Origin of the sequence: Bacillus sp. FSL R7-0685 (assembly GCF_038002425.1) — a bacterium.
In the GTDB taxonomy this organism is placed as follows: domain Bacteria; phylum Bacillota; class Bacilli; order Bacillales; family Bacillaceae; genus Bacillus; species Bacillus subtilis.
In genome coordinates this window covers 1721705-1779375 of sequence record NZ_JBBOCN010000001.1, presented here as the reverse complement: position 1 = coordinate 1779375, position 57671 = coordinate 1721705, and the positions used below count along the sequence as shown (strand labels likewise).

At 43.1% G+C, this 57671-nt stretch carries 55 protein-coding genes (2 of these 55 running past the window's edge); 2 read left to right on the top strand and 53 right to left on the bottom strand.

Annotation, left to right across the window (positions count from 1 at the left end; translation table 11 throughout):
• The 12 genes from pksJ to MKY50_RS09290 all read right to left on the bottom strand — a co-directional run.
• A protein-coding gene (pksJ, locus tag MKY50_RS09345; RefSeq protein ID WP_341116536.1) for a polyketide synthase PksJ crosses the window boundary here: on the bottom strand, positions 1-574 show its beginning. Its footprint begins 14558 nt before the window's first position; only the first 574 of its 15132 coding nucleotides appear in the window; its start codon is at positions 572-574; its stop codon lies off the left edge, out of view.
• Between the two features lie 44 nt (positions 575-618).
• Positions 619-1368, bottom strand: a complete 750-nt coding sequence (locus tag MKY50_RS09340; protein WP_029317815.1) for a polyketide synthase — start codon at positions 1366-1368, stop codon at positions 619-621.
• 39 nt (positions 1369-1407) lie between these two features.
• Positions 1408-2187 carry an enoyl-CoA hydratase/isomerase gene (locus MKY50_RS09335; protein ID WP_010886512.1) on the bottom strand — a complete coding sequence of 260 codons (780 nt, stop codon included), beginning with the start codon at positions 2185-2187 and terminating at the stop codon, positions 1408-1410.
• Positions 2175-3437 (bottom strand): polyketide biosynthesis 3-hydroxy-3-methylglutaryl-ACP synthase PksG, encoded by a 1263-nt coding sequence (gene pksG / locus MKY50_RS09330; protein ID WP_015383707.1) that lies wholly within the window; start codon positions 3435-3437, stop codon positions 2175-2177. The genes MKY50_RS09335 and pksG overlap by 13 nt, the downstream gene beginning before the upstream one ends.
• Positions 3438-4685, bottom strand: coding sequence for a polyketide biosynthesis malonyl-ACP decarboxylase PksF (gene pksF / locus MKY50_RS09325; protein ID WP_341116530.1), 1248 nt, complete (start codon positions 4683-4685; stop codon positions 3438-3440). It lies immediately after the preceding gene.
• Positions 4663-4911: an acyl carrier protein gene (locus tag MKY50_RS09320; protein ID WP_064813981.1), complete on the bottom strand. Its 249-nt coding sequence runs from the start codon at positions 4909-4911 to the stop codon at positions 4663-4665. The genes pksF and MKY50_RS09320 overlap by 23 nt, the downstream gene beginning before the upstream one ends.
• Positions 4912-4963: 52 nt before the next feature.
• Complete coding sequence (gene fabD / locus MKY50_RS09315) at positions 4964-7267, bottom strand: ACP S-malonyltransferase (protein ID WP_341116524.1); 2304 nt, start codon at positions 7265-7267, stop codon at positions 4964-4966.
• Entirely contained in the window at positions 7264-8238 is a 975-nt protein-coding gene (locus tag MKY50_RS09310; protein ID WP_341116522.1) for an acyltransferase domain-containing protein, read from the bottom strand. Before MKY50_RS09310 ends, fabD (MKY50_RS09315) begins: the two co-directional genes overlap by 4 nt.
• A 502-nt stretch (positions 8239-8740) precedes the next feature.
• Positions 8741-9607, bottom strand: a complete 867-nt coding sequence (fabD, locus tag MKY50_RS09305; protein ID WP_080529333.1) for an ACP S-malonyltransferase — start codon at positions 9605-9607, stop codon at positions 8741-8743.
• Positions 9604-9870: a hypothetical protein gene (locus MKY50_RS09300; RefSeq protein WP_015252067.1), complete on the bottom strand. Its 267-nt coding sequence runs from the start codon at positions 9868-9870 to the stop codon at positions 9604-9606. Before MKY50_RS09300 ends, fabD (MKY50_RS09305) begins: the two co-directional genes overlap by 4 nt.
• Before the next feature lie 109 nt (positions 9871-9979).
• Complete coding sequence (locus tag MKY50_RS09295; RefSeq protein WP_003231824.1) at positions 9980-10657, bottom strand: MBL fold metallo-hydrolase; 678 nt, start codon at positions 10655-10657, stop codon at positions 9980-9982.
• A 189-nt stretch (positions 10658-10846) separates the two neighbouring features.
• Complete coding sequence (locus MKY50_RS09290; RefSeq protein WP_341116518.1) at positions 10847-11464, bottom strand: TetR/AcrR family transcriptional regulator; 618 nt, start codon at positions 11462-11464, stop codon at positions 10847-10849.
• Positions 11465-11584: 120 nt separating this feature from the next.
• Between MKY50_RS09290 and MKY50_RS09285 the strand changes: the two genes are divergently transcribed.
• Both MKY50_RS09285 and MKY50_RS09280 read left to right on the top strand, forming a co-directional pair.
• The gene (locus MKY50_RS09285; RefSeq protein WP_032725722.1) at positions 11585-12142 is read left to right on the top strand and encodes a hypothetical protein; all 558 of its coding nucleotides are present in this window, start codon (positions 11585-11587) and stop codon (positions 12140-12142) included.
• 154 nt (positions 12143-12296) lie between these two features.
• On the top strand, positions 12297-12752 hold the full coding sequence (locus MKY50_RS09280; protein WP_003231830.1) for a regulatory YrvL family protein: 456 nt from the start codon (positions 12297-12299) through the stop codon (positions 12750-12752).
• 397 nt (positions 12753-13149) lie between these two features.
• Here the strand turns inward: MKY50_RS09280 and mutL are convergent, their stop codons facing one another.
• The 41 genes from mutL to infB form a co-directional block, all read right to left on the bottom strand.
• Positions 13150-15033 carry a DNA mismatch repair endonuclease MutL gene (gene mutL / locus MKY50_RS09275; RefSeq protein WP_003245099.1) on the bottom strand — a complete coding sequence of 628 codons (1884 nt, stop codon included), beginning with the start codon at positions 15031-15033 and terminating at the stop codon, positions 13150-13152.
• Between the two features lie 15 nt (positions 15034-15048).
• On the bottom strand, positions 15049-17625 hold the full coding sequence (mutS, locus tag MKY50_RS09270) for a DNA mismatch repair protein MutS (RefSeq protein ID WP_167559711.1): 2577 nt from the start codon (positions 17623-17625) through the stop codon (positions 15049-15051).
• Between the two features lie 132 nt (positions 17626-17757).
• A complete protein-coding gene (cotE, locus tag MKY50_RS09265) occupies positions 17758-18303 on the bottom strand; it encodes an outer spore coat protein CotE (RefSeq protein WP_003231833.1) in 546 nt (181 codons plus the stop codon).
• A 261-nt stretch (positions 18304-18564) separates the two neighbouring features.
• Complete coding sequence (gene ricA, locus MKY50_RS09260; protein WP_003231834.1) at positions 18565-18996, bottom strand: regulatory iron-sulfur-containing complex subunit RicA; 432 nt, start codon at positions 18994-18996, stop codon at positions 18565-18567.
• Between the two features lies 1 nt (position 18997).
• Positions 18998-20527, bottom strand: a complete 1530-nt coding sequence (gene miaB, locus MKY50_RS09255; RefSeq protein WP_014664026.1) for a tRNA (N6-isopentenyl adenosine(37)-C2)-methylthiotransferase MiaB — start codon at positions 20525-20527, stop codon at positions 18998-19000.
• Positions 20528-20674: 147 nt separating this feature from the next.
• Entirely contained in the window at positions 20675-21853 is a 1179-nt protein-coding gene (locus MKY50_RS09250; protein WP_041336018.1) for a glycine C-acetyltransferase, read from the bottom strand.
• 12 nt (positions 21854-21865) lie between these two features.
• On the bottom strand, positions 21866-22909 hold the full coding sequence (tdh, locus tag MKY50_RS09245) for an L-threonine 3-dehydrogenase (protein ID WP_014664024.1): 1044 nt from the start codon (positions 22907-22909) through the stop codon (positions 21866-21868).
• Between the two features lie 265 nt (positions 22910-23174).
• On the bottom strand, positions 23175-23435 hold the full coding sequence (gene spoVS / locus MKY50_RS09240; protein ID WP_003154135.1) for a stage V sporulation protein SpoVS: 261 nt from the start codon (positions 23433-23435) through the stop codon (positions 23175-23177).
• A gap of 199 nt (positions 23436-23634) precedes the next feature.
• Positions 23635-24429 (bottom strand): 2',3'-cyclic-nucleotide 2'-phosphodiesterase, encoded by a 795-nt coding sequence (ymdB, locus tag MKY50_RS09235; RefSeq protein WP_003245138.1) that lies wholly within the window; start codon positions 24427-24429, stop codon positions 23635-23637.
• Positions 24430-24497: 68 nt separating this feature from the next.
• Entirely contained in the window at positions 24498-26060 is a 1563-nt protein-coding gene (rny, locus tag MKY50_RS09230) for a ribonuclease Y (RefSeq protein WP_003221010.1), read from the bottom strand.
• A 275-nt stretch (positions 26061-26335) separates the two neighbouring features.
• Positions 26336-27511, bottom strand: a complete 1176-nt coding sequence (locus MKY50_RS09225) for a serine hydrolase domain-containing protein (protein ID WP_341116515.1) — start codon at positions 27509-27511, stop codon at positions 26336-26338.
• Between the two features lie 167 nt (positions 27512-27678).
• Positions 27679-28725, bottom strand: a complete 1047-nt coding sequence (recA, locus tag MKY50_RS09220) for a recombinase RecA (protein WP_003245789.1) — start codon at positions 28723-28725, stop codon at positions 27679-27681.
• Between the two features lie 172 nt (positions 28726-28897).
• Complete coding sequence (locus MKY50_RS09215) at positions 28898-30148, bottom strand: competence/damage-inducible protein A (RefSeq protein WP_003231847.1); 1251 nt, start codon at positions 30146-30148, stop codon at positions 28898-28900.
• A gap of 17 nt (positions 30149-30165) precedes the next feature.
• Positions 30166-30747 (bottom strand): CDP-diacylglycerol--glycerol-3-phosphate 3-phosphatidyltransferase, encoded by a 582-nt coding sequence (gene pgsA / locus MKY50_RS09210; protein WP_341116514.1) that lies wholly within the window; start codon positions 30745-30747, stop codon positions 30166-30168.
• A gap of 49 nt (positions 30748-30796) precedes the next feature.
• Positions 30797-31711 carry a cell shape determination protein RodZ gene (rodZ, locus tag MKY50_RS09205; RefSeq protein ID WP_088325885.1) on the bottom strand — a complete coding sequence of 305 codons (915 nt, stop codon included), beginning with the start codon at positions 31709-31711 and terminating at the stop codon, positions 30797-30799.
• An 18-nt stretch (positions 31712-31729) separates the two neighbouring features.
• Complete coding sequence (locus tag MKY50_RS09200) at positions 31730-32521, bottom strand: DUF3388 domain-containing protein (protein ID WP_003220998.1); 792 nt, start codon at positions 32519-32521, stop codon at positions 31730-31732.
• Positions 32522-32650: 129 nt separating this feature from the next.
• Positions 32651-32908, bottom strand: coding sequence for a DUF3243 domain-containing protein (locus tag MKY50_RS09195; RefSeq protein ID WP_003245199.1), 258 nt, complete (start codon positions 32906-32908; stop codon positions 32651-32653).
• Positions 32909-32988: 80 nt separating this feature from the next.
• Positions 32989-33717, bottom strand: a complete 729-nt coding sequence (gene ymfI, locus MKY50_RS09190; protein ID WP_341116512.1) for an elongation factor P 5-aminopentanone reductase — start codon at positions 33715-33717, stop codon at positions 32989-32991.
• 54 nt (positions 33718-33771) lie between these two features.
• The gene (gene yfmH / locus MKY50_RS09185) at positions 33772-35058 is read right to left on the bottom strand and encodes an EF-P 5-aminopentanol modification-associated protein YfmH (protein WP_043940117.1); all 1287 of its coding nucleotides are present in this window, start codon (positions 35056-35058) and stop codon (positions 33772-33774) included.
• Complete coding sequence (gene yfmF, locus MKY50_RS09180) at positions 35055-36335, bottom strand: EF-P 5-aminopentanol modification-associated protein YfmF (protein ID WP_341116511.1); 1281 nt, start codon at positions 36333-36335, stop codon at positions 35055-35057. The genes yfmH and yfmF overlap by 4 nt, the downstream gene beginning before the upstream one ends.
• Positions 36336-36514: 179 nt before the next feature.
• Positions 36515-37726, bottom strand: a complete 1212-nt coding sequence (gene bcbE, locus MKY50_RS09175; RefSeq protein ID WP_031600514.1) for a bacillibactin exporter BcbE — start codon at positions 37724-37726, stop codon at positions 36515-36517.
• Between the two features lie 138 nt (positions 37727-37864).
• On the bottom strand, positions 37865-38590 hold the full coding sequence (locus tag MKY50_RS09170) for a GntR family transcriptional regulator (RefSeq protein WP_003245732.1): 726 nt from the start codon (positions 38588-38590) through the stop codon (positions 37865-37867).
• 143 nt (positions 38591-38733) lie between these two features.
• The gene (gene spoIIIE / locus MKY50_RS09165; RefSeq protein WP_341116509.1) at positions 38734-41097 is read right to left on the bottom strand and encodes a DNA translocase SpoIIIE; all 2364 of its coding nucleotides are present in this window, start codon (positions 41095-41097) and stop codon (positions 38734-38736) included.
• 130 nt (positions 41098-41227) lie between these two features.
• Entirely contained in the window at positions 41228-41440 is a 213-nt protein-coding gene (gene tepJ / locus MKY50_RS09160; protein WP_003231871.1) for a TepA modulator TepJ, read from the bottom strand.
• Positions 41437-42174, bottom strand: coding sequence for a translocation-enhancing protein TepA (gene tepA / locus MKY50_RS09155; RefSeq protein ID WP_003245712.1), 738 nt, complete (start codon positions 42172-42174; stop codon positions 41437-41439). The genes tepJ and tepA overlap by 4 nt, the downstream gene beginning before the upstream one ends.
• 115 nt (positions 42175-42289) lie before the next feature.
• Positions 42290-43957, bottom strand: coding sequence for a ribonuclease J2 (rnjB, locus tag MKY50_RS09150; RefSeq protein WP_003231875.1), 1668 nt, complete (start codon positions 43955-43957; stop codon positions 42290-42292).
• Between the two features lie 177 nt (positions 43958-44134).
• Entirely contained in the window at positions 44135-45007 is an 873-nt protein-coding gene (dapA, locus tag MKY50_RS09145) for a 4-hydroxy-tetrahydrodipicolinate synthase (RefSeq protein WP_003245816.1), read from the bottom strand.
• A gap of 30 nt (positions 45008-45037) precedes the next feature.
• The gene (gene dapG, locus MKY50_RS09140) at positions 45038-46252 is read right to left on the bottom strand and encodes an aspartate kinase (protein WP_015483233.1); all 1215 of its coding nucleotides are present in this window, start codon (positions 46250-46252) and stop codon (positions 45038-45040) included.
• A gap of 91 nt (positions 46253-46343) precedes the next feature.
• The gene (asd, locus tag MKY50_RS09135) at positions 46344-47384 is read right to left on the bottom strand and encodes an aspartate-semialdehyde dehydrogenase (protein ID WP_231834274.1); all 1041 of its coding nucleotides are present in this window, start codon (positions 47382-47384) and stop codon (positions 46344-46346) included.
• A 125-nt stretch (positions 47385-47509) separates the two neighbouring features.
• Entirely contained in the window at positions 47510-48112 is a 603-nt protein-coding gene (dpaB, locus tag MKY50_RS09130) for a dipicolinate synthase subunit B (RefSeq protein ID WP_003231884.1), read from the bottom strand.
• A gap of 2 nt (positions 48113-48114) precedes the next feature.
• On the bottom strand, positions 48115-49008 hold the full coding sequence (gene dpaA / locus MKY50_RS09125) for a dipicolinic acid synthetase subunit A (protein ID WP_326147559.1): 894 nt from the start codon (positions 49006-49008) through the stop codon (positions 48115-48117).
• A 185-nt stretch (positions 49009-49193) separates the two neighbouring features.
• On the bottom strand, positions 49194-49451 hold the full coding sequence (locus MKY50_RS09120) for a YlmC/YmxH family sporulation protein (RefSeq protein ID WP_003231890.1): 258 nt from the start codon (positions 49449-49451) through the stop codon (positions 49194-49196).
• Between the two features lie 77 nt (positions 49452-49528).
• Positions 49529-50758, bottom strand: coding sequence for a M16 family metallopeptidase (locus MKY50_RS09115; protein ID WP_003245717.1), 1230 nt, complete (start codon positions 50756-50758; stop codon positions 49529-49531).
• A gap of 39 nt (positions 50759-50797) precedes the next feature.
• The gene (locus tag MKY50_RS09110) at positions 50798-51757 is read right to left on the bottom strand and encodes a polysaccharide deacetylase family protein (RefSeq protein WP_341116505.1); all 960 of its coding nucleotides are present in this window, start codon (positions 51755-51757) and stop codon (positions 50798-50800) included.
• Between the two features lie 116 nt (positions 51758-51873).
• Positions 51874-53991 (bottom strand): polyribonucleotide nucleotidyltransferase, encoded by a 2118-nt coding sequence (pnp, locus tag MKY50_RS09105; RefSeq protein WP_003231897.1) that lies wholly within the window; start codon positions 53989-53991, stop codon positions 51874-51876.
• Positions 53992-54163: 172 nt separating this feature from the next.
• Positions 54164-54433 carry a 30S ribosomal protein S15 gene (gene rpsO, locus MKY50_RS09100; RefSeq protein WP_003220957.1) on the bottom strand — a complete coding sequence of 90 codons (270 nt, stop codon included), beginning with the start codon at positions 54431-54433 and terminating at the stop codon, positions 54164-54166.
• A gap of 156 nt (positions 54434-54589) precedes the next feature.
• Positions 54590-55540 (bottom strand): bifunctional riboflavin kinase/FAD synthetase, encoded by a 951-nt coding sequence (gene ribF, locus MKY50_RS09095; RefSeq protein WP_014476827.1) that lies wholly within the window; start codon positions 55538-55540, stop codon positions 54590-54592.
• 18 nt (positions 55541-55558) lie between these two features.
• Entirely contained in the window at positions 55559-56488 is a 930-nt protein-coding gene (truB, locus tag MKY50_RS09090) for a tRNA pseudouridine(55) synthase TruB (protein WP_015252083.1), read from the bottom strand.
• Positions 56489-56570: 82 nt separating this feature from the next.
• The gene (gene rbfA, locus MKY50_RS09085; protein WP_009967251.1) at positions 56571-56924 is read right to left on the bottom strand and encodes a 30S ribosome-binding factor RbfA; all 354 of its coding nucleotides are present in this window, start codon (positions 56922-56924) and stop codon (positions 56571-56573) included.
• 16 nt (positions 56925-56940) lie between these two features.
• On the bottom strand, positions 56941-57219 hold the full coding sequence (locus tag MKY50_RS09080) for a DUF503 domain-containing protein (RefSeq protein WP_003220950.1): 279 nt from the start codon (positions 57217-57219) through the stop codon (positions 56941-56943).
• Positions 57216-57671, bottom strand: partial view of a translation initiation factor IF-2 gene (gene infB, locus MKY50_RS09075; protein WP_341116504.1) — the final stretch only. The gene runs 1695 nt beyond the window's last position; only the last 456 of its 2151 coding nucleotides appear in the window; its start codon lies off the right edge, out of view; its stop codon occupies positions 57216-57218. The genes MKY50_RS09080 and infB overlap by 4 nt, the downstream gene beginning before the upstream one ends.

Here is a 57671-nt window from a genome sequence, read left to right as displayed (position 1 = left end):
AAAGCGCTAAGTCTTCAGGACTGGATTGATGCCAATCTGTGTCCGCTTCAGCGCTGAGCAGATCCTCTACAATAATTGCCCTGAACCCTTCAAGCCCTTGTTCTTTTGCCCAATCGAGCATTTCCTGATGCATCCCCCGGTCCGTAATCACCGCTGGCTTATCAAGAAGCGTCCATGCGTCTTTCAGCTTTTGAGTGCCGCTGCTCGATTCAGCATACGTTGGCGGAACGGCTAATGGAGCCGGAACAACCCCTGTTAACACACACCCCCAGAACGCAGGGAGAAGCTGTGAATTGTCACCAAGCTGCAAAATCACGCTTTGTTTTGCTTTCAGGCCTGATTGGCGAAGCCCCTTCACAATGCGCAGTCCATCATCCCATAGTCGTCTGTATGATTGGTAAACTTCAGTTCCATCCGACTGCAAATAAATGATTCCCTTTGTATCCCCAAGCTCCGCCGCCGTTCTGTATAAAACTTCAGGTATTGTTGCCGGCTGCTTTTCAGATATATGTAAAGGCTCACCATGACTGACAGAAGGATTAGCTAATATGCGGATATTATCATTATTTCTCATCACGCTGCCTCCATTTCACCTGCAAAATTTTTATATGTTTTCAGTTAATTACCATATAAACCTTTGATTCTACTTTTGACTTCTTCATGATGAAATGTTTTCTCATGCATCACCAATTCCTGTTCAATGACGCGCGGCAGCTGATCGCGAAGCGAAGCAACCAAATGATCTTTCAGTGTAACCAGTGAGTTTCTAGGCTTTTCCGCCAGTTCTTGCGCCAGCTCCACTGCATAATCTAACACTTCTGCACGGGGCAGCACCTTAAAGGGAACCCCTCTTTTTTCAAGATCAGCTCCGCGGTAGCTGCCTGCATTCAATAATATTTCCTGGGACAGGCTGAAACCCAGTTTTTTAGGAACGATAAAGGTAGCGCCCATTCCAGGCGTAAATCCGTATTTCATAAAATTAGCCGTATACACGCTTTCCCTGCTCAGAATGACTATGTCAGCAAAGAGCCCCATGACAAAGCCGCCTCCAATTCCATGGCCCTGCATTGCCGCAATAACTGGAATCTCGCAATCCAGCGCCAGAGAATAAAGATTGTCATCAGTGAACTTGGTCAATCCCTGTTGAATTCGTAGCAGTCCTTCTTGCGTTCCTCCTGAAGCAAAATAATTATCATATCCTGTCAAAATGACCGCTTTGTATTTGGGGTTCTGCCGTATGTATTCAAACGCTTGAATTAAACCATCTGTAAGTTCTTGTGAAAACGCGTTTTTATGAGTGCGATCTTGCATCTTTACCTGAATAATGGCGGATTCAATTTCGATAAGCTCTACAACAGAATGCGTCATGATGTCCTCCTAACGGTTCTGATTGTCATTTTTAAACGGTTACTGATCCTCCCATGGGAATTGTCCTGTTTCAACATACCTGATGATTCCCATTTGGTTTTGAGGATCAGAAAACATGTCTTGATTTGCAGTTAAAGCGGTGGCTTTCGCACGACTGACTTGATGATCAAGTGAGCTCATAAACTGTTTATAATGTGCGATTCCTTTTTTATTCAGCCTCCGCAAACGCAATAAATGCTTTCTCAGCAGCACGTCACTTTCAGCATCAAAAGCATCTATTAACCCCCATTCACTGGCTTCCTGAACGGAAATCGGCTTTGTCATAAGCGTCATATAATGCGCTTTCTGCCGGCCGATACGGCGGATCAGAAACGGTAAAACACAAGCAGGGTACAGGCCGAATAGCAGCTCAGAGAGACTGAATGACGCCGTCTGATCAGCAATGGCAATATCTGTGGCAGATACAAATCCAAGACCGCCGGCATTCACTTTTCCCCTGACATGCGAAATCGTGACATAAGGGCCGGTCTGCAATTTCATCCACAAATCATAGAGAGGCTCTTGGGAGCTTGCCTGTTTTCTGCCCCTTTTCATTTCCTGATAGATTTCTTGAAAATCCGCTCCGAAACAAAACACCTCGGGAAGCCCCTCTAAAACGACAACCGTCACCGTTGATGTTTCACATTGGTTTAACACTTGCAAGCATTCTTCTATCAGCGTGTCATTAATCGTATTATTCGCTTCAGGACGGTGAAAGGTAATATAGCAAACCGATGCTTGAAAGCGGACCTTTATCGTTTGATAGGTCACGAGATCCACCTGTACTTCCGATGAAACTCAGAAATTTCTTCTAAAAACAAGCGCGGCTTCTCTTGAGTGGACTGCATGATGCCCGGTATCATCTCAAAGTCCAGCTTTACATTGCGCGTCCCAAACCGCACCATCCCGCTCCCCTTAAACAATAGCTCATACTCTTCCATGGAGAGCTGATACCGGCGATCCAAATGCTTCTCAATACCAAATGTTCGCTGACGCTCCTGGCCTTGCGGAGTTGTAATTCCGCTGTAAAATTCAGAACAGCAGCCGGATCCGTAGGAAAAACAGCCAATTCGTTTAGGCGTATCAAATCTCCCTTGGTCTATCGTGCTGGCCAATGCCAGAAACAAGGCTGCCCCCATAATATTTCCAACCCGTTGACAGTAGTTTAAACCTGGTTTTACCCGAGTTAAAAAATCCGGCTCAATCCCGGATGTTTTCACCTTCGCCACCTTACGCATCATTGTCCGGTGCGCACCTTTCACCATCCCGCCAAAGGGCGTATGGTAAGCAAGATATTGAAACGTGTCCTGATAATTGGCACCCGGTACACGCTTTTGATATTCCAGAAAGGTCTGTTCGCAGCAATCCAAATATGACATTAAAGACAGATCAGAATCTCCCGCTTCACTGTCGGGAATGGGGCGGCACGTGTCCATCACTTCATAGCCGTAATAACCATTTGCTCCGGGATCTATTTGAAACACCTCGGGATTTTCGCCAACTAAAACGGCCACCGCTCCCGCTCCGGCGCTCGGTTCCGCATAAGACCAATCTTCGCTTAAAGCGTCTCCGCCCTCAGCGATTAAAAAACGTGAAATATCACTGGCGATAACCAGTGCTTTGGCACCCGGAGAAGTCTGGGATAATATAAAATTCACCGCCATCTGAAATCCCGCTGTCCCTGAATAACACGCCTGTTTAACCTCAAACAAACGGCAGTTGCGGTTGAGACCTAAATATTCATGGATATATGTACTTAACGATTTCCCAAAGTCGATCCCGGATTCAGAGCAAGTGATCAGCAATTCAATCCGGTCCTTCTCTGCTTCAGATAAAGCATCAATAATCGGCTTAGCTGCATTGACTCCGAAGGTCACGGGATCTTCATAAGGCAGTGCTACCGCTTTTTCTTTCATTAATAAATTTTCAAATCTCGCAGTATCTAAGTGTCTGTATTTGGCCAGCTCCATGACATCAAGGTATGCCGTTCCGCCAAAGACATTCATCGCTTCTATTCCGGCTGAAACCATTTATGATTCGCCTCCACATTTCTCAATGTTTTGTATACAAACCGCGGTGTTCATTCCGCCAAACCCCATGCTTAAGCTCAGCGCATTTTTGATGCGGTATGAAATCGATTTCTCATTTACCCAATGAAAGGAATCATCGATTGGATGATCCAAATTCCTGCTCGGATGCAGGGCAGATTTTTTCATTTGCAGCAAAACAGAAATAATCTCTACGATGCCCGCCGCACTAAGCCCGTGTCCGGTTATCGATTTTGTTGCATTGATATAAGCATGGGAAAGCCGGCATGCACGGAGCGCCTTTAATTCTATTTCATCTCCAATAAAAGAGCCTGTTCCATGAGGATTAATATAATCAATATCTTCTGGTAAAAGCCTGGCACGCTCCAGTGCCTTCTGGATGACATGAATCTCTCCTTCTAATGAAGGATCAGGATTCCGGTTTCCGTCCAGTTTGATTGACCAGCCAGACAATGCTGCATAAGGTTTTAGACCTCTTCGTAAAGTCGTCTCCTTTCGTTCTATTACCAATGCACCGCACGATTCTCCATAGATAAACCCGTCTCTGTTTTGATCGAAGGGACGGCACGCATTTTCAGGTTCATCAGCATATTTGTCCGTCCCCATAGCGCCTAAAGCCCTTAGCGCCTCGCATTCCATATAAGAAAGATCCATTAAAGCACCAAGTGCTATGCAAGTATCAACTTCGCCTGACAGGACTTGCTGAATCGCATGAATGACTGCTAACTGGCCGCTGGCCGAAGCTCCTCCCACCGTATATGCTAATCCCGTGATGCCAAACTGATCTGTACATATCCCGCAAAGATCGCTGTCCATGAAAGACAGACCATACGCCGGAGAAATAAAACCGGAGCGGTCTTGATACCTTTCATAAACTTCAAAGTTTTCTCTCTGTTGAAAATTTGATCCGCCAACAACCAGTCCGATACGTGAGGAATCTGCATCGTCCAATTCAGCCTCCTCCCAAGCCTCTGTGAGAGTTACCAATGCAGCGCGGCTGGAGAATGATGCTTTTCGCAACATTTTTTTAGAGAGTCGGTCAGGATAAGACAATGACGCAATTTCGGCTCCGATAAACCGGCTGTCTTTTTGTCTGCCTGAACGCTTCATGACATCAAAGGCATGTCTGCCGGACAGCAGCGAGGAAGCAAAGTCCTCTTTCCCTTGACCGATAGAGGCCGTGACGCCTACACCGGTCACCACCACCTCAGACAGATTGCACTTTGTCATAAAGCACCTCAGCTAATTCACCGATGTTTTTCACCCCGGATAGCTCAATGCGAGGGATTTTTAACGATAAATCCTCTAGCACCATCGTGATAATTTCAGCTCTGTCTACAGAGTCAGCTCCTAACTCAACTAACTGATCTTCAGGCTCAAATCTGTGTCCGTCTAATTCAGGAAGCACCTCGCAAATATTGGTGATTAGTACTTCAAAGATTCTCTGTTTATCCATAATGCGCTCTCTCCTTCGAGGGATGATTTTTATAGGTATATTTTCATAATATTCAAACTTTTATTTTTATGTTGTCTGTTTCATGCGACGGCTGATACATCGATTGCATCCGTTCATGAAGCAATACTGCCGTTTCTGTCATTAATTTTTTCCCGATTTCATCCACGTGGCGGTTTCGCCAATTTTCTAATTGCGACCCTTTAACCCATTGATTAAAGGCTCCCAGCGCGGGACCGCAGTGAATTTGATAATCGACCTTCGAATGTTCGCTTCCGCTGATTGCCAATTTTGAACTGTATCTGAAGTACCATCGGAAAATCAAAGCCATTTTATGCTTCGGGTTTTGTTCAGCCTTCTCAATGTCTGCCGCGGGATAATGCAATGCAATATCTTTATATATGTCTTCTATACTGCGTTTAAAGTATTTCTCCTCAAGCTGGGCCAGCATCTTTGCATCCAGCTCACGTATAGACCCATACCGCTGATACAGTTCATATAACTTGTTTGCCCGTGCGGGAAAGAACACGCCTTTCTTTAGCACCTGCACTTTACTGCCCGATTCAAACATATCACCTGCAGGCGCATAGGCTGTATCTTGTACATTCATCTGCTGAAGCAAATCCTTTACTTTATCACTTGTTGCCGCCTCAACCGTACATTGATTGATTGAGCCTGTTAGAATAAAATCAGCCCCTAGCATAAAAGCCGCCATCGCTGCCTCAGGTGTTCCAATTCCTCCAGCTGCACCAACTCTTATTTTTTTCCGGTATTGATATTTTTTCATCATTTCATCTCTTAAAGATGTCATCGCCGGCATCAGGCTGTATGCCACACCGCCATCTGTATGACCGCCTGAATCAGCTTCTACACAAATATCGTCAGCCATCGGAATGCACCGCAACAACTCAGCTTCGTTCATAGTGATTTTATTTTCTCCTAAAAGCTTTTGCAGCATATTCTCAGGCGCAGGACTCAGAAATGATTCTGCAACTTCCGGCCGTGATATTTTTGCTATGAGACGATTTGAGCATATAACGTCACCATTTTGATTTCGTTTCACTCCTTTTGCGCGGTACCTTACTAATGCAGGAGTGACACTTAAAAATGCTGAAGCCTCCACAATGCTCACTTGATTCCTCAATAAAAGATCGATCATTTTTTCTTCTGATTCAGTATGTTTCATATTGTGGACCAGATTGATGCCATAGGCTTGTCCTTTCCCTAATTCACCTTGTATAGCATGGATCGCATCTTCAACCTCTTTCAGGCTCAGACCTCCTGTGCCAAAGAACCCCATCATTCCCGCTCTTGACAGCTTTACTACCATTTCTTTCGAAGCAATGCCGCGGTACATTCCTCCTGCAAGATAAGCATATGTAAGATGATAATCTTGTTTAAATTCAGCACTTCCTAAAGATTCTGCCGTAATCCCGGCTTGAACATTGCGTTGCTCCTTTAGATGCGCACTGATCGCGGGGTTCTTTTTCGGTATATATGTCAATGGTTCAGCTTCATTTTTAATCCGATGAATGAGACCGGTTAAAACAGTTCCAGGCCCAATCTCTGCAAACTCCATTTCTCCTCTTCCCATCAGAAAACGAATGCTGTCCGTCCATTTCACTGTGTTGTCCATTTGTTCAGATAATGTATCTTTTAATCTGTCTTGATGGTATGGCTCTGCGTAGACATTGGAGATAACCGGGATCGCCAAAGGTGCAAACTGGAATGAGTCAATATATTGCTTAAATACCTGTTTGGCTTCATTCATATATCTGGAATGAAAAGCTCCGCTCACATTTAATGGATGAAACAGCTTTACATCCTTGGTGTTTTCAAAAACAGCCCGAGCTTTTTCAATCTCGTTTTTCGGGCCAGAAATCACAATTTGCCGAGGCGTATTTTCATTTGCCACATCAATGTCATAAAGACGGTGCTCTTCTAAAACGGCTGTAACTTGTTCCTTACTCAGGCCGATCACAGCAGCCATTCCGCCCCCTGTAATTCGTCCCATCAATTCTCCTCTTTTTTTGACGAGCCTTAATCCGGTTTCAAAATCAAATGCACCGGCTGCCATCAGCGCATTGTATTCTCCTAAGCTGTGTCCTGCCGCAAAATCAGGTTTTCTGCCGGTCTCCTCCACTCTCTTCAAGTAACTGAGTGCATTAACAACATACAAAGCCGGCTGCGTGTATTCAGTATGATTTACATCCAGATATGATTTTTCGGTACATAGCTTCTCTATTGAATAGCCCAATATTTGATCTGCTTGATCAGTCAAATGCTGATATTGTTCAAATAGGCCTTGTCCCATCCCCTTTTGCTGGGAGCCTTGCCCTGGAAAGACATATGTAATCATCTTGTAAACTTCCTTTCTGGTGTACGGAAATACTCAACCGTATTCAGATTTTTCAGCTCCTGATGAAATGGTGTTATGATTGAGCAGCAACGGTCAGCTGAATCACCCGGAATCAGCTGTTTCACAAAAGCAGCTAAGGTGCCGGATGGCCCTAAATCGATAAACTTGCATGTATGCTGGCTTTCCAAATATCGAATCGCTTCACGAAACATCATTGGCTTTCTGACCGCATTCCAAAAGAAATTCTCGTCCATTACGTGAAGGCAGCTTCCCGTTAAGCTCGATACAATCGGTATTGACGGTTTTTGAAAAGATTTTGATCTTAAAAATTCTGCATAGGCACTCTCTGCCGGATCAATAAGCGAAGAATGAAAGGCATAGGACACAGGAAGCAGCTGGCAAAGAATCTGCTTCTCCTTTAAATCATCCATAATCTTCCTTATATGATCTTCTTCACCAGAAATGACGAAGTGCGAATCATAATTGATAGAAATGAGTTCACTATTTCCAAACAGTTGCGGATGATCATTCAACAATTGCGGTTTGTCAAGAATGGCCAGCATTTTTCCTTTATCGCAGGAATTCTGGATGATAATAGCCTGTTCAAGTATGCAATCCAGTATATCCTCTGCGTCTGACACACCAGAAACTGCCGCTGCTGCGAATTCTCCCAGACTTGATCCCAATACGTAATCAGGATAAATTCCCCTGTCTTCCAAAACCTTATATAAGGAATACTCAATCATAAAAATGGCGGGGTGGGAAAAAAGAATACTGTCAAACGGATCTGACACACGTTTACCTGGATGGTAGATTTCTTCAACAATGGATGTGCCGATTCGCCGTGCTGCAATGGCATCCATTTCAAGCATTGATTGGCGAAACACGGTATTTTCCTTAAATAGTTCTTTCCCCATGTGATAGTATTGGGAACCTTGCCCGGAAAACATAAAAACAAACGGTTCATTCATGTGTATAACCTTCTTTTTTTATATTTATGACGGCTATTGGATTTCTCATTTCCATGTATGTTGTAAAGCACATAGCAGCGATTGAAATGAAATTAATAAATGGAAAAGACATATGTGAAAAAGTAAAGGAGATTCAACTTGGAAGGATTGCTATTGGTGCTCTGGATGCGGTTCATTTATTACGTGATCGTAGATGTATGTTGATATCTCAAAATTGATGTAACATGATAACAGGATCAGCAAAGAACATCGACTCTATGATTGGTGGGTGCGGTTAAAAAATGGACCATCTAGATGTGGGAGCGATGGTTTGACAGACCGGCTGACATAGTTCAAATGTCTAACTTAATTTATCAGCCTCTTTATGTAACAGTATATAAAGTTATTCAATTAGAAACAGTGTCAATCGAACGATTGAATCTTTAAAACTTTATACCTTAAATGAAAGGAAATTTGTGTTTAGACCTGATTGATGAGATACATGGCCATAGGGGCAAATGCTTTAGCGGGGCATTGCTTCCGCATCTTTCTTTATGCGATGAATTAACCCAGTTAAAACATTTCCAGGCCCTACCTCCTCAAACTCCATATGGCCTTTTTTCATTAAGTAGCTTATGCTGTCAGTCCATTTCACTGAATGATTAATTTGATCAGCCAGCGTCTGTTTCATGAATTCGTATGTATACGGTTTGGCATACACATTAGAAATAACCGGGATAGACGGAGGCGAAAAATAAAAGGCATGAAGGAACTCCTCAAATTCTTCTTTTGCCTTATTCATGTATCTGGAATGAAACGCGCCGCTTACGTTTAAGGGGAGTACCATTGTAACTTCAGTCATCGTTTCAAAAAGAGATGCGGCTTTTTCAATCTCATCTTTTTTTCCTGAAATTACAATTTGATATGGGGCATTCACATTAGCGATATCAACATCATGTAAATGATATTTTTTCAGAGCCTTTGCAACCTGCTCTTCATTTAGTCCCATAACAGCTGCCATACCGCCGTTGCTTATCAGACTCATCAGCTCGCCTCTTTTTCTGACAAGCTGTAACCCTGTCTCAAAATCAAAGGCTTCAGCTGCAAATAACGCATTGTATTCACCCAAGCTGTGCCCGGCGACAAAGTCAGGTTTAACTTCTTCATCCTTGATTTTTTTCAGATAGCTTAGTGCGTTTACCACATATAACGCCGGCTGAGTAAATTGCGTTTTGTTTAAATTGGAATAAGGATTTTCCAGGCAAAGACGTTTGATAGAATATCCTAAGATCTCATCTGCCTGATCCGTCAGTTCTTTAAATTCATCGAATAGGCCGCTGCCCATTCCCTGTTTTTGTGAACCCTGACCTGGAAAAACATATGTGATCATTCTCTCAAAGCCACCCTTCCGATTAGTAAATGTGTTTCACTTCTGTATGATTTTATAATAGTGATGACCGGATAAATAGTAGCATGTTCATGTTGATGGTAACCTCTGTAAATATTATCCGTCAAGTTAATTTTTCCTACAGTTTGCTCCATTGTTTTTCTGCTTTTTTCCATTGAGGAATAAAGGATCAGGAGATATAACAGAACATAAGAAAAAAGACCCGGATTACGTATAGGGCGCCATATCATGATAATACGCTTCATTTTCTTTCAAATGAGTTTTCAAAATAAATAACACCTTCTATATAATCATTTTCGAAAATAAAAATCATTTAGATATTCGAAGAAAAATAGGATAATAGATTCAGAAGGATTATTTAAAATCAAAAATACCTTTTTGGTTTTTACGAGTGCGAAATTTCACAAAATATTCTTTCTTATCAATTTGAAAGTAAATATTATGCTGATAAAGATCCTTTATCGAATGGCCGGGCGATTTGCCAAATGAGTGACCAGGATACACCCGTACATGGGGTGAAACCTCCGACTTTATTCTTTGAATACTATCAAACATCTCTTCCGCAGAGCTGCCATCATCCTCACATATGCCGCACCCTTCTGTAAACACCGTATCTCCGGTAAAAATACTCTCAGAAAACAAATAACACATTCCGCCGGCTGTATGCCCCGGTGTGAGAAGGCATTGTGCTCTTGTGTTTCCTATGCTGATTGTCTGATGATCATCTAGGCTAATTAAATTTCTGCATCGGAATTGATAATAATCAATTTCTTTTTTTGACATATAAACTTGAGCGTTAAACATCTTCGTCAGCGGGTCTACCAGATTTACATGATCATAATGAGAGTGTGTCAATGCGACTGCCTTTAATTCCGCTTCGAGTTCAGAAAGTGTAGTGGTTATCTTACTCAATTCCCATGAGGGATCAACAACAATTGCAGATCTGCTTACAATATCTTCAATGATATAGCAATAATTCGTCCAGCCCTGATACCTTGTTTTAATTGGATGCACCTTGTAAGTAAGATTCATTTATACCATCCCTATCATGTAAAGTTCTTAAACGATGGACCAGTGTTCACCCCTCAGTCCGTCTTTCATTCCACTTTACCAAACAGCATGATTGTTTTCCATTTTTTTCAGAGATCCTTGTTCTTTGAAAATAAAAAAGCGACTCTTTTGGACGCATGCCCAACAAGAATCGCTTTTCGCACTAGTGCCTTAAGAATGTCGTTTTTGTGTCTCACGTGTATCTTCCACGCAAATTGACTCTACATGCTGCATAATGACCCGCTTGATTCGGTCTTTATTCACTCGCACAGGGTCAAGCATGGCATGTAAAGCCAAGCCGTCAACAAGCGCGTAAAGTCTCTCAGCTTCAATGTCTTTATCAGCATTCTGCTTCAGTAAATCGGATTCATCTAAATAGGCAATCAGATTCCGCATGCCGCTGAAAATCCCGTCATGACTCGCATCAAACATATCCTTTTTATGTCTGGCGTAAGCAGTAAAAGCAAACCAAACCTCCATCTCTCTAATCGTTTCTTCATTCGTTGGGACCATTTCAAGCAAAATTTGCAACACTTTTTCCTTAGGGAGCAAATCCCTCACTGCAATGTCCTTAATTCGGTCCGTCACCTTTTCTTGGACAAGTTTCATTGCAAAAGCAAGCAATTCATCCTGTGTAGAGAAATAATGGCGCAGCGCACCTAATGACAATCCTGCTTCCTTTGCAATATTTCTGGCTGATGCTCCCTCCATCCCTCGTTCTAAAATGACGCGCCACGTTGCTTCTGCAATTTGTTTTCTTCTTTTCTCATGGTCAATTTGTTTTGGCATAGCTTTATTGTAACAAGAAAAAAATGAGAGGGCAATTTTTATAATACAGTTGTGTTACAAAAACAAAGATGGTAACATATTATTTAAATAATACAACTGTATTGAAAAGAGGGGAATGGATTGAACGGTATCGCATGGATGATTGTTTTCTGTGAAATTGCGTTTTGGGTTGTCATTGTTTTGGGGCTTGCTGTACGCTACGTATTCAAACGACATACATTAGGACTGCTATTCCTTGCCTTAACTCCAGTTATCGATTTGATTTTGTTAGCGGCAACTGGTGTGGACCTTTACCGCGGAGCCTCAGCGACTGCAGCCCATGGGATTGCAGCTGTTTACATCGGTATATCGATCGCTTATGGGAAACAAATGATTCAATGGGCAGATGAAAAATTTCAATATTATGTGACAAAAAAAGGCGCAAAACCGCTGAAACGTTTTGGAATGGACCATGCCAAGCACGGTGCGAAAGGCTGGCTAAGACATGTGCTGGCCTACTTAATTGGTGCGGGACTATTGGCAGGGATGATCTATTTTATCAATGACTCTTCCCGAACCGAGGCGTTGAGCGGCATTCTTAAACTGTGGACTGTCATTATAGGCATTGACTTTCTCATTACAGCCAGCTATTTTATTTGGCCAAAAAAAGAGAAAGCTTCGGCGAATCTCAGGAGTTAACATGATGAAAAAGGCCCTTCCCCAGTGGAAAGGGCTTTTTTTGGTTTTGTTAAAATATGCTATACTATTTTCGTCAGAAAACAGACTTATAGATATTTTGGGCTGATTCAAGGGTGCTGTTTGTATGAGTAAGCAGGTGAAGGGAGTGTCATACATGAACCAAAAAGAACAGAACGAGCACTCTAAAGATTTTAACCTGAGATCAAAATTAATCGGAATTGTATCTATTACTTTTATCGCGGCCATCGCGCTTGCAGTCATCTTCGGCGGCTTTTTCTTCGGGATGAAAGGCTTATTCTCCATACTTGGCATCACATACGCTTCCAATCAAACATTAGCTTTATTTATTTTAGCCTGCTTTGCTGTAGGTTTAATCATAGACCCACTCACAAAGATTATCTCTATCATTTTGGCAAAATCACTTTCATTGAAAAAGACTGCACTTTTTGCTTTTATACTGTATTTTATCAGCAATCTTATAACGATCTGTTTTGCAGATTACTTTATGCAGTCTATTTATATTCCAGATGTCTTGCTTGTTGTGATATCAGCTTTCATGGCTATCATTGAACTTGCTTTTGATAACCAGCCTAATAGAGAAGCAGCTTAAAGCCGATGGCAGATATGGAAAATTCATAACACCCTATATTTGGACATCACCAGTTATATAAACGAAAAAATCTCCCTGTTCACACGAACAGGGAGCAAAACACAATGTTGTAATTTAAATTCTGCATTCTAAAATGATTCTCACATTTGGATCATCAAGTTCATCCAAAAAGATAATGATCTTCGGACCACATGCCATGTGTTTCCACCCCCTCACCCAAAATATACATTAATCCCAATTGCCTGTAAATGGAAATTTTGTTATACGGAGGAACCATGAAGTATAATGCGTTAACACTGCTCACACGTTTACAACCGTTTCTTATAATCTGACACTCGAAGGAGTACAAAAAAAGCATTGATCCATTCAGAGAATGGATCAATGCCTACCACCCCCGCTACATCACGCGTTTGAACATCTTTTCCATCTCATATGTCGAGTGGTGAATGATGATCGGGCGGCCGTGCGGGCATGTAAATGGGTCTGATGTGCTTCGGAGGTCGTCCAGAAGCGCTTTGATTTCGTCGTTTCTGAGGTGGCGATTTGCTTTGATGGAGCCTTTGCAGCTCATCATAATCGCCGCTTCCTCGCGGAGTTTTTTAATATCTATATTTTTGGAGTCGAGCACCTGCTGAATGATTTCTTCTATAAGCTCTGCTTCTTCTCCCTTTGGAAACCAGGCTGGGTGGCAGCGGACGATGTAACTGTTAGAGCCGAATGACTCTAAAAAGACACCGACGCTTTCGAGCTCTTGTTTGTGCTGTTCAATAATCAAAGCCTCATTTGTGGAGTAGTGGAACGTCAGCGGTACAATCATCTCCTGCACCTCAGGCTCAACCTCCCCCACCTTTTCACGGAAGTACTCATATTTAATACGTTCTTGGGCGGCGTGCTGGTCGATAATATATAGGCCGTTTTCGTTTTGTGCCAATATATAAGTCCCGTGCATCTGGCCAATCGGGTACATAATTGGAACCCGATCAGACGCTGGCTGCGGCTGTTCCTCATGGCATTCCTGCTCAAATGTTTCAGGCTGTTCTGCTGAAACATCGGACACCTCAAGGGTTTGTTCCTGATCAACGATAGGAGGAGCATCAAATTGGAGAGGGGGCAATTTTTCCTCCGCATCAACCGGCTCTTTTACGACTGAGCTGAGCTTCATCGGTGAATAAGATGGCGCAGTCGATTTTTCCGGAACTTTTTTTTCCGGAGGCTTTTCATCAAAGGTTATAAACTGCTGCTCATTTTTGATGGCAGGTGCTGATTTTTTCGGGACCTGGGCACTAGGAATCAGCTGCTGCTGTTTAAACACATCTTTAATTCCGTCACGTATTAAGTCATGAAGCTCTGTTTCCTTGCTGAGCCGGACCTCAAGCTTCGATGGATGCACGTTGACATCGACTAAAATCGGGTCCATCGTAATTTCTATAAAAGTAATCGGATGGCGTCCGATCGGCAGAAGCGTATGATAGCCTTCATGAACCGCTTTGACGAGCGGGAAATTTTTAATGTAACGGCCATTGACCACAGACGACATATAGTTTCTCGACGCCCGTGTAATCTCTGGGAGGGCGATATATCCCTTTACTTCAAAATCCAAGGAGCTCACATGCAGCGGAAGCATTTTTTTGGCGACAGCCGTGCCGTAAATCGCTGCCAGTACATGGCGCACATCTCCGTTTCCGTTCGTTTGAAGCAGGTTTTTCCCATGATGGCGCAGGCGGATCGATACCTCTGGATGCGCCAGAGCAATACGGTTAACCACATCTGTAATGTTTCCAAGCTCTGTATGAACGGTTTTCATATATTTCAAACGGGCCGGTGTGTTAAAAAACAGGTTGGAAACGACAATTTCAGTTCCCTTCCTGCTTGAGGAACGCGATTCGGAAATGATGTTTCCTCCTTGGAGGACGAGCTTCGTCCCAGCTCCTTCACCAGTGCTTGTTGTAATCTCCAGATGAGAGACTGACGCGATACTCGGCAGAGCTTCTCCCCTGAAACCGAGCGTTCTCACCCTGAATAAATCATTTTCATCTTTTATTTTACTCGTTGCGTGGCGGCGGAAAGCTCGCTTGCAATCTTCATTCTCCATTCCTTCGCCGTTATCCAAGACCCGAATGGATGCAAGGCCTGCTTCCTCAATATCGATTTCAATGACTGTGCTGTCAGCGTCGATCGCATTTTCCACCAATTCTTTGACGACTGAGGCGGGCCGTTCCACAACCTCGCCCGCCGCTATTTTATTTGAAAGCTCATCTGACAGCTGGATGACTTTTGCCACATTCATCACCCCGTTTTAATGTAATTTCTTTTGCAGCTTGTACATTTCATTCATCGCTTCAAGCGGTGTCATATCCAGTATATTAAGTGATTTGAAAGCATCGATCACTTGCTTTTCTTTTTTTGAAAGCTTTGGTGTTTCAGCCGGCTTTTCCGCTTCGTCAAAAAAGGACAGCTGTGCCGGCTCTTCTTTCACCTGAGGTTTCTGCACCGGCACTTCCGGTTTGTTTCCTGAATGTTCAAGCTCTTTTAAAATATCTTGAGCGCGCGCAATCAGATCTCCCGGCAGTTCGGCAAGCTGAGCTACATGGATACCATAGCTTTTATCAGCGGCACCTTCTTTAATTTGATGAAGAAAGACAACCGTTCCGTTATATTCTTCAGCGCGAACATGAACGTTTTTCAGCTGGGGCAGCTTGTCCTCAAGAACGGTCAGCTCGTGATAGTGTGTGCTGAACAGCGTCTTGGCGCCGATATGATCGTGAACATATTCAATAATCGCCTGTGCCAGCGCCATGCCGTCATAAGTGGACGTTCCCCGCCCGATTTCATCAAACAGAATGAGGCTGTTTTTCGTCGCGTTGACAATCGCATTTTTCGCTTCAAGCATTTCTACCATAAATGTACTTTGTCCGGAAATCAAATCATCTGCAGCCCCGATTCGTGTAAAAATTTGATCAAAAATCGGAAGCACCGCTTTTTTCGCGGGTACAAAGCAGCCGATTTGCGCCATAATGGAAATGAGCGCGATTTGTCTCATATACGTGCTTTTCCCTGACATGTTTGGACCTGTAATGAGAAGCATTTGTCTGTTATCGCCCATCATACAGTTGTTCGGGACATATTCCTGGCTGTCCATGACTTTTTCAACAACCGGGTGTCTCCCTTCAATCACTTCGACTTCATCTTTAGAGAACTCCGGTTTCGTGTAGTGACGATTTTCACTGATTGTCGCAAAGCATTGCAGTGCGTCCAGCTCGCTCATCTGTTTTGCAAGCAACTGCAGCCGCGGAATATACTGCTTCACTTTCTCGCGCAGCTCGGTAAACAGCTCGTACTCCAGCTCACAGATGTTATTTTCCGCCTCTAAAATGAGCGCTTCTTTTTCTTTTAATTCAGGTGTAATGTAGCGCTCTGCATTGGTTAACGTCTGTTTCCGCTCATAACGCCCTTCCTCAAGCAAGTGCAAATTTGCTTTTGTCACTTCAATGTAATAACCGAAAACTTTATTAAAGCCAACCTTTAAAGAACGAATGCCTGTGTATTCCCGCTCCTGCTGTTCCAGGCGGGCAATCCAGTCTTTTCCGTTTCTGCTTGCATCACGATATTCATCAAGCTTTTGATTATAACCATCTTTAATCAGGTTCCCTTCTTTTACCGATAAAGGAGGGTTTTCGTACAGCGCTTCTTCCAGCAGTTCAAGTACATCCCCGCAAGGGTCAATGCGCTTTGCACGTTCCTTGGCCTTGTCATGAGCCAGTGAAGCAACCAGCTGTTTGATGCCAGGAACTTGCTTTAACGATTCCTTCAGCTGAATCAAATCCCGGGCATTGACATTTCCGAATGCAACGCGGCCGGCAAGGCGTTCTAAGTCATATACTTCTTTTAAACGTTCACGCAGATCTTCCCGTTCAAAGAAATGGGACATCAATGTTTCCACCATTTCTTGGCGCTCTTCGATTTGATTGACTCTGATAAGCGGCCGGTCAATCCACTGTTTAAGCAGCCGGCCTCCCATTGCCGTTTTTGTTTCATCCAGCAGCCACAAAAGGGAGCCTTTTTTATTTTTCGAACGGATCGTTTCGGTCAGCTCCAGATTACGCTTTGAGTACAAGTCAATTTTCATCGCTTCCTCAAGCTCATACACCTGTACGGGCTGAAGATGATCAAGGCTGCGCTTTTGGGTTCTTTTCAGATACGTATATAAGCGCATAAATGTTTTTGTTATATCTTCATTATTTAAGTGCTCAATGATCGTTACGTGTTCGTCTGTTTCTCCGTCTTCAATTGAGATCGTTGCACCGCACCGCTCTCTCAGCTGTGCCACAGTATCTGCATCCAAGCTTCCTGAAACCACGATTTCCCGTGCGCCGACTGAATAAATTTCTGATATGACGTCTTCAAGCCGTTCAATCAAAACAGCCAAATTTTCTCCCGTTGTTAAATCAGACAGCGCAAGTCCGTATCCGTTCGAGCAGGCTGAAACAGATGCGATAAAATTATTTTCCGATTCATGGATGCCTTTGCCGTCCATTACAGTTCCGGGCGTAATCAGCTGAACCACTTCTCTTTTCACAACGCCCTTTGCGGCTTTCGGATCTTCCGTCTGTTCACAGATCGCCACTTTGTATCCTTTTTTAATAAGCTGTTCGATATACGCGGAAGCAGAATGATACGGCACACCGCACATCGGTATTTTTTCAGCCGCACCGCCGTCTCTGCTCGTTAACGTAATTTCCAGCTCCTGTGACGCTTTTTTGGCGTCCTCAAAAAACATTTCGTAAAAATCACCCAGGCGAAAAAATAAAAAGGCATCCTGGTGCTCTGCCTTTATTTTTAAATATTGCTGTATCATAGGCGTATAACCGGCCATTGTTTAATCCCTCACTATGTATCAACGTTTCTATTTTCCAACCTTCATTATAACATAAACAAAAAGTGATAAAAGAATGATATATCAATATAAAAAAGAGACTTGGGGGTACTGTCTCCCCTAGTCCCTTTTTTATTCTTCAGGATCTCCCACTAAAAACTCCGGGTTGATGTCTTCAAGCTCTTCATCAAGCTCATCTTCCCAATCTTCCTCGTCATCCTCTTCCCAGTCAGGATTGACCTCAACAACTACCTTTGTTTCCCCTACCACTTCCGCCAAAAATTCTCTTTCTGCCTGCACAACGATTTTATTTCCATTCGGCGAAATGGTCACTTCAAGGCAGTTTGGCTGCTGAAGCACTTTGGCAATCACTTCATGCTCATCATCTAAGTAATTATTGTCTCTGTATCTGAGTTTAATGACATCTACATATTTTACCCGTTCTGTGACAACCTCTGTCTTTGTGTTGTCCGCGTAAGAGTACCATACGTTTATATCATAATACCCTTCAATTTCTACCGTTTTTCCAATTTTTTCAGCGTCATACTTGTGGTTAATAATCCAACCACCCAAAATGCTGCTCGGTTTTTTCTCAGGCGAGATGGTGTTGGTGCATTGGGTGAATTTTCGGCCTTTCGCTACTACTGCCTTCGTAATAATTTCCCTGTATTCAGACATTCCGGCATGCCTCCTTGTTCTTCTTCGTGTTATCTTATGCTGGGCATTTGTCTAGTGTGCATTTTTATAAATAAAATATAAAAATACAAAGTTTCTGTTCCATTGTATGCAGGGGTGCCTAGAAACTTTACTTATAAGTGCGATAAAGTTTATACGCGGCTGAGCACAGAAAAACCAATTGAACATTTGGTACATAGATTATTTAGTTCATTTTTAACCGCACAAATGATAAAAAAACACGGGCCTGTAAAGGCACCGTGTTTAGAGAGAACAGCTGTTATTTGAATGCTTCACCTTTGAACCGGTTTCCCCTTTCAGCAGGTCGCCTCCGGTTGATGTGATGATTTCATTTGTGACTTGGTTGGAAATGGTGTGTGCAACGAGCTGCAGTAGGTCATTTACCTCCATCTGCGAGTCTCTGAATTCCTGGATAACAGGAATCTCTTCAAGCTCTTCTTGCAGCGCGTCAATTTTTGCTTCTACTTGTTTGAGCGCTTCATGCTTTTCATAATGCTTCAGATTGACAGCCTGCTTTTGCAGGGCTTTAATCTGATTAACGATTGTGGACACTTTGTCATTCTCATTGATTTGCGCTTCAGCCCGTTTGAAAAAATCAACCTCTTCTGTTTCAGAAATCATTTTTGCAAGGTTTCGAGCCTGCTGCACAATGTCTTTTTTTGAGTAGAGCGTCATCTCATTTCACCTCGATTGCTTCTCCTACCATTTCTCCGTCAAGCGACCATGTTTTCGCTTGCTGGATTTTCACGCGGACGATTTTGCCGATGGCTTCCTTCGGCCCTTTGAAATTGACAAGCTTGCTTTTTTCAGTATAGCCAGCAAGAATATCAGGGTTATTTTTGCTTTCACCCTCAACTAATACTTCGACAACCTTGCCTTCGTATTCCTTCATTTTTTTAGCAGAAATTTCATTCACCAGTGCGTTTAGACGCTGCAGGCGTTCTTTTTTCACACGCATCGGTACATTATCTTTCATCTTAGCAGCCGGAGTGCCTTCACGCGGAGAGTAAATGAACGTATAGGCGCTGTCAAACTCCACTTCACGGTATAGAGAAAGCGTTTCTTCAAACTGTTCGTCCGTTTCATTTGGAAATCCGACGATAATGTCCGTTGTCAAAGAAGCGTTTGGCATTGCTTCTTTAATTTTTCGCACCAGCTCCATGTAACGCTCTCTGTCATATTTGCGGGCCATCAGCTTCAGAACTTCTGAGCTTCCTGATTGAACCGGAAGATGAATGTGATCAAGCAGATTTCCGCCTTTTGCCAGCACTTCAATGAGGCGGTCGTCAAAGTCGCGCGGATGACTCGTTGTAAAACGGATTCTCGGGATATCGATTTTTCTCAGTTCATCCATCAAATCACCAAGTCCGTACGTCATATCTTCAAAGTCTTTTCCATACGCGTTTACGTTTTGGCCTAACAGAGTAATTTCCTTATAGCCTTCACTTGCGAGCCTTCTCACTTCCTGAATGATATCTTCAGGGCGGCGGCTTCTTTCTTTCCCGCGTGTGTAAGGCACAATGCAATACGTACAGAATTTGTCACAGCCGTACATGATATTGACCCAGCCCTTAATTTTTCCATTTCGGACTTTCGGAAGGTTTTCAATAACGTCCCCTTCCTTAGACCAAACTTCTACAACCATTTCTTTTGAAAGGTATGCTTCTGACAAAAGCTCCGGCAGGCGATGAATGTTATGCGTTCCGAAAATCATATCGACAAACGGATGTTTTTTCAAAATACGGTTCACGACTGATTCCTCTTGGGACATACAGCCGCACACGCCTAAAATCAGATCGGGATTGTTTTTTTTCAGTGCTTTTAAGTGCCCGAGCTCACCAAACACCTTGTTTTCAGCATTTTCACGGATTGCACATGTATTTAACAAAATGACATTGGCATCGTCAACAGAGTTTGTCGCTTCGTAACCGAGCGCCATAAAGATCCCTGCCATAACCTCTGTATCGTGTTCATTCATTTGGCAGCCGTACGTACGGATATAGAACTTTCTTCCGTCTCCCAATCCTTTAAATTGTTCAGAAATTTTAAAGTCATTATGATAAGTAACGGCTTCCTTGCCTCGTTTTTTCGCGTCTTTTAAAGAAGGCGGAATGTAAACAGCTTCAAAGTACTTGCTGTAATCCTTCTCGGATTTTTTGTCCGATGGATTAACTTGTCCGCTCTCTAATTTTTGTTTTTCATTCATGTCATATTTTCTCCTTTCAAACCAAACTTCCACCCTTCAGTATAAAGGTTATTGAAGCTCTGCACAACTGGCAACCTATCATTGTACACTCATTGAGAATAATAATCAATAAGGAATCAAAAGAGGAAGAGTAAACTCTTCCTCTTGTTACAATAGCTGGAGCTCCTTTGCCGTCTTTTCGATGACATCAAGCGCCTGATCCAGTTCATCCTTGGTGTGCTCTGCTGTTATAATCGTGCGAATTCTGGCTTTTCCCTTTGCTACAGTCGGGAAAACGATACTTTGGGCAAAAACACCGCGAGAAAGGAGCTGATCTGAAAATTGCTTTGCCACACCTTCATCACCTATTAAAATAGGAAGAATCGGCGTTTCACTCTTCGTGAGAGTCAGACCCATTTTCACAAGCATTGCTTTAAAATAGGCAGTATTCTCCCACAAGCGCTCCATATGCTCCGGCTCTTCAAGCAAGACATCAATCGCTTCCATACAAGCTGCAGTGACTGCCGGCGGATGAGATGTGCTGAATAAAAATGGACGGCCTTTATGGCGCAAATAATCGATCAGCACCTTTGAACCTGCAGCGTAGCCGCCGAGCACTCCGATTGCCTTGCTTAATGTTCCGACCTGAATATGCACTCTGCCGTCAAGACCGAAGTGATTCACCGTTCCCCTGCCGTTTTCGCCAAGTACTCCGGATGCATGGGCGTCATCCACCATCACAAATGCGTCATATTTCTCAGCGAGCTCTACAATATCAGGCAGAGGAGCTATGTTGCCATCCATGGAAAATACGCCGTCTGTCACAATCAGACGCATCCGATAATTCATTGACTTTCTCAGCACCCGCTCTAAATCACTCATATTGACGTGCTGATACACCTTTTTATCCGCCTTTGTCAGTCGAATTCCGTCAATAATAGAGGCATGGTTCAATTCATCTGAGATGACAATGTCCTCTTTTGATAGAATACTTGAAAGTACGCCTTGGTTTGTTGTGAAGCCTGATTGGAATACAAGTGCCGCCTCCGTTTTTTTAAAGGCTGCCAGCTTTTTCTCAAGCTCTTGATGCATTGTAAATGTACCCGCAATCGTTCTCACTGATCCGGTGCCGGCTCCATACTGCTGAACGGCCTCCTGTGCGGCGTTGATGAGTCTAGGATGTGAAGTGAATCCGAGGTAATTATTAGAAGATAGCTGAATGACTTTTTGGTGATTCACTGTGACAGATGGGCCCTGCATAGATTCAAGCTGTTTTATGTCTTGCCATGTATGGTTTTCTTTCATACTATCAAGCTCTGCTTTTAAAAACTCAAATTCCTTCGTCATGTTTATCCCCCTTTATGGAATTAAAATTACTTTTCCGCACTGCCCGCTTCTCATCAGTTCGAAACCTTTTTCAAACTCCTCTAACGGAAACTGATGGGTAATAACAGGTGCAAGATCGATCACGTTTGAACTGATCAACTGAGACACTTGGCGCCATGTTGAAAACATTTTTCTTCCTGTGATTCCTTGGATGGTAAGCCCTTTAAATACCACTTTATTCGTCAAATCAATTGTCACCGGATGTTCCGGCAAGCTGAGAATATGAAATCTTCCGCCATTCGCAGCCATCGCAAGACCTTGGGCAATCGCTGAGGGATGGCCCGACATCTCACAAACAAGATCTGCTCCTTCCCCACTTGTTAAAGCGCTTACAATTTTGAGCGGGTCTTCTTTTTCAATAGAAACAGTACAAGTCGCTCCCATTTGTTTTGCAAGCCTCAGCCTGTATTCATTCTTATCAATCGCTATCACCTGAGAAGCTCCTGCTGCTTTTGCAACCGCAACAGCCATAAGACCAATCGGCCCGCATCCAATGACTGCAGTCGTTCCTCCTGCAGGCTGGCTCTCAAGTACGGTATGAACTGCATTTCCTAAAGGCTCTTGAATGGAAGCAATTGACGGGTCCATATCAGCGGGATTTCTCCAAATGTTATCAGCTGGAACTTTTACATACTCCGCAAAACAGCCTGCCGTGTCCACTCCGATTATAGCAGTATTGGTACACACATGAGATTTTCCTGTTAGGCAAGGGACACATTCACCACAAACAATGTGTGTTTCCGCAGACACATACTCTCCCACTTTTACACTGCTGACATTCTCTCCCACGTCCTCTACGATGCCGCTGAACTCATGGCCGAAAACATAGGGTGTTTTGATTCTCTGACGTGCCCATTGATCCCAATTATAAATGTGGACATCCGTGCCGCATATGGAAGCGGCTTTCACTTTTATGAGGACTTCATGTTTATCAATCTCAGGAATGGGAACTTCAGTCAGCACAGCACCGAACGCCCCGTCCTTTTTCATTAGAGCTTTCATCTTTCCACTCTGCATGTACAATCCTCCTTGAAAAATTCTTGTTATATTCGGATTGTACCATGATATGGAATAAGCGTAAACAGCACTGTCTTTTCCATAAGGACAAAAGTATCTGTCTTGAAAAATGGGCGGAAATTTTTTTTGAAACGTTTTAGCTCATTTCTGATTTTGTATATTCGCTCATTTATGTGCTAAAAATACTATCGGGAGAAAATATCACAATAAATGAAAAACAACCTGTTTGCATTACGCAAACAGGTTGAGAATGCTTTATTTGTTTTTAGCGAGGCTCCACGATTAATTTAATCGCTGTTCTTTCTTCCCCATCGATTTGAATATCTGTAAAAGCCGGAATACAAATCAAATCAACGCCGCTTGGCGCCACAAATCCCCTGGCAATCGCCACAGCTTTTACAGCCTGGTTTAATGCACCCGCTCCGATCGCTTGAATCTCGGCGGCTCCTCGCTCTCTCAACACGCCTGCAAGCGCACCTGCCACTGAATTTGGACTCGATTTTGCTGAAACTTTTAAGATTTCCATTTCTGCTCCCCCTTAGTTTTACAATGGATAAGTGAGTGTTCATTAGAACAATCATTATTAGATGTTGCTATCCAAAAAGCCATCCCCACAATGCTTTTCAAAAATAGCGGGCTACCTTCCATTTTTACTATATTCACTAAGGAGTTGCTATATTCCTGCTTTTCTTTTTAATATTTTTATAAAATAACCATATGTTCAACTATTCAAAGAACATGTGATCATCGTTGATTAAAATACGCTCAATTTTCACGGCTTTTTTCGTTTGATCGTCAATGTCAATGACAACTCCGCTGAGCGTTGTTTTTCCTTCAGCGACAGTAAACCGGACTGGAAGGTTCGTTTTGAATCGCTTAATAATCGTCTCTCTGTCCATCCCCAGTATACCGTCATACGGGCCAGTCATTCCCACATCAGTAATATATGCCGTTCCCTTCGGCAAAATGCGGTTATCCGCTGTTTGCACGTGTGTATGAGTTCCTACTACAGCCGATGCCCGTCCATCCGTGTACCAGCCAAGTGCGAGCTTTTCACTTGTCGCTTCGGCATGAAAGTCAATAAAAATGTACGGTGTTCTTTTCGCAGCTTCTGCGATCAATTCATCCGCTTTTAAAAACGGGTCATCAAGCGGCGGCAAAAACGTACGTCCCTGCAAATTAATGACTGCTAGTTCTTTGCCGTTTGCTTTCACATATGTGATCCCTTTCCCCGGTGTTCCTTCAGGAAAGTTTGCCGGGCGAACCAAGTTCGGAACGTCATCTATAAAATCAAATATTTCTTTTTTGTCCCATGTGTGGTTCCCCATTGTGATTGCATCTGCGCCGGACTGGATTAAGCTGTGATAAATTTTTTCCGTCAGGCCTTTTCCATGTGCAGCGTTTTCACCATTAATAATGGTAAAGTGAGGCTTATATTTTGTTTTTAGCTTTGGTACATATTCTTTGACCATGTCACGGCCCGGTGAACCGACAACATCTCCGATAAATAAAATTCTCATTTTGTAAATCCTTTCTTCTTGAAAATTCCTTGCCGTCAAAAAAATAAAGTGATGCTTAGCGCATCACTTTATTTTGCATACTCTACGGCTCGAGTCTCTCTGATTACTGTCACCTTAATATGACCTGGATAATCGAGCTCGTCCTCAATTCGCTTGCGGATATCTCGCGCCAGTCGATGAGCCTCAAGATCATTAATTGAATCCGGCTTCACCATAATACGCACTTCGCGTCCAGCCTGAATGGCAAATGATTTTTCAACACCTTCGTAGGACTCAGAAATTTCTTCGAGTTTTTCAAGTCTTCGAATATAATTCTCGAGCGTCTCACTTCTTGCGCCAGGTCTTGCAGCGGAAAGCGCATCTGCTGCAGCTACCAGCACAGCGATAATGGAAGTCGGCTCCTCATCCCCGTGGTGTGATGCAATACTGTTAATCACGACTGGGTGCTCTTTATATTTGGTCGCAAGCTCTACCCCGATTTCAACGTGGCTTCCTTCTACTTCATGGTCAATTGCTTTCCCGATGTCGTGAAGAAGACCCGCACGTTTAGCAAGCTTTGCGTCTTCACCAAGCTCCGATGCCATTAGACCGGCCAAGAATGCGACTTCCATGGAATGCTTAAGCACATTTTGACCGTAGCTTGTACGGAACTTTAAGCGGCCGAGGATCTTGATGAGGTCTGGGTGGAGGCCGTGAACACCAACCTCAAATGTCGTTTGCTCACCCATCTCACGAATATAGTCATCGACCTCGCGGCGAGATTTTTCAACCATTTCTTCAATCCGTGCCGGATGAATACGACCATCCTGAACGAGTTTATCAAGAGCAATTCTGGCTGTCTCACGTCTGATCGGATCAAATCCGGAAAGAATGACAGCTTCAGGCGTATCATCAATAATCAGGTCAATTCCTGTCAGCGTTTCAAGCGTACGAATGTTACGCCCTTCCCGTCCGATGATACGTCCTTTCATCTCATCATTTGGAAGATTGACAACTGATACCGTTGTTTCGGCAACGTGGTCCGCTGCGCAGCGCTGTAAGGCGAGTGAAAGAATGTTTTTCGCTTTCTTATCCGCCTCTTCTTTCGCACGGTTTTCAGTTTCTTTTGTCATGATGGCGATGTCATGTGAAAGCTCGTTTTCAACCCGCTCAAGAATGATTTGTTTTGCTTCATCACGAGTCAGACTCGAAATTCGTTCCAACTCTGACTGCTGCATACGAATCATCTCATCCACTTTGCTTTCCATCTCTTCAATATGTTGTTGTCGTTCATTCAGAGAATGATCTTTCTTCTCCAACATCGCTTCCCGTTTATCAATTCCCTCATGTTTGCGATCAAGGTTTTCCTCCTTTTGGAGTAAACGGTTTTCTTGTTTTTGAAGCTCATTTCGTCTTTCACGAACTTCCTGTTCAGCATCTATTCGAAGTTTGTGGATTTCATCCTTTGCTTCAAGCAGAGCTTCTTTTTTCAGTGCTTCAGCATCACGCTTTGCATCTTCAAGAATTTGCTCGGCTGCACCGCGTGCGCCCGCAATTTTCGCTTCGGCAATGGTTTTACGAACAAAGTAGCCAACAACTAAACCGAGTAGAATCAGCAAAATGGAGATGAGAACCATCATAATTGGGGTCATACTTTCACCTCCTCTTGCTATGAACTTGGTTGTTGCTTAAAAAGTGTCGGCATGTACATTGTCTAGTTTTCTCAACATACAGAACCTTCACAGGGAATGAGTGTGTTCATCGCCCTTGTCAAGTTTAAATGGTTTAACAATCATGTTAAAAAAACAAATGTTACAACTTCATTGTAAATGTGTCGGAAATACTTGTCAAGCTTGCCATCTTAACGTTTGCAGGCCAGTCGTCTTTTCATGTGCCGAATGCAATTCATCCAAAAGAAGATCACCAATCATTCTTGATTCAGAAGCTGGTATATTTTATTGTTCACTTGCCCCAATTTAGCATTATTTTGAATGTTTGAGAACAAAATAACAATGGTTTGCCCAGATTTGCTAAAGCTGTTCAAGATATTGAAGCCCGGCATAACACCATGGTTTGAATAGCTTCCGGGATCAACATAAAATCCCATGCCGTATGTGGAGCTGCTCCCTGGCGTAAACATCTTTTCATAGCTTTTTTGCGAATACAGTTTTCCGTCTATCAGCGCTTGGTCAAATTTGTACATATCTATAGCGCTCATATAAATATCACCGGCTCCATACAGCTGGGATAGATCAGGTATATACGGTGTAACTGTTTTGCTGCCCTCCATCTTATACCCGACAGCAGGATAAGGTTCTTTTTCATATGTTTTGTAAAAGCCTGCATGCTTCATTCCCGCAGGTTTAAAAATATGATTCTTTATGTACTGTTCATAGGGCTCACCGCTTACTTCAGCAATAATATAAGCGAGAACAGAATAGTTGGAATCCTTGTAGTCCCATACGCCCGGCTGACGTTTGATTCCCTGAAGTTCTATGTCTTTTATTAAATCGTCCGGAGTAATGGCGCCGTTTCCTTCAATATGTCCGTTTATCCCCGATGTATGTGTAAGCAGATTCTTCAAAGTAATCGTTTGTCCGTTAGGAAAATGAGGTAAATACGTGCTTACCGGATCACTTGTCTGAAGTTTCCCCTTTTCCTCAAGCTGCAAAATAGCAGTTGCAATCAGCGCTTTTTGTGATGAACCGACATAAAAAGATGTCAATGGATTATTTTGAATATAGTGTTTACGGTCAGCATAGCCAAAACCTTTATTTGTTACGATTTCTCCATTTCTGACAATCATGGCTGTTCCGCTGAAACCGATCTCTTCTAAATAATTGCTGATTTTTTGATTTCGATCCACTGTTTTGATTTGTTCCTCTGATTTTTTGGCAGTTTTCTTTTTGACCTCTTTTTTCTGATCGGTATTTGAAACCGCTGCAGTTTCTTGAGATGGCTCGTTTTCTTCACTATTTCGATGAAGAGCATTCCAAATCGTAATGCAAACCATCACTGCTAAAAGACCAAGCAACAGTTTTCCTCTTTTATTTAGTTTTCTCCGTCTGCGTTTCGCAGTTCTTCTGCGGGTTGGGCTTGTCATTCATTTTTTCCTCCCAAAATAAATTCCATTTTGCACACGTTTTGTTAGACGAATAAAGCCCTAAAAAAGTTGTCAAAAAAAGCAATATTTTTATCATTTTTTTGCAAAATACAAAAAAGCTGAGTTTTTCACTCAGCCTTTTGTATCATTTGAAACTTATTTTATATTTATTCTTCAAATTCGAGTTCTTCTTGTGTCTCTTCAGCTTGCTGCTGCACTACTCCGTTATTATCCAAGCCGTAATGTTCGCGAATTTGCTCCTGGATCATCAGCATGATATCTTTATTTTCTTTCAGGAATTGTTTTGCATTTTCACGGCCCTGGCCAAGACGCTCTTCTTCATAAGAGTACCATGAACCGCTTTTTTGCACGATATCAAGTTCAGTTCCTAAATCAATGATTTCGCCTTCTTTTGAAATGCCTTCTCCGTACATAATATCAACCTCGGCTGTACGGAACGGCGGAGCCACCTTGTTTTTCACGACTTTGATTTTCGTTTTGTTCCCCATTACGTCGTTGCCTTGTTTCAGCTGTTCAGCACGGCGCACTTCGAGACGCACGGAAGAATAGAATTTCAACGCACGGCCGCCAGGAGTTGTTTCCGGGTTCCCGAACATAACGCCGACTTTTTCACGAATTTGGTTAATGAAAATCGCGATTGTCTTCGATTTGTTAATGGCCCCTGAAAGCTTACGAAGCGCTTGAGACATTAAGCGTGCTTGTAAACCGACATGAGAATCTCCCATGTCGCCTTCAATTTCCGCTTTCGGAACGAGAGCGGCTACAGAGTCGACAACGACAATGTCAACTGCCCCGCTTCGAACCAATGCTTCCGCAATTTCAAGCGCCTGCTCGCCTGTGTCAGGCTGAGACAGTAAAAGCTCTTCGATGTTAACACCGAGCTTTTGCGCGTATACCGGATCTAACGCATGCTCCGCATCGATAAACGCGGCTTGTCCGCCCTGCTGCTGAACTTCAGCAATCGCATGAAGCGCCACAGTTGTTTTACCTGAGCTTTCAGGACCGTATACTTCAATAATCCGTCCGCGAGGATATCCGCCAATTCCCAGTGCTGTATCAAGAGCGAGGGAGCCGCTTGGGACAGTAGAAATTCTTGTATCTGTCTTTTCTCCCAGTTTCATAATGGAACCTTTGCCGAACTGTTTTTCTATTTGTTTAAGAGCCATATCTAAGGCTGCCTGACGATCACTCATTCTATTTTTTCCTCCTTTATGTTACCACTACATATACTATACCCTGTTTGAAGGGATTTGCCAAGAAAAAAGCGAACGCATATTCGGATTTTTTCTTGGCGTGATTCCTATCAAAATATCATAATGTATCAGAGAAATCATGTTTTCTTAGGAGGATAATGTGCTGAAAATATTATTTTTGCTCTAAAAGCTTTAAGATTAAATGGCAGCCGTATTTAGCGCCGCGTTTTCTGATCCCCGTTCTGGAGCCCGCAAAGTGAAACTCGTGAACCTCTTCTTTACCATTTGCGGAAATGCCGATAAACACATGCCCAGGCTCATGCCCTTCTTGAGCATCAGGTCCTGCTACACCAGTAAAGCTAATGCCGATATCGCTGCCAGTGAGTTTTTGAACACCCTTAGCCAGTTCGGATGCGCACTCCTTGCTGACCGCCCCAAAACGATCTAATGTTTCCTTCTTGACACCAAGCACATTCTGCTTCACGTCGTTTGTATAGCAAACAACGCCCCCGGCAAATAATTTTGAGGCACCGCTATGATCCGTCAGCCATTCAGAAAACAGCCCTCCGGTAAAGCTTTCTGCCGCAGAAATTGTAATGCCTTTTTCCTTACACGCTATAGATAGCTCTTTTACAAGAGAAGTATCATCGTAACCATAGAAAAATTCACCGACACGCTCTAAGATAACGGCCTCTGTTTCTTTTAACAGACGCTCTGTTTCCTTTTCATCGGCGTGTTTGGCTGTCAGACGCAGCGTCACCTCTCCATCAGCCGCCAAAGGCGCAATTGTCGGATTGGTTTGTGCATCAATAATATCTTCCAAATCGGCTTCAAGCTGAGATTCACCGATACCGAAAAAGCGAAGAACAGTTGACACAATTTTTTCATTTGAACCCATCTTTTTCAGCAGAAGAGGCTTTGCCTCGTTTTCAAACATTGGACGCAATTCGCTCGGCGGTCCAGGAAGAAGCATATAATAGCGCGATTCATGCTCTGTGAGCATTCCCGGGGCCATTCCAAAGTGATTCGCCAGCACGTCAGAGCCTTCGATCACAAGCGCCTGTTTTCGGTTATTAGGTGACATCGTGCGTTTTGTTCGTTTGAAATAGTCCTCAATGGATTGGAATGCCTCATCATTTAACACAAGCGGACGTCCCAGCGTATTTGCAATCGTTTCTTTCGTCAGATCATCTTTTGTGGGTCCAAGCCCTCCTGAAAAAATAATGAAGTCAGAGCGTTCTTCAGCAATGCGGATGACCTGCTTCAGCCGCTCCGGGTTATCTCCGACCGCTGTATGATAAAATACGTTGACCCCGATTTCAGCGAGCTGTTTGCTGATAAATTGAGCATTTGTATTGGCGATTTGACCAAGCAGCAACTCTGAACCGACTGCAATTATTTCTGCTTTTTTTGGAAATTCCATGACGAAGTCCTTCTTTCTTAGTTAGATGTTTTTAACGCTTCCCAATTTTTAGAGAAATATTCCCAGCCTGAGACGACAGTAAAGAAGACGGCTACCCACAGCGCCAAGTCTGCAAACGGGAATGACACAAGTTCAAATGGAAGATTATGAAGAAGCAATGCAGATACCGCAATAATCTGTGCCCAGGTTTTGATTTTACCAAGCATGTTAGCAGCTACGACTTCTCCTGTTCCGGCTAAGACAAGCCTTAAACCTGTCACGGCAAACTCCCTGCTGATAATCACAATGACCATCCAAGCTGGAGCGAGATCAAATTGAACAAGGATAATTAACGCTGCGGATACGAGCAGTTTGTCCGCAAGCGGATCAAGAAATTTCCCGAAGTTTGTTACGAGATTCAATTTTCGGGCATAATACCCGTCCACCCAGTCTGTTGTAGATGCAATAATAAATAGAATGGCCCCCGCCAAATGTGCGACCGGGATGGATTCGTCTCCAACTTCGAGCCTGCCCCAGCCAAACGGCGCCAGCATGATAATCATGAAGATTGGGATTAATGCGATTCTAGCTAGTGTGATTTTATTTGGTAAGTTAAACATAAAGCCCCTCCAATTTCATACTCGGACGTGAAGAAAAGTCATCTGGTAATTAAGATGACTTTTCTTCCTTTTTATTTACAATCTTTATGGTTTGTGCCATCACTTTTTTCGGATCAAGTTCATATGAAAGAACCTTACCGTTGATTTTTATTTTCAGATTAGGTGCATATCCGGTGCGGATATCAACTTGTTTCTGATCAGTTATGTCTTTTTTATAGGTTTCGTCTTTTTTCAGCGTTCCTTCTTTTAAAGAGCTGCTGTTTTCATCGCGCACTCGAATCCAGGAGCTGTCTGATGCCTTCAGTTCCAGCTCGATTTTATCAGCGCCGGACACTTCATAAGTCGTTAACGATCCTTCAGTGCCAGCAGCTTTAATCTCCAGCTTATCACTGTCATTTTCTTTTTTCTTATCTTCGTTTTCTTTCGTTTCTTTTTTAGTGTCTGTCTCTTTTTCAGAGCTGTTATTTTGATTCTCTTTCAGCGTTGAATCTTTAGGGATTTCGTACTTGCTCTCACTTTGCGTAATTGCTTTTTCTGATGCCGCATTGTGATCATCACTGTTTTTGTGATTGGCAAATTGAATGATCGTGTACACAATGGCAATCACGACAATCACGCCGAGAATAACAAGTATCGTTGGCAGTAGCTCCAGCGCCTTAGATGCTGGCTTTGGCATTTCCTTTTGAAGATTCATGCCGGAGATCTTTTCAGACACATCATCATGATACGTATTAGGGATATCTTTTTTATGCTCCTCAAACAGCTGATCCGCATCAAGCCCAACGGCTTCTGCATATTGCTTGATGAATGCCCGAACATAAAACTTCCCCGGAATAATGTCATAGTTTCCTTCCTCCAAGGCGGTTAAATACCTTTTTTGAATCTTTGTTGCCGCTTGGAGATCATCCAATGACATTGCTTTTTCCTCTCTGGCTTCTTTGAGCCGGATTCCTAGTTCAGTCACAACAAACACCTTCCAATTTTAAAAATCAAAGCTTGAAAACCCGGATTGATCAAACATTTGGGGTTCCTCGGCATGTTCATATGTAATAACCTCATCAGGGTCATTTCTCAGTTCAATAATATAATCAAAGTCATCTAGTGTATACTCTGTATTTTGAACGAATATGTCCGGATGCTCCACCACTTTTGTTGCAGGCAGCCGCATGATTTCTCGGACCAGCTGGAGATGGCGTTCCGATCCTCTTCGTGTTGACACAATTCCGTCAACGATAAAGACATTTTCAGTGCTGTATTCATCGGCAATCAGCTGGCTTCTTATCGTCTGCTTCAGCAAGGTTGATGACACAAACAGCCACCTTTTGCTTGCACACACACTAGAGGCTACAATCGATTCCGTTTTCCCGACACGCGGCATACCTCTGATTCCGATTAATTTATGGCCTTCTTTTTTGAACAATTCGGCCATAAAATCGACTAATAAGCCAAGCTCGTCCCGTTCAAAGCGGAACGTTTTCTTGTCATCGGCATCCCGTTGAATATAACGGCCGTGGCGTACGGCAAGACGGTCGCGAAGCCTCGGTTCTCTAAGCTTCGTTACTTTAATTGTTTCCATCGTTTTTAAGATTGATTCTAATCGTTTAATTTGATCTATATGGCGGCACCTGAGGAGCATTCCCCTTCTGGAAAGATCGACGCCGTTTATCGTTACGATGTTGATAGAAAGCATCCCAAGAAGAGATGAAATATCCCCGAGCAGTCCGGGGCGGTTCACTTGAATTTCATATTCAAAATACCATTCGAGCTTTGCCAAATGATATACCCCCTTCATTGTGGCAAAATTTTACCTTCCTTTATCATAAAGCATTTTTCTCTAATTAGAAAGAAGAATGTTGCTGTGATGAGGAAAACATAAAAAAGAGAGGAAAAATCCCCTCTCTTCCTAGTGAGTGCTGTTATTTTCAACAAGCTTAACCATCATATTGGCAATGGCGTGCTGTTCATCTTTTGATGCTACACTCCAAAGATCTGCCAGCACTTTTTCCTGCTCGTTCTTAGATTCCACTTCATTAGCCAAGTAGCTGCCGATTTCTGTCGCAAGATCTGTAATCGTATCCTGGCTCATACCTTTATCTTGCGCATAGTTCAGACGGTCGCCAAGGAAGTTTTTCCAGCTATCCCAGTTTTCTAATACTGACATGCTTGTTTCCTCCATTTCATGTGAAGTTACAAGATTATTGTGTCCTTCGCAAAAGAAACTATACACCGAATATTTTCGGATCAGCAGTGCCAGCCGCCATTCACCGACAGAATTTGGCCGGTGATATATGACGCTTTTTCAGACAGGAGAAAAGCTGTTGCATCCGCAATTTCTTGCGGCCGGGCCAGCCGGCCGATCGGAATCTCATCAGCGATCTCTTCTTTTTCAGCCGGGGTAAATTGATTCATCATATTTGTATCAACTGCACCTGGCGCTACTGCGTTTACCCTGATTCCGCTTGGCGCCAGCTCCTTAGCCAATCCTTTTACAAACGAATGCTGAGCTCCTTTTGCCATGCTGTACAGCACTTCACAGGATGCCCCAGTCTCTCCCCAAATCGAGCTGACAGCCACAATCGCTCCCGATTTATTCCGAATCATGCCTGGCAGAAGGTTTCTCGTCAGCATATACGGACTCGCTACATGAAGCTGAACCATTTCCTGAACCGTTGCGTTATCTACATCCGTAATCAGCCCAAAATGGCTTCGTCCGCTGTTTAAAACAATCGCATCAACCGGCTGAACAATTGAACTTGTCAGCTTATCTGCTCCATCTTGCGCGGACAGATCAGCTTGTAATATCTCCGTATTTACGCCAAACATCTGACTTAGTTTTTCAGCAAGCTCCGCTGCCGCATTTTGATTTGTATTGTAATGCAGCAGCAGATTGTACCCCTTAGCCGCAAGGGTTTCGCTGATGCTTTTGCCAATGCCGCCGCTTGCTCCGGTGATTAGTGCTGTTTTGCTCATTCTCTTTCCTTCTTTCCGCAGAAAAACACCCCTCACACTGGAGGGATGTTTTGTTTATGATTTAGGAACAACCTTGCAGACAGTCAGCCTGTCTGCAGCGATTTCCTCTTGTATTACGTTCTGGACATCCTCGAGGGTAATCTGCTCGAGTACCGTTACAACGTCAAACAGGCTCATATCCAAGAACGCATAACGGGTAAATTGATTGGCGATGTATTCAGGGGAATTCAGCGCTTTTAAGAATGTACCAATCTTTTTCTTTCTGGCAAGTTCAATCTTTTCAGCAGTAATCAGTTCACCGGCGCGCAAAAGCATGCTTGAAATGTCTTCAGCCAATTGATCAGGCTCAGGCGTATCTCCGCCGATCGCCGCAAAACCGAACCCATATTCAGCAGTAAAGTCAAAGCTGAACGTTTCGTCAATATATCCTTTTTCATAAAGTGATTCATACTGGGCAGAGCTTTTGCCAAAAAGAGCTTCAAGCAATAAGTTCATTGAAAGTTCATGCTTTAAGAGCTCTTTGCCTAATTTAAACGGCTTTTTGGATTTCAGCCCGACAAGACATTTCGGTCCCTGCACGTTCATTTTGATCTCTTTTTCTTTTCGGAAAACCGCTTCTTGCTCTTTCACTTCTTCTCGTTTGATCTCCGGCTGATCAGTATACGGCTTTTTCTCCTGGTTTTCTCTTACCTGAGTAATAATCGCTTCAGGATCTACAGGTCCGACAATGAAAAGGAGCATGTTACTCGGGTGATAAAACGTTTCATAGCATTCATAAAGAAGGTCTTTTGTAATATGTGAAATGCTTTCCACTGTTCCCGCTATGTCAATTCTGACAGGATGCTCTTTGTACATGTTTTCAATGACCCCGAAGTAAAGCCTCCAATCAGGGTTATCGTCGTACATATTAATCTCCTGCCCGATAATCCCTTTTTCCTTTTCAACCGTTTTTTCAGTAAAATATGGGTCCTGTACGAAATCGATAAGCGTCTCTAAATTGCGTTCAACATTTGATGTGCTTGAGAAAAGGTAAGCTGTTCTTGTAAATGACGTAAACGCATTGGCAGAAGCCCCCTGTTTGCTGAAATCTTGAAAAACGTCTCCGTCCGCTTTTTCAAACAGCTTGTGCTCAAGAAAGTGAGCAATCCCGTCCGGCACGTGAACCATCTCGTTTTTACCTAAAGGGACAAACCGGTTATCTATCGAGCCGTACTTTGTTGTAAAGACTGCATATGTCTTGTTGAAGCCTTTTTTCGGCAAAACGTAAACATCAAGGCCGTTGGACATTTTTTCATGATACAGCGTCTCCTGAAGCTGTTCATATTCGATTGGTTTGATCAAGATGCACCCTCCGTCCCTTTTAAGAAATAAGTCGTATCAAGCTGAATCTTTTCGCCGGCTTTAATGATATCCTCTTTTGTGACATTCTCAATATTGGCAAGAAAGTCTTCGATAGGAATCTCGACTTGAGCAGCGGCCTGCTGATATAAAAATTCAGATAAACCGTATGCTGTATCAATCGTTTCCAGCACTTGATTTCGAATGACGGCCTTTGTCTGTGCTATATCCTGCTCACTGAAATCGCCGTTTTTCATTGCCTGGAATTGCTCAGCAATAATCGAAACAGCCTGTTCATAATTTTTCACTTCAATACCTGACATCACCATTAACAAGCCTTTAAAACTTTCTATACGCGAAGCCGCGTAGTAAGCAAGACTGGCTTTTTCCCGAACATTAATGAAAAGTTTAGAATGAGAGAATCCGCCGAACAATCCGTTAAACACTTGTAAAGCAGGATAATCCTGATCTGTATAAGTGATACTGGTGCGGTAGCCGATATTCAGCTTTCCTTGCTTGACATCCTCTTCATCAATTACTTCTTTTGGCTGAACTTTTTCATCAGCGTGATTGTTTTCAATCGTGCCAAGAGTGCGCTCTTCTGTTTTGAAATACTTATCGATTGCCGATTGTACCTGGTTACTGTCCACATCGCCAACAACATATAGATCAAGCTGGTCTTTTTGGATAGCGCTTTGGTATGTTTCGTATAATTGCTCTGCCGTAATGTCATCGACATCGTCGATTTCACCATTGACATGAAGCGCGTAAGGCTCATTTTTGCACATTTCCTGTATCAGCCTTAAATTCGAATAGCGCATTTTATCATCATAGACGGCTTGGATTCTTTGCTTAAGCGTCCGTTTTTCTTGAGCCACATATTGTGACTGAAAAGTGTCTCCCTCTAAAGCAGGTGAAAAGACGATTTCTGCAAGAAGCTGGAGCCCTTTCTCAAGCAGCGGCGTTTGGTCTTTTAAATATTTTTCATTAGGGATTTCAAGCCTGAACGTAATGACGTGCCGCTCTCCTTTTTTCGTAAGATCAGCCGATACTGACGTGCCGTACAGCTCATCCAGGTATGAACGCAATTCTGCGGTTTTCGGATGGCTTTTCGTTCCGCGAAGAAGCACATGCGGAAGCAGCGCTCTTTTGGTGACTTGATCCTTTGTCAGCGGTGCCAGCATCTTAAAAATAAGCGAGACGGTTTTGAATTTTTCTGTTTCTACAATGTGTGCGGTTAAACCGCCGTGCTTTGATTTGAGTTCATTAACATATGACATATGGAACCTCCTTCGTTCATTTCTTAATTAGTATGTATTATGACCAATTTTCAGCATTCGCAGAAACACTCTTTCATGTAATTATAGCAACTGTAGGATTTATAAGGAAACAATAACCTCCGCATGCTGTATAGGTACAGTTGTAAACTGTGCAAGAAAGCGCAAAAAAAGACGGCTGGCTAGACCGTCCCTAAGTTTTTTTCTTCTTCTTCACTTTTTTTAGCATCTACAGTAAAGAGCACTAAAAATAAAGAAACGATGCTGCAAAACGCCGAGAGTATGAAAATAATCCAGTTTGCATTAGACATTAATGCAGCAAAAACAGGTGGACCGAGAGCTACTCCTATAAAGCGCATGCTATTGTAGAAGGAGGAAATGGTTCCGCATTGTTCACTTTCAATCCCTTCGGTTATCAATGCATCTAAAGCAGGAAGAGCCATTCCAATCCCAATCCCGCCAAAGCTTAAAAAGACAAATAAAAAATAAAAACTGTGGTTCCACCACAAGGCAATAAACGAAAGGGTTAACAGAATCATTCCTGTAACAACGCAAAATTTCATTCGACCTTTATCTTTACCGATCTTTTTGCCAGCTATAAAAGAACTGGTTGACAAAAACAAAAGTGGGATTGCCAGTAATCCGCCTTTAGCTACTCCGTCAATGGCATACTTGTTCTCCAGCGTATCTGATAAATAAAATAATACGCCAAATAACAAAAACATAATGACACACCCGATAATGAAGACCGTATAAAGCCAGCGACCATCTTGTTTAAAGATTTTCTTCACACTCTTAATAAACTCAGAAACAGCAGGCGCATCTTCATCTTCTTCAGGCTTGGCCACCAAAAACAATACGAGCAAAAAGCTGATCAAACAGAAAAACGGAATAAACCAAAACGGTACAAACCAATACCAAGAAGCCAGTAAGGCTCCAAGTATGGGACTCAGTACCTTCCCTGACGTGTTGGCGGTTTCAATATCGCCAAGACCGGCGCTGACCTTTTCATCGTCTCCTTTAAACAGGTCGCCGATAAACGGCATGACGATCGGAGCGGCACCTGCAGAACCAATGCCTTGAAGAACCCGTCCCGCCAAGATCATAGCATAAGGATTTTTCATATAGGTCGAGGCAAAAGCAGCTACGGCTCCCCCCAATCCTGCAATGAGGAGGCATGGAAGCAATATTTTTTTCCTCCCGAAACGATCCGACAAATATCCGGCAATCGGAATGCAAATAATTGCTACTACTGAGTATACAGTAATGATTAAAGACACTTGAAATGAAGTCACAGACAGCTTTTTCTCCATCATCGGAAGAACAGGAATCAGCATGGAGTTCCCGAGTGTCATCACAAGCGGGACGGAAGACAATGCAATAATATTTTTCATTCCATTTTTCTCTCTCAACATTTTCACCCATTCACTTTCTTGTCATCTCTTATATATTGCGTTAACCGGAATGAAAGTATGTACAAAGAAACATGAATCAGTGCAAATAAAAAAACAGACACATACAGGCGTCCGTTTTTAGAATCGTTTACGCAAAACATGAAATCTGAATTTATCTGCTCTAAAATAATTTAAAGAATAAAGCACCGGTTTATCGTGCTGATCGTAATGGGTTTGTTTTAACAGCAAAAGAGCTGTTTCCGGATCGCATTCAAGTACTGGAGAGATGGTATCGTGATAGCCGATCGGTTCTATATCAGTTACTGCATAGCTGATTACGGAGCCTGAATTTTTCTCAAGCAGGTCAAACATAGATTCTTGCTGATGAGAAAAAGAATTCGGCAAAATATTCATTGGAATTTTGTCTATACAATACACAATCGGCTGTCCGTCAGCTGTCCTGACTCGTTCAAGGTAAAAAAGTTCTTGCCCTTCTGCCAAGTGAAATCTCTTCGTATCATCTTCAGACGGCATAAGCACTTGTGATGATAGAAAAATCGTGCCAGGGGTCATATTCGCCTGTTCTATCATCTTGGTTACACTGTTCAGCTGTTCAATGCCCGAAAGAAATAACGGCTTAGAATGGACAAAAGTGCCTACACCATGCCTTCTGATAATCACATGCTCTTCTTCCAGTATCCGCAAGGCTTCTCTTAGCGTCGCTCTGCTGACACCAAGCTTTTTGGAAAGCTCAAATTCAGAAGGCAGCTTTTCCTTCTCAGTGTAGATCCCATTTTTTATATCCTCTTTAATTCGTTCAATTACTTTCAAATACAAGTGCCGATTATCAGCTTTTGTAGACATGTTTCCCCTCCGTAAACCACTTTCGATAAAAATTATTGAACAATTGGGACAACTATATCATGTTTTGTCGAAAAAATAAATAGAAAGGTGATCAGTTTACATAATGTTATTATTGGCAACTATAGAAAGCGGAACTCCCTTCATTAAGAAGAGAGCTCATCATATTTCTCTTTTGATAATAATACTTCCCTAGGTTTGCTGCCTTCATACGGTCCGACAACGCCGCGTTCCTCCATTGCGTCAATCAGGCGCGCCGCTCTCGTATAGCCGATTCTGAATCTTCTTTGCAGCATTGAAACAGATGCCGTCTGCATGCCGACAATTAATTCAACAGCTTCATCATAAAGTTCATCAGTAACCTCGGAATGAGTTTCAGTTGTCTCCTCAGGAATCATTTCTTCTTGATATTGCGCTTTCTGCTGCGTAATCACATGGTCGACGACCTTCTCCACTTCGTCATCCGACAAAAATGCTCCCTGCACACGGACAGGTTTGTTAGCCCCTACAGGTAAAAACAGCATATCGCCGCGGCCAAGAAGCTTCTCAGCGCCACCCATGTCAAGAATGGTCCTTGAATCCGTCTGTGAAGATACGCTGAACGCGATTCGTGACGGAATGTTCGCTTTGATCACCCCTGTGATAACATCCACCGATGGCCGCTGTGTCGCAATAATAAGATGGATGCCGGCAGCCCGCGCCATTTGGGACAATCTCGTAATCGAATCTTCCACATCGGATGAAGCGACCATCATGAGATCGGCAAGCTCGTCCACAATGACAACAATATAGGGCAGCTCTGGCTGTTTCGCTCCTTCTTCATTGTTGGCGCGTTTTATATAATCATTGTATCCTTCAATATTTCTTGTACCCGTATGAGAAAATAATTCGTACCGCCGCTCCATTTCATTGACAACCTTTTTCAAAGCCTGCGACGCTTTTTTCGGATCGGTTACAACCGGAGCAAGCAAATGCGGAATCCCATTGTAGACATTGAGCTCTACCATTTTAGGATCGATCATCATCATTTTCACTTCATGCGGTTTCGCGCGCATTAAAATACTTGTAATAATGCCGTTGACACAGACACTTTTCCCGCTACCGGTTGCGCCTGCGACCAAAAGGTGGGGCATCTTGTTTAACTCAGCCAATACAGCTTCACCTGAAATATTGCGGCCGAGTCCAATTAACAGCTTCGCATCCGGTCTGTCATTCAATTTAGACTCCAGCACTTCCTTCAGCGAAACCATTGCCACTTCTGCGTTTGGAACTTCAATTCCGATTGCTGATTTGCCTGGTATAGGCGCTTCGATCCTGATATCCTTCGCAGCAAGCGCAAGCGCTAAATCATCGCTTAAATTGACAATTTTGCTAACCTTCACTCCGACATCAGGATATACTTCATATTTTGTTACGGCCGGTCCGAGATGAACCTGTGTGACTTTCGCCTTTACGCCAAAGCTTTGGAATGTGCGTTCAAGCTTTCTCGCATTTTCATAAATATTCTTTTTATCAGCCTGCTGGCCGGTATGCTTCGGATCTGCCAGCAGATCCAGTGACGGCATCTCGTAATCCTTATTTTCGAGCTCTGTAAAGGTCATAGGAGGAGCAGAAACAATTTCCTTGTCACCTGTCTCCGGTTGGATGTCCTGAAGCGGCTTCGACACAGGTTCGGCGCGCTTTTCTATAACTGGAGACTCTTCCTCTTCATTACGATCAGAAAAGCTTGAGATAATCGGCTCTGAATGAATAAGAGGCGATACTGTTTCATAATCCCCCTCTTCATCAGGAGGCTCCGGTTCCATTTGCTGTTTTTTGCGGGCCGGTTTTTGTTTTTTGCTCGGCGCTTTCGTTTTTTTCGATGACTGCATATTTGATTTGAAGGATTTCATATCATCAATAAATGCTAACCATTGTTCTTTTATAAAACGTCCAATCGGGCTCATCCACTTTTTTAGCGTTTCTTGTAGCGAGCGTCCTGTTACTAAAATCATTCCGATCAAAATCATGACAATTGCCATGATCTGAGAACCAGTCGACGCAAACAAAAAGTGTGAAGCCGCAAACAGCAGCGCACCGATCATTCCTCCGCCTAAATCAGGTGAAGCAGAGCTGCCATTCATGTCCATTAAAAACAATTCCCACGTATTGCGCACCACGCTTGCAGACTCAATAGACCCTTTGTGCGTCAAATTTTTAAATAGCTGCACGTGAGAAAGCAGCAATATGCTTGCGATAATACAGTACAACCCGGCCTTTCGTCTCGTTAAAAGGCTTGGGGTTTTTTTCTTCCAAAACAGTGAGACTCCTAACACCAATAAACCTAACAAGCATAAAATAAACCACTCTCCAGCAAAAAAGCGGAACAAATAGATAAACGTTTGCCCGACTACCCCCAGCTGCAAGATTGCGATAATTGAAATGGCTATACACAGCAATCCGTTGAGCTCGTATTTTATATTGAGCTGTTTCGCCTGTTTTTTTCTTGATTTTCGTTTTTTCTTTGCCACACTCATCACCTTACTGCGTTAAAAAATGTAAGTTCATACATAATGAAGAAAGCAGCCGTTTACAGGCTGCGTTTTTTCTGTAGGATTCCCCTATTATAGCATATTTTGCCCTTAAAAAAGGGTTGGATTCTTATACGTTTAATTTCAGCTTTTGTCCCGGTGAAATGTCCGGATGCAGAAAATGCATTGGATTGGTGCTCATGATTTGAATGACTTCCGCTTCATTCCCTTTCATTTCGACTAGAAGCGGTACACCTTTATATTCAATTTGCTCATGTGCGCTTGTCTCTTGGTTCTGTTCTGCAAACACAATTTCCTGCGGCATCACGGTATAAAGAATCATTGAATCATCCGTCCTTCTTCTTTCCTTGCTTCATCGATGAGCTCATTCAGTTTATTGATTGCCTGTCCGACACCGCCTGCGTGATCGATCAATCCGTATTTAACTGCATCCTTACCGACCACATTTGTTCCGATATCGCGTGTTAAGTTTCCTTTTGAAAACATTAGCTCTTTAAACTTCTCTTCGGTTATATTGGAATGGCTTGTCACAAATTTAACAACTCTTTCTTGCATCTTATCTAGGTATTCAAACGTTTGCGGCACCCCGATGACCAGCCCGGTGAGCCTAACTGGATGAATCGTCATCGTTGCTGTTTCGGCGATATAGCTGTAATCACAGGATACAGCAATCGGAACGCCGATGGAATGTCCCCCGCCAAGCACGATAGAAACGGTCGGTTTCGATAAAGATGCAAGCATTTCCGCTATTGCAAGACCAGCTTCAACATCTCCTCCGACAGTATTTAATATGATCAGCAAGCCTTCAATTTTAGGATTTTGTTCAATTGCCACAATCTGCGGGATGACATGCTCATATTTTGTTGTTTTGTTTTGCGGAGGAAGCTGAACATGGCCTTCAATTTGTCCGATAATGGTCAGACAATGAATATTTGTATCTTGGGGCAGCTGCGGAAGCGTCGTTTCACCAAGCTGCTGTATTTTATTCATAATGCTGTCCTTCGCATCATTTTTTTCAGGACGCTCTTCTTCTGTGTTTTCCATACGATGATCCATCTCGCTTTCATCCTTTCCGAGTTTCTCTTTGTATTATGAACAAAGATACTTCATTCAATCCCGGCTTGAAGGACAAAAAATAAAGACCGGAGCAGCTCCGGTCTTTAGTCAGTCATTATACTTCCATAATAATTGGGATGATCATCGGTTTACGTTTCGTTTTTTCATAAAGGAATTGGTTCAAAGCATCCCGCATTGCCTGCTTCAACGTTGACCATTCGACATTTGATGTTTCAGTCGCTTCTGTCACGATGGACCGGACAAGCTCAGTAGCCTGTACGATAAGACCTTCAGACTCTCTTACATAAACAAAGCCGCGAGTGATAATTTCTGGTCCTGATACAAGATGTTTCTTTTGTTTATCAAGTGTAATGACAACGATTAAAATTCCGTCCTGTGAAAGCAAGCGGCGGTCTCTCAATACGATATTGCCGATATCACCGACACCTAAACCATCAATTAAAATATTGCCGTAAGGAACTTTATCCCCAATTTTTACGTTTTGGCCGCGGAATTCAACGACGTCGCCTTTTTCAATTAAGAAGATGTCACTGCGCTTCATGCCGGTTTCTTCAGCGATTTTTGAATGAGCTTTTTGCATTCTGTATTCGCCGTTTACAGGAATCAAATATTTTGGTTTAAGCAGGTTGATCATCAGCTTTAACTCTTCTTGTGAGCCGTGGCCTGATACATGAACACGCTTTTGGGCAAAGATGACTTGTGCACCGGCTCTCGCAAGAAGATCTACTGTTTTAGAGTAAATGAGTTCCTGCCCGGGAATCGGAGTTGACGCAATGACCACCGTATCCCCTTCTTCAATGTTCAGCTGTTTGTGAGCTTTGTTTGCCATTCTTGTCAAAGCAGCTAATGGTTCACCTTGGCTTCCGGCTGTAATAATAGCCACTTCGCGCTTCGGATATTTTTTGACATCCTGTACAGAAATAAACAATTCATCATCTGCTTCAATGTATCCTAATTTTCTTGCCAGCTGCAGGACAGATTGAAGATTTTTTCCGGCTACGGCAATCTTTCTGCCATTTTGAGCCGCTGCATGAATGACTTGCTGAATCCGGTTAATATTGGATGCGAAAACAGCAATAATCACCCGGTTCTGTGAATTATACAGCGCATCCGAAATTTCTCCGCTGACAGCCGCTTCCGAAGGGGTGTAACCCGGCCGTTCCGCATTTGCACTGTCAGAAAGCAGAGCGAGCACGCCGCTATTGCCGATCTTGGCGATCTCGCCAATGTCGCACGTCTGATTAAGTGCAGGTGTTTGGTCAAATTTGAAGTCTCCCGTGCATACAATAGATCCAAGTGATGTTTTAAAGCTCACACCTACAGAATCAGGAATGCTGTGAATCGTTCTAAAGAACGATACTTTTGTTGATTCAAATGTAATGACAGATTTGGAGTGAATTTCTCTTAAATCAGTTTTTCGGTTATGTCCGTATTGTTTTAATTTCTCTCTTAACAGTGCAAGCGTCAATTTTGTTCCGTACACTGGAACGGACAGCTTGTTTAATAAGTAAAAAACGCCGCCGATATTTTCATCGTGCCCGTGCGTTAAAAAGATTGCCTTGACGCGGTCAGCCCGTTCAATCAAATATGATATGTCAGGAATCACTACATCAATACCGAGCATTTCGTTTTCTGGATGCATAAGGCCGGCATCAACGACAAATATGTCTGAGTCAATTTCAATGACATAAAGGTTCTTCCCAATCTCTCCGACACCGCCAAGGGCGATAATTCTAACGTTTTCTGTATTTTTCTTTTTCAAAATCTATATCCTCCTAGTCTCATACCCGTCCATCATCACTTGTTCCTATTATAACTGAAAGTAAATTTAGAAAACAAGATAAAGCAGAAGGTTTAGGGAAAACCAATATGTAAAAGAAACGGTCAAACTCAGCTGAATATGAGAATGACCGCGTTTGTTTCACTGTATGAAATTTTCTTACAGTTCGCTGATCGTGCTGCTTAAGCTCAGACGTTCATCCTCAGTTAACGGGACTAGAGGCAGACGCACAGAACCGACATCAAGACCTCTCAGCTGAAGCGCTGTTTTGACTGGAGCAGGATTAGGCGCTTTAAACAGTTCCTTCATAATCGGCAGCAGTTTCTGATGAATCAGTGCCGCATTAGCTGTTTGCCCATTCGTATAATTTTTGATCATTTGCTGCATATCAGTGCCTGCAATATGGCTCGCCACTGATACAACTCCTCTTCCTCCAACTGAAAGAATTGGAAGCGTCAGGGCATCATCCCCTGAATAGACATAGAAGTCTTCAGGTGTTTCAGCAATAATTTTTGTAATCGCTTCGAGGTCTCCGCTCGCTTCTTTAATCGCAACCACATTCGGAATGTCTGCCGCCAAACGGATCGTCGTTTCAGGAGCAAGAGAAGCAACCGTACGGCCAGGAACATTATAGAGCATAACCGGAAGAGATGTCTCTGCCGCAATTGCTTTAAAATGCTGGTACATTCCCTCTTGAGAAGGTTTATTGTAATACGGGGTAACAAGCATAACAGCGTCCACGCCCGCTTCCTCAGCTTTTTTTGTCAGCTTAATGGAATCTTTCGTGTTGTTGCTTCCAGTACCAGCGATAACGGGCACCCGTCCGTTTACTTCTTTTACTGTATATTCAAAAAGCGCAATTTTTTCTTCAGTTGAAAGGGTCGGAGATTCTCCAGTTGTTCCCGCTACTACTAAAGAATCCGTTCCGTTTTTCAACAAGTAATCAATCAGTGTAGACAGTTTTTGAAAGTCTACGTTCCCTTTATTGTCAAAGGGTGTAATCATCGCTGTAGACACATTTCCGAAATTCATTTTATTCACCTCATCATGATTCAATCACATTTACTTCGAAAGTTCAAACACTTCATGCAAAGCGTTTACAGCAGGAACCATATCCGCTTCATGGACGAGCACCCATATCGTCGTATGGCTGTCAGCCGACTGAAGGATCGGAATTTCTTTTTCTGAAAGAGCCGATACAATTTTGGACGTAACACCGGGAACACCCATAATGCCCGCGCCGACCGCCGATACCTTCGCGCAGTTTCTCGTCACCATTGGATCATAGCCCATATCCATTAAAATACGCTGAGCTGTTTCTGTTTTATTTCCGGCTACCGTATAGACGATTTCACTAGGTGTAATGTTAAAGAAATCGACACTGATTCCAGCGTTTGCCATAGCCTTGAACACTTCAGTCTGAACATTATACTGGCCGATTTTCGCAGGCACTTTGAACTGCGTGACATCTTTGACATGTGCGATTCCCGTAATCAGCCTTTCAAAAACATCACTGCCGACCTTGGAAGAGTGATGTGATGTCACCAATGTACCTTTATCATTCGAATAAGTCGAACGGACGCGGATCGGAACCTTGGCCTGCATTGCGATTTCCACCGCACGCGGATGAATGACCTTGGCCCCCTGATACGCCAGGTTGCAGATTTCCGTATACGTCACAACAGGAAGCGGTTTTGCATTTTCCACCACTCTTGGGTCAGCAGTCATCACACCTTCTACATCGGTGAAAATATCGATGTATTCCGCATCAACAGCTGCTCCGAGTGCGGCTGCAGACGTATCGCTGCCCCCTCTGCCGATTGTAGTTGTATCACCCTTTTCAGTTGCGCCCTGGAAGCCTGCGACGACTACCGCATCATGATTGGCGAGCACACTGAATAAACGCTCCGGTTTCATTTCAATGATTTTCGCATTGGTATGCTGATCATTCGTTAAAAAGCCAGCCTGAGCCCCTGTCAGCGCAGCTGCTTTCACACCGTTATCAAGCAGCATGCTTGTAAAGACGACAGAGGAAATAGTCTCTCCGCAAGATAAAAGCAAATCCTGTTCCCTAGGAGAAATCGCTGACTGATCGCCGTAAAGCAGCCCAAGCAAAGAATCTGTTGCATACGGGTCTCCTTTTCGGCCCATCGCTGAAACGACAACGACAACCTTATATCCTTCACTGATTGCTTCTTTAATATGCCCTAAAGCCAGTTTGCGGCCTTTATCATCTTTTACTGATGTTCCGCCGAACTTTTGAACAATTATCTTCACTGTTTTCACTCCAAATTATTCGGACGTAACAGAAGAGAGCAGGCTGATAGCGCCTTACTCTCTTCTATTCGTCTTTAGAAAATTCTCTCTTTTATACGAGGTTTAGTTTTTTCAGGCTTTCTGCAATTTGAACAGAGTTCCATGCCGCGCCTTTTAATAGGTTATCAGAAACAACCCATAAATGAAAACCGTTTGCTCTGTCCAAGTCTTTGCGGATGCGGCCCACAAACACATCGTTTTTGCCGACAGCATCAGCAGGCATCGGATAAAGCTGCTGGCTTGGATCATCCTGAAGTGTCACGCCCGGAGCTTCTTTCAATAGATTTTTAATATCTTCAACTGTAGCGTCATCACGGTCTATTTCGATGTAGACGGACTCTGAGTGCCCAGTTTGGATTGGCAGTCTCACACATGTAGCCGCTACTTGAAGATCAGGCATGTGCATGATTTTTTTCGTTTCATTTATCATTTTCATTTCCTCAAACGTATAGCCGTTATCTTGGAATTTATCGATTTGCGGAATCGCGTTGAAGGCGATTTGATAGTGTTTTTTGTCACCTTTTACAGGCATGATCTCAGGCTCTATTTCTTCTTTATTTAAAATCGCCTGTGTTTGGCTGTAAAGCTCTTTTACAGCTTCATTACCCGCTCCTGATACTGCCTGGTAAGTTGATACGATGACTTTGTTTAAGCCATATGCTTTGCGGATCGGTTCAAGTGCCGCAACCATTTGGATTGTAGAGCAGTTTGGATTGGCAATAATGCCATTGTGTTCATGCAAGTCTGCCTCATTCACTTCTGGCACAACAAGCGGTGTATTTTCATCCATGCGGAACGCGCTCGTATTATCTATAACAATAGCGCCGCGTTTTACAGCTTCTGGTGCCAATGCTTGTGATACGCTTCCGCCGGCGCTGAACAAAGCAATATTTACCCCTTCAAAGCTCTCAGGAGAAGCTTCCTGAACAGTCAGCTCTCGGCCTTTAAACGTGACTTTTGTCCCCGCAGAGCGTTTTGAAGATAGCAATGTAAGTGTGTCCATTTCAAAGTTTCTGTCTTCAAGTGTTTTAAGCATTTGTTGTCCCACAGCCCCTGTCGCTCCGACAACAGCTACGTGTAAACCTCTTCCCATCTGTAAAACTCCTTCCGCCAATCAGCTTCATTGAATTGATTTGACTATGATTTTACGTTTTATTTTACCATAGAATATGCGGGTGATGACCGAATTTTTTAGTTTGGGAAAGATTTTCTGTAAATTTAGTCATTTCCCTGATAATTCTCAACTAGAATCGGCTGAAGCTGCTGGTGCATGAGTGCCTTTTCAATCGTTTGCGGTAGCAGATCCATTTTGGCTACCATTGAATTCGGTTTTTTAAAGGGATCGTCTTGCCCGAATGGAATAAAAAAGATATTTTTTGTTGACATGAGCCTCATTAAATTTGTTCCGTTTAAACCAAGAGCATCATTTGTCGAGATACCCAGAACGACAGGCCGATTGTTTCGGATTGTCGCTTTTGCCGCCATCAGCACCGGGCTGTCCGTCATGGCATTTGCCAGCTTGCTCATTGAATTGCCTGTTAAAGGCGCAATGACCATGCAGTCAAGGGGCAGCTTCGGCCCAAGAGGTTCTGCCTTTACAATCGAATCAATGGCCTCATATCCAGTCAGGTCTTCAATTTTTTTAACCCATTCTGCGCCCTCTCCAAATCGGGTATTTGTGGATTTCACATTAAATGTGACAACCGGACGGACTTCAGCTCCTTCGTTGACCAACGCCTCAATTTGCGGGAAAACCGCTTCATATGTGCAATGCGACCCGGTCAGCCCAAACCCGATTCTTTTTCCTTTTAATGACGACATCCTTATTTCCCCTCCTCAGCTTGTATTTCAGCCAAAAGCTTGCTCAAGACGTTTGCAAGGATTTGCCCAGCTGTTTTAGGAGCGACAATCCCTGGAAGCCCGGGAGCAAGAAGTGCTTTAATCCCTTGTTTCTCGGCATATTTAAAATCCGTTCCCCCGGGACGTGAGGCCAGATCCAATATTAAGGTTTTTGGTGTCATGCTAGAAAGTACCGCTTGATTTAAAATCATACTCGGTATGGTATTAATGCAAATATCTATATCTTTTACATGCTCTTTCAGCTCATCGGTATGAAAAGGAACGAGCCCCATTTCAGTGATACGTGCCAGATGCGCTGAACTTCTTGCCCCCACTTTTACATTCGCTCCGAGCGCGGCAAATGTACGGGCAATCGTCATCCCGGTGCGCCCCAGACCGAGAACGGCCACCTGTGATCCGTGTATCGTATAATCCGTGTGCTGAATAGCCAGCATGATCGTTCCTTCTACTGTCGGAATAGAGTTGTATATCGCAATGTCATCCCGCTCAAACAGCTTAACAAGTTTTCTTTTTGCCTGAGCTGCAATGTTTTCTAAATAGGCGTTAGAAATTCCTGAGAAAATGACACAATGTGCAGGCGTTCTGTCGAGATGGTCCTGTTTTAACACAACTTCTTCATTCGAAAATACAGTTGATACGACACCTTCTCCTGTTGTCGCGGATACTGGAAGAATGATGCTGTCTATTTGCTGAAAAGGAATTTCATCAATATTGCATTTTACTGCCCCGGTAAAACCGTGATCCAATTGGTCAAAACCGACAAGATAGATGTCAGCCTGCTGTTCAGTGAGCTTTCTTATAATTTCGAGCTGTCTTGCGTCACCGCCGATAACTGCAATTTTCAATCCGGTTAACATTCTAAACGTTCACCTTCTTTGTATATACTGGATCTCTAGTTGTTAAGCTCCCCTTCATCTTATGATCAAAAGGAAATACCGGTGAATATAAAAGATGCGCTTTTTCCATATAAAAAAACATCGGCTCCGGCAGCCGATGTTTCAGATGTTTTCTTTAGAGCCCGCTTCACAGTCAATTGGGCTATTTACTCTTGTCGGGGAGGCATTTCCTCAGGTACATCTAATATAATCATATCTGAACCGATCTTTTGAATATGATGCCATGGGACACGAATGTCATGACCTTGCTTTCTCAAACCAAACCACTTAACTGTGGGAATGAGGAGTGCTGTAATCTGTCCATCCTGTTCATTGATTTCCAAATCGGTCTGGCCGAGCACTCCGAGCCGTTCAGCTCTTTTGATGTCTACAATTTCCTTTCCCGATAATTCACTGAGCCGCATGTCTGTCACCCCCTTGTACTATGTATGATGAAAGGGATTAAAAAATGCCTGCTCCATTATGGAGCAAGCTTTCCATTTTAAGACGGCATATTGCCGGAAGGGCTGATAAGTGCTAATGCATAGTCTTCAGTAAACAATTGTCTGGCAAGGCCGTTAACACGCTCTAAGTTCACGGCGTTTAATTCATTGATGATTTCATCTAATGTTTTATGTTTGCCGAGCAGCAGTTCATTTTTTCCGTTTCGGCTCATTTTGCTGTTTGTGCTTTCTAAGCTCAGCATTAAGCTTCCCTTCATTTGCTCTTTGCTGTTTTCCAGTTCTTTCGAGGTAATGCCGTCACGTTTTAATGTGGCAAGGGTTTCTTGAATTGTTTCCGACAGCTGCTGAAGCTGATTTGCACCCGTTCCGCCGTAAATCGTTAGCATTCCGCTGTCTTCATATGAGCTGTGATAGCTGTAAACAGAATAAGCAAGTCCTTTATCTTCACGCACATCTTGGAACAGCCGGCTGCTCATGCTGCCTCCGAGCACATTGTTGAGGACGATTAAATCATAAATACGTTCATGGCCAACCTCTAAGCCTTTAAATCCAAGGCACAAATGAGCCTGCTCTGTTTCTTTTTTTCTCGTCAGTTTTTCCGTGTGGAACTCAGGCTTCTCAAGGCCTGTCGCTTTGCCCTTCGCCTCGTATGACCCGAACCATTTTTCTACATCTTTGATAAAACTGTCAGATATATTGCCCGCTACCGAAATCACCACTCGGTCCGGCGTATAATAATCATGCATGTATTGTCTGAGAGAGTCACCGTTAAAGGAAGCAAGCGTTTCTTCCGTGCCTAGAATTGGGTAGCCTAAAGAATGATTGCCGTAAGTGGCTTTGCTCAGTAAATCATGTACAATGTCGTCCGGCGCATCTTCGTACATTTTAATTTCTTCATATACTACATTTTTCTCTTTTTTCAGCTCGTTTTCATCAAACGTTGAATGAAAGAACATATCTGCTAATACGTCCAGCGCGTAATTCGCATGCTCGTCAAGCACCTTTGCATAGTAGCAGGTATATTCCTTTGAAGTAAACGCATTGACCTGGCCGCCAATACGATCAAAAGATTCTGCTATCTCGCGTGCAGATTTTGTGCTCGTCCCTTTAAAGAACATGTGCTCTAAAAAGTGAGAAATTCCGTTTATCTCCGGCGTTTCATGTCTCGAACCTGTGCCGATCCATACGCCGATCGCAACAGAACGGACTGTCGGATTATTTTCCAGCACAATTCTTACACCATTTTGACACGTATATCGTTTAATCAAATTTGTTCCTCCTATTCAAAGACAAGCTGCCTTCATCTGTTACTTCAATAGTCTTGTTTCATCCATTAGTTCAGTGACTGTTCCAAGCGCATATCCTTTGTCTTTTATCTTTGTAATCAGCGCTTCAAGACTTTCCGCCGTAGGGTCAGTCGGATGCATTAAAATCATGGCACCATTATGTATCTTGCTTAACACTCTCGTCTGAAGTACAGACGGAGCCGGCTTTTGCCAATCGATTGTATCAACTGTCCACATGACTGTTCCCATCTGTTTCTCTGCTGCAATGTCGATAACCGCTTTTCTGAAACTTCCGCTCGGCGGAGCGAACCACTTTGGCTTAACACCGATCGTTTGTTCTATTTGTTCATTAGTCTTGTCGAGCTGCTCGGAAATTCTTCCTGTAGTCAGTTTGCTCATATCCGGATGATTGTATGAATGATTTCCGATTTCATGTCCGTCTTTTGCAATCTTCTTAGCGAGCTGTTCATTTTTTCTCACCCAATTGCCTTCTAAAAAGAACGTAGCTTTAACCTGGTGCTTTTGCAGAATAGGAAGCATTTTTTCCAAATACTCATTTCCCCATGCCACATTGATTAAAAAAGCCACCATCGGTTTGTCAGGATTTCCTTTATAAATAGGCTCAGGCTGAAGTGACTCAAGATGAACACTTGGTTTTACTTGACTGTACACCAAATCTTTTTCCCGAAACTCACCATGCTGTTTCATTTTTTTATATGATTGTTCAATATTGACCTTTAATCCATTGTAGCCTGGAATGCTTTTCCACACTTTATCAATTCTTGCATTCTGGGGCTTAACTTCGTACTCCGGCGCTTTTTGAAGCAATTCTTCATATAACGGGTCTTTTGACGCCGTGACAGTCACCGTATCTTTTTTCATTGCCCCTATATAATCAAGTGCATGCGGATTTTCCATCATCTCAAATGAGACAAAAAAAAGAAATAAAAAAACGGCAAACGGTACAAATTTTTTGTACATGTTCTGTCCCCCCTCATCTCACATTATGAAGGAGAAGGACAAGGTAGAACCCGCCTGCTTTTGAAAAGCTTCAAAATAAAGAAGCCGGGTCTCCCAGGCTCCTTTTATGTTTTCATTTAAGATTGTTGTTCTTCTTTTTCTTTCTCTTCACGGAGCACCGCTTTGCGAGATAAATTCACTCGTCCTTGTTTATCAATTTCAGTGACTTTGACAAGAATCTCGTCTCCGATTTTCACAACATCTTCAACTTTCCCTACGCGTTCAAGCGCAAGCTCTGAAATGTGCACCAAACCGTCTTTTCCGCTGAAAATTTCAACGAAAGCCCCGAATTTTTCAATCCGTTTCACTTTACCTAGGTAAAGTTGGCCGACTTCAACCTCTCTCACAAGGTCTTCGATGATTTTTTTCGCTTTTTGGTTGCCGCTTTCATCTGTAGAGGAAATAAAGATTGTGCCGTCCTGCTCAATATCAATTTTAACACCGGTTTCTTCGATGATCTTATTGATTTGTTTTCCGCTTGGTCCGATGACATCGCGGATTTTATCAGGATTAATGGTCATTGTTAAGATCTTAGGCGCATATCGAGAAAGCTCTTTTCTTGATTCGCTTAATGTTGCAAGCATGCTGTTGAGGATTTCCATTCTGCCCTTTTTCGCCTGCTGAAGCGCTTCTTCAAGAATCTCTCTGGAAAGGCCTTCAATTTTAATGTCCATTTGCAGGGCCGTTACGCCTTTTTCAGTTCCCGCTACTTTAAAGTCCATATCTCCCAGCGCGTCTTCCATGCCTTGGATGTCAGTCAAGACAGTGTAATGTTCGCCTGATTTGACAAGACCCATCGCAATACCAGCAACTGGCGCTTTAATCGGTACACCGGCATCCATCATTGCAAGTGTGCTTGCGCAAATGCTTGCTTGAGATGTAGAACCGTTTGATTCAAGCACTTCTGAAACAAGACGGACAGTATAAGGGAAGTCTTTTTCAGACGGAATAACTGGCTCAAGCGCACGCTCACCCAGTGCTCCGTGTCCGATTTCACGACGTCCCGGTCCGCGCATCGGTCCTGTTTCCCCAACGCTGAATTGCGGGAAGTTGTAATGATGCATAAACCGTTTCGACTCTTCGACACCTAAGCCGTCAAGGATTTGCACATCTCCCAGAGCACCTAGCGTACATACGCTGAGGGCCTGAGTTTGTCCCCTTGTAAATAGACCTGAACCGTGCGTTCTTGGCAAGAGGCCAACCTCTGAAGAGAGCGGGCGGATTTGATCGACACCGCGGCCATCCGGTCTTACTTTCTCTTCAGTAATCAGGCGGCGAACTTCATTTTTCACCAGCTTGGATAAAATCTGCTTCACTTGCTTGATTGTGTCTTCATCATGTTCTTCATCCTCGAATTTTGCCACAACTGCGTTCTTCACTTCGTTAATGGCATCTTCACGGGCATGCTTTTCATGAACTTGGATGGCTTTCAGCAGATCCTCTTCTGCCAAAGCTTTTACTTTTTCATTAAGCTCTTCATCAATTTCAAAGAGCTTAATTTCAGATTTCTCTTTGCCGACTGCTGCAACAATTTCTTCTTGGAATGCAATCAGGCGTTTAATCTCTTCATGGCCGAACATAATGGCCTCAAGCATGATTTCCTCAGGAACTTCGTCCGCTCCCGCTTCTACCATGTTAATCGCATCTTTCGTGCCGGCAACGACAAGATTGATATCGCTTTTTTCAAGCTGATCGACTGTCGGGTTAATGATAAATTGATCATCAATGCGTCCGACAGTAACCCCTGCAATCGGTCCTTCAAACGGAATATCCGATACAGAAAGTGCAAGAGATGAACCGAACATGGCAGCCATTTCTGAAGAGCAGTTTTGGTCAACACTCATGACAATGCTGATGACTTGAACTTCATTACGGAATCCATCGGCAAACAAAGGACGGATCGGACGGTCAATTAAACGGCTGGCAAGAACCGCTTTTTCACTTGGACGTCCTTCTCTTTTAATAAATCCGCCCGGAATTTTCCCTACCGCATATAATCTTTCTTCATAGTTTACAGTAAGAGGGAAGAAATCAAGCGGTTTAGGTTCTTTTGAAGCGGTTGCTGTACTAAGTACTGCTGTATCACCGTAGCGGATCATCACAGCACCATTTGCCTGTTTGGCAAGCTGGCCGGTTTCAACAGTTAGCGTTCTTCCGGCCCAATCTATGGTAAAGACATGTTTTTCTTGTCCCATACAATTACGAACTCCTCTCTTCGTTGTGTGAAATAATCAATTACTCCTATTATGAACGAAATGAATTGAACATATCAATGTCAAAGTAGTATGTAAAAGGATTTCAATGATTTGTTATAAGAAATTTCGCTTTAATACGATAAAAAAGCGGGAATCCTCCCGCTTTTTACGATTATCGACGTAAGCCTAGTTTGTTAATTAACTCACGGTAACGAGTTACGTCTTTATTACGCAGATACGTAAGAAGATTACGACGCTTACCTACCATTTTAAGAAGACCGCGACGTGAGTGGTGGTCTTTCTTGTGAGTACGTAAATGCTCGTTCAAGTTGTTAATTGAGTCAGTTAGGATAGCGATCTGAACTTCTGGAGATCCAGTATCAGATTCGTGTGTTTTGAACTCATTGATGAGTTGGTTTTTACGCTCTTGAGTAATTGCCATCCTGTTTCACCTCCAAATCATATTTAGCCCCAGTTACCTAGCAACCGTCGGTGACTTCGGATTGCCAAGCAATGGTTTTAAGACTACGAAAACTATCATACTAAAAATCGTGCCTATATGCAAATATTTTAGAATAAAATTTGCGTGCGTTGCAAGTTATTTCCGCAAATTGCTGAAATAACGAATGGCTTCCTGCTTATCTTTCTCAATTTGCTCAGTTAATTCTTTGATGCCATTGAATTTCCGCTCGCTCCGAATCCGTTTATACCATTCGATTTTTATAGCGGCTCCATATACCTCCTGATCGAAATCAAACAGATTGACCTCGATGGAAGGCTGCTCAGGGCGCTTTTCATAAAACGTCGGCTTATAGCCAATATTGCAAACACCATTGTAAACTTCGCCGTTCACTTCCGCTTTTACGGCATATACACCTGTGGGCGGAACGATATAGCTGTTATTTAAACCCACATTTGCTGTCGGAAACCCGATGGTCCGCCCTCTTTTATCACCATGAATGACAATTCCTTTAATAAAATAAGGCTGTCCAAGCAAGACATTCGCCAATTCAACATCTCCGTTTTGAAGCGCGGTACGGATATACGAAGAACTGATTTTTTTATCCTGCTCCGTCAATTTTTCTACCATTGTGCACCCAGCTTTTCCGTCTAAATCATCCGGCATGGTCTCCATTGTCCCCTTGCCGTATTTGCCGTACGTAAAGTCAAAGCCTGCCACTGCGTGCTGCACATTAAGACCGATAATATACTGGTCTATAAACTGCTTAGGAGAAAGAGAAGCAAACACTTCATTAAATTTAACGACATACAGAACTTCTGTGCCTAATTGTTCAATTTGGTTTATTTTGTCTTCAAGAGGCGTAATCAGATCCTTTGGTTCCTTATCTCTGCCCAACACGTGGGAAGGATGGGGGTGAAAGGTCATCACAGCCAATGTCAGACCTTTTTCTTCGGCTATTTGCTTCGCTGTGCCGATTACCTTTTGATGCCCGAGATGAACGCCGTCAAAATATCCTAACGCCATCACTGATTTTGCCTGCTCCTCTTTTATTAAATGATGAGGATGTGTAATATGTATCGTCTTCACAGAACGGTCACCTTTTTTCTATTGTTCGCTTTTTTGCATCAATACTTTTGCCGGCTTTAACAGCCCTTTTTTTGCAGGATGAGGGAAATAGATCGCCAAACAGGTTCCGGATTCAGTAAAGACGGCGATACGGTCTTCACTTGTCATTTCAGAAAACTGCTCGGGCGTCTCAAGCAAAGCCCCATTTTCTACTTTCTTAGCTAATGTATCACTTATGATCCATTTCGGCAAATGATTGAGCGCACGTTCAATAGGAACTGTATGCTCTTCCACGGTTCCGGATTGGGCCTGTGCTTCGAGCTCATCAAAAGTAAAGCATTCGTCGAGAGAAAAATCTCCGGATGCCGTACGGATTAAATGAGACATATGAGCCGGATATCCGAGCTTTTCTCCGATCATGACCGCCAGCGTCCTTACATAGGTCCCTTTGGAGCAAGTCACTGTAAACCGGAAGCTTGCGGTTTCTCCATGATGTTTAATCTCTGTCGTCAGGGCAATGTCTTCAATGGTTATCATACGTTTCGGACGTTCTACTTCAATCCCCGCTCTTGCGTATTCGTATAATTTTTTGCCGTTTACTTTTACAGCGGAATACATGGGCGGAATTTGTTCTTGTTTCCCCTTTAAACTGTTTAAAACCTTTTCTACATCCGCTTTATCAATGTCGTGATTGACAGGCTTTGTTTCCACCGTTTCTCCGGTTTGATCCTCTGTTGTGGTTGAAAAGCCAAGCGTTATTTCTGCATCATACGTTTTAGATTTTTCAGTTAAGTATTCGACTATTTTTGTCGCTCTTCCTACACAAATCGGAAGCACGCCTGACACTTCCGGATCGAGCGTTCCTGTATGTCCTACTTTTTTTGTTTTTAACAGCTTTCGGATCTTCATGACACAGTCGTGCGATGTCATGCCAACAGGTTTATGTAAAAGGAGAACTCCGTTAACCATTTGCCTTTCACTCCTTCTTTTTTAACTTTTTTCTTTTAAACGAAGAAAGAGGACAGACGATATACGCCTATCCTCTCATTTTTTATTCAGATGGTTTCTCTGAATGTAATTCGTGAATCAGTGTTTCGATCCGATTCCCGTAATCGATTGATTCATCGAACTCAAATTCAATTTCAGGCGTTTTTCGAAGTCTGATGCGGCTGCCGATTTCGGATCGGATAAATCCTTTCGCTTTTGCCAGTCCTTTCAGCGCTTCTTCCCGTTTTTTCTCGTCACCGAGAACCGAGATATACACCTTTGCAATTTGCAAATCACCTGATACACGTACATCCGTTACTGTCAGAAAACCAATTCTCGGGTCTTTCAGCTTGCGGCTGATAATATCACCGAGTTCTTTTTTCATCTGCTCGCCGACACGGTTTGCTCTCATACTCAATTCAATCACCTCTAAGTTAAAACCACTCTGTCCTAGTGATCGTCCGTTCAATTTCAGGAAAAGAATCGATAAACGCTAGGACGCGCTGCAGTTCTTTTTCTGTTTGAACGCGAGAGGAAGAAACAGCGGCGATTCCGAAGCTGGTTCTTTGCCAGGTGTCCTGATAGCCAATCTCCGAAATCGAAACATTGAACTTGTTTTGAACCCTGGTTAAAATCCGCTTCAGAACGGCACGCTTTTCTTTTAGCGATCCTGCATCATAAATGATGCATTCACACTCCGCAAATCCGATCACGTTCTTTCAATTTCTTGCATGACAAACGCTTCTAGGATGTCACCTTCACGAATGTCATTGTATTTCTTAATTGTAATACCACATTCATAGCCTTGTGAAACTTCTTTCACATCGTCTTTAAAGCGTTTCAGAACATCTACTTCGCCTTCAAAGATGACGACGCCATCACGAATTAAACGGAGGCCGCTGTCGCGCGTAATGGTTCCTTCAGTAACATATCCGCCGGCAATTGTACCGATTTTAGATACTTTGAATGTTTGGCGTACTTCTACTTGACCAATTACTTTTTCTTCATATTCAGGATCAAGCATACCTTTCATGGCAGCTTCAATCTCGTCGATTACTTTGTAAATGATACGGTGAAGTCGAATATCTACATTTTCAGCTTCAGCCGTACTCTTAGCATTTCCGTCCGGTCTCACATTAAACCCGATAACAATTGCATTGGAAGC

What these genes read in the sequence shown, in the direction of transcription:
- fabD (WP_080529333.1), bottom strand. Translation starts at nt 9,607, where the DNA reads ATGATCACATATGTTTTTCCAGGTCAGGGTTCACAAAAACAGGGAATG.
- pksG (WP_015383707.1), bottom strand. Translation starts at nt 3,437, where the DNA reads ATGGTTTCAGCCGGAATAGAAGCGATGAATGTCTTTGGCGGAACGGCA.
- MKY50_RS09300 (WP_015252067.1), bottom strand. Translation starts at nt 9,870, where the DNA reads ATGAAGCGTATTATCATGATATGGCGCCCTATACGTAATCCGGGTCTT.
- asd (WP_231834274.1), bottom strand. Translation starts at nt 47,384, where the DNA reads ATGGGAAGAGGTTTACACGTAGCTGTTGTCGGAGCGACAGGGGCTGTG.
- yfmF (WP_341116511.1), bottom strand. Translation starts at nt 36,335, where the DNA reads ATGTCATATGTTAATGAACTCAAATCAAAGCACGGCGGTTTAACCGCA.
- dapA (WP_003245816.1), bottom strand. Translation starts at nt 45,007, where the DNA reads ATGAATTTCGGAAATGTGTCTACAGCGATGATTACACCCTTTGACAAT.
- tdh (WP_014664024.1), bottom strand. Translation starts at nt 22,909, where the DNA reads ATGCAGAGTGGAAAGATGAAAGCTCTAATGAAAAAGGACGGGGCGTTC.
- ymfI (WP_341116512.1), bottom strand. Translation starts at nt 33,717, where the DNA reads ATGAGCAAAACAGCACTAATCACCGGAGCAAGCGGCGGCATTGGCAAA.
- rpsO (WP_003220957.1), bottom strand. Translation starts at nt 54,433, where the DNA reads ATGGCAATTACTCAAGAGCGTAAAAACCAACTCATCAATGAGTTCAAA.
- tepJ (WP_003231871.1), bottom strand. Translation starts at nt 41,440, where the DNA reads ATGATTCTTTATACCGTGATGCCGCAGGAAATTGTGTTTGCAGAACAG.
- MKY50_RS09215 (WP_003231847.1), bottom strand. Translation starts at nt 30,148, where the DNA reads ATGGAATTTCCAAAAAAAGCAGAAATAATTGCAGTCGGTTCAGAGTTG.
- bcbE (WP_031600514.1), bottom strand. Translation starts at nt 37,726, where the DNA reads ATGAAAAATATTATTGCATTGTCTTCCGTCCCGCTTGTGATGACACTC.
- fabD (WP_341116524.1), bottom strand. Translation starts at nt 7,267, where the DNA reads ATGATTACATATGTCTTTCCAGGGCAAGGCTCCCAGCAAAAGGGGATG.
- pksF (WP_341116530.1), bottom strand. Translation starts at nt 4,685, where the DNA reads ATGACAAAGTGCAATCTGTCTGAGGTGGTGGTGACCGGTGTAGGCGTC.
- dpaB (WP_003231884.1), bottom strand. Translation starts at nt 48,112, where the DNA reads ATGTCGTCATTAAAAGGAAAAAGAATCGGGTTTGGGCTGACCGGGTCG.
- MKY50_RS09195 (WP_003245199.1), bottom strand. Translation starts at nt 32,908, where the DNA reads ATGTCAGTATTAGAAAACTGGGATAGCTGGAAAAACTTCCTTGGCGAC.
- dpaA (WP_326147559.1), bottom strand. Translation starts at nt 49,008, where the DNA reads ATGTTAACCGGATTGAAAATTGCAGTTATCGGCGGTGACGCAAGACAG.
- MKY50_RS09170 (WP_003245732.1), bottom strand. Translation starts at nt 38,590, where the DNA reads ATGTCTACAAAAGCTGATAATCGGCACTTGTATTTGAAAGTAATTGAA.
- recA (WP_003245789.1), bottom strand. Translation starts at nt 28,725, where the DNA reads ATGAGTGATCGTCAGGCAGCCTTAGATATGGCTCTTAAACAAATAGAA.
- mutS (WP_167559711.1), bottom strand. Translation starts at nt 17,625, where the DNA reads ATGGCCGGTTATACGCCTATGATACAGCAATATTTAAAAATAAAGGCA.
- truB (WP_015252083.1), bottom strand. Translation starts at nt 56,488, where the DNA reads ATGGTTAACGGAGTTCTCCTTTTACATAAACCTGTTGGCATGACATCG.
- MKY50_RS09290 (WP_341116518.1), bottom strand. Translation starts at nt 11,464, where the DNA reads ATGCCAAAACAAATTGACCATGAGAAAAGAAGAAAACAAATTGCAGAA.
- MKY50_RS09250 (WP_041336018.1), bottom strand. Translation starts at nt 21,853, where the DNA reads ATGACGAAGGAATTTGAGTTTTTAAAAGCAGAGCTTGATAGTATGAAA.
- MKY50_RS09110 (WP_341116505.1), bottom strand. Translation starts at nt 51,757, where the DNA reads ATGTACAAAAAATTTGTACCGTTTGCCGTTTTTTTATTTCTTTTTTTT.
- MKY50_RS09310 (WP_341116522.1), bottom strand. Translation starts at nt 8,238, where the DNA reads ATGAATGAACCGTTTGTTTTTATGTTTTCCGGGCAAGGTTCCCAATAC.
- pnp (WP_003231897.1), bottom strand. Translation starts at nt 53,991, where the DNA reads ATGGGACAAGAAAAACATGTCTTTACCATAGATTGGGCCGGAAGAACG.
- MKY50_RS09225 (WP_341116515.1), bottom strand. Translation starts at nt 27,511, where the DNA reads ATGACAAGCCCAACCCGCAGAAGAACTGCGAAACGCAGACGGAGAAAA.
- MKY50_RS09295 (WP_003231824.1), bottom strand. Translation starts at nt 10,657, where the DNA reads ATGAATCTTACTTACAAGGTGCATCCAATTAAAACAAGGTATCAGGGC.
- rny (WP_003221010.1), bottom strand. Translation starts at nt 26,060, where the DNA reads ATGACCCCAATTATGATGGTTCTCATCTCCATTTTGCTGATTCTACTC.
- miaB (WP_014664026.1), bottom strand. Translation starts at nt 20,527, where the DNA reads ATGAATGAAAAACAAAAATTAGAGAGCGGACAAGTTAATCCATCGGAC.
- ricA (WP_003231834.1), bottom strand. Translation starts at nt 18,996, where the DNA reads ATGACGCTCTACTCAAAAAAAGACATTGTGCAGCAGGCTCGAAACCTT.
- MKY50_RS09280 (WP_003231830.1), top strand. Translation starts at nt 12,297, where the DNA reads ATGAACCAAAAAGAACAGAACGAGCACTCTAAAGATTTTAACCTGAGA.
- pgsA (WP_341116514.1), bottom strand. Translation starts at nt 30,747, where the DNA reads ATGTTTAACTTACCAAATAAAATCACACTAGCTAGAATCGCATTAATC.
- spoVS (WP_003154135.1), bottom strand. Translation starts at nt 23,435, where the DNA reads ATGGAAATCTTAAAAGTTTCAGCAAAATCGAGTCCAAATTCAGTGGCA.
- tepA (WP_003245712.1), bottom strand. Translation starts at nt 42,174, where the DNA reads ATGGATCATCGTATGGAAAACACAGAAGAAGAGCGTCCTGAAAAAAAT.
- MKY50_RS09120 (WP_003231890.1), bottom strand. Translation starts at nt 49,451, where the DNA reads ATGCGGCTCAGTGAATTATCGGGAAAGGAAATTGTAGACATCAAAAGA.
- ymdB (WP_003245138.1), bottom strand. Translation starts at nt 24,429, where the DNA reads ATGAGAATTTTATTTATCGGAGATGTTGTCGGTTCACCGGGCCGTGAC.
- cotE (WP_003231833.1), bottom strand. Translation starts at nt 18,303, where the DNA reads ATGTCTGAATACAGGGAAATTATTACGAAGGCAGTAGTAGCGAAAGGC.
- MKY50_RS09320 (WP_064813981.1), bottom strand. Translation starts at nt 4,911, where the DNA reads ATGGATAAACAGAGAATCTTTGAAGTACTAATCACCAATATTTGCGAG.
- MKY50_RS09340 (WP_029317815.1), bottom strand. Translation starts at nt 1,368, where the DNA reads ATGACGCATTCTGTTGTAGAGCTTATCGAAATTGAATCCGCCATTATT.